Here is a 55,676-nt window from a genome sequence, read left to right on the forward strand (position 1 = left end):
CGGCTCCAGCTCCGGCAGCCGCGCGCCCTGCACCACCAGCTCGATGTGCCATCCGAGGTTCGCGATACGCGCGGCGAGCGGCGCCAGCATGTCGAGCGTCGTCGCGCCCGGATAGCTCAGGTTGAACCGGATCGCACGGATGCCGCCGCGATCGAGCACCCGGAGTTCGTCGTCGCTCACGGCGCCGTCGACGACGGCGACACCGCGCGCGTCGCCGCCGAACTGCGCGATCGCCGCGAGCGTGCAGCGATTGTCCGTCCCGTACGTCGACGGCGTCACGACCACGTTGCGCTTCACGCCGATCCGCGTCTGCAGGCGCCGGTATTGCGCGACGGTCGCATTCGGCGGTCGCAGCGTCGTGCCCGGCGCGACCGGGAACCGGTCGTCGTAGATGTGCATGTGACAGTCGATCGCCCCGTCGGGCAGCCGGAACGCCGGCGGCTCGATGCCGCTCGACCACGTTTCGTCGGCGGCGGCCGGCCTCGGCAATGCAGCCGAAGCCAGCGTCGCGCCGGCGATCCGGAGGAATTCACGCCTCGCCATGCGTGCCATGATCAGATGGTCCCCGTCTTGCCGACCAGCTTGCCGGCCGCATGATTGCGCGTGAGCAGCAGCAGCGTCGCGACGCTCACGAGCGTGAGGATCGCGAGCGGCATCAAGGCGAGCGCGTAGCTGCCCGTCGCGGCCTTCACCCACCCGTACACGTTCACCATCAGCCCGCCGCCGAGCAGGTTCGCGATCGCATTGACCGTCGCGAGCCCGGCCGCCACGGTGCTGTTGGACAGCATGTCGGTCGCGAGTGCCCAGAACGGCCCCTTGAACGAATACGCGCCGACCAGCACCGCGCAGAGCATGCAGACCGTCGGCAGCAGCGAGCCGCTCAGCGACGTCGCGAACAGGCCCACGCCGATCAGCAGCATCGGCACGGCCGTGTGCCAGCGCCGTTCGCCGACACGGTCCGAGCGCCGGCCCCAGTAAACCATCAGCACGGAGGCCACCGCGTACGGCACCGCGTTCAGCAGGCCGGTCTGCATGACGGTCAGGCCGAACGACTTGAGCAGCTGCGGCTGCCACACGGACAGCGTGCTGCCCGCCGCGGACGCACACGTGTCGACGAGCGCGAGGCACAGCACGTAGCGGTTGCGGAACAGCTGCGTGAGCGGCAGCGACGGCACCTTCTTGCGGGTCTTGTGGCCGGCGGCAAGCGCGCCCGAGAGCCACGCGCGCTCGTCGTCGTCGAGCCACTTCGCGTTTTCCGGCTTGTTCGTCAGCATGAACAGGCATGCGATGCCGAGCAGCACGGTCGGAATGCCTTCGAGAATGAACAGCCAGTGCCATCCGCGCAGCCCCCAGACGCCGTCCATCTGCAACAGCAGCGCGGAGATCGGCGAGCCGATGAAGCTCGCGGCCGGAATCGCGACCATGAACGTCGCGACGATGCGCGCACGATACTGCGCGGGAATCCAGTACGACAAATAAAGCAGCACGCCCGGGAAGAAGCCGGCTTCGGCCGCGCCCAGCAGGAAACGCAGCACGTAGAACGTCGTCGCGTTGTGCACGAGCGCGGTCGCCGCCGACACGATGCCCCACGTGATCATGATCCGGGCGATCCAGATCCGCGCGCCGTATTTCTGCAGCGCGAGATTGCTCGGCACTTCGAAAAAGAAGTAGGAAATGAAGAACAGGCTGCTGCCGAAGCCGAAGACCGTCGCCGACATCCCGAGGTCGTGGTTCATCTGCAGCGACGCCATCCCCACGTTGCCCCGGTCGATAAAGGCAAGCAGGTAGCAGATCATCAAAAAGGGAATGAGTCTCCAGACGACCTTTCGTATGGTCCGGCGCTCGATCGCGGACGCTTCCATGAACCCGGTTTGCATGTTGTCTCCGTTTATTGTGCGCCTGGGCGCGTTCCTGTGAACCGTTGCCACGCGATGACCGCCATGACGCCGCACGCGAGCACGGCGGCCATTGCGGCGAAGGTGTGTCGCACGCCGAGCGCCTCGGATGCGCTGCCGACGAGCAGGTAACCGAACGGCATCGTGCCGTTGTAGGCCATGCCGTACATCCCGACGAGCCCGCCGCGCACGTGATCCGGGCACTGGCGCTGAATGGTCGCGTTCGTCGACGTGGCCGCGAACGTGAGGCTGAAGCCGAGCGCATAAAACGCGGGAATCGATCCGGCCGCATCGGTCGTCGCGGCCAGCACGGCAAGCGCGCCGACCGCCGTCCACGGTGCATACGCGATGAACCGGTGCGACGCGCGCGGCCCGAATGCCGACGACAGCAGCACCGCCGCGCTCAACGAGCCGGCGCCGGCGCACGCGAAGAACACGCCGGTAAAGCGCGCCGCATCGTGAAAGCCCTGGTCCGCGAGCAGCGGCACGAGCGTCTGGTAGCTGCCGGCGAACAGGCCGATGCACGCGAGAATCGGCAGATAGCGGGCCGAGAACGCATCGGACAGGACATAGCCGACCGCATCGCGCAGGCCGCTCTCCGCGCGCGACGGGCGGCCCGCCGACGCGGTCCGGATCGACCGCACGCACGCCGCCATGAAGCACAGCGCGAGCGCATAGATCGCAAACGACGTCCTTGGCCCCAGCGTCGGATAGACGAATCCGGCGATGGTCGGGCCGACCATGCGCCCGACGTTGTAGACCATCGTGTTCATCGCGACCGCGTTGGAGGTGTGCGTCGCGTCCTGCAGGCTCGTCAGCAGCAGCACCTGCCGCGCGGGCGTTTCCACCGCGCTCGACACGCCGATCGCGAGCGCATGCGCGAGGATCAGCTTCACGCCGAGCAGGCCGAGCAGCGACAACGTGAAGAGGCTGCCGGTCAGCAGCAGCGACGCCGTCAGCACGCAGAGCGTCACGCGGCGCGCGTTGGCCGCGCCGATGCGGGAGCCCGCCACCGGCGCGACGATCAACTGCGGCCCGTACAGCAGAAAGTTGAGCAGCGCGAGGATCGCCCCCGAGCCGGACAGGTGATAGACCAGCAGATTCAGCGTGACGTTCTGCGTCCAGCTGCCGAGTACCGACGCGACCTGCCCGCTCAGATAGCGCCGCAGCGACGCCTCGGACAGCGCCGGAAACAGCGTGCTCACCCACCCCGCTCGCGTTGCCACGCTCATGACAGCGCCTTTCCGCGCGTTTCGGGCGCGAACAGCACGACCGCGGCCGCGGCGATGAACGCGACGATCGTCGTCGCGAGCCCGAGCACGAAACCGCCCGACGTCGACGCCAGCGCGCCGATGATCAACGGCGCGATGAAGCCGCCGAGCCGCCCGCCGTTGTACGCGAGGCCCATGAAGAACCCGCGCGATGCCGTGTTGCCGATGATCTCCGCGAGGAACGGGCCGGCGCCCGCGAAGATGCCGTTCACGCTGAAGCCGGTCAGGAAGATCGCGGTCATCAGCAGCCACGGATTCGCCGACACGATGTACACGCCCACGGCCATCGCGCCGACCAGCAGATAGGCCAGGAACATCGGCCGCCGGCCGAGCCGGTCGACCCATGCCGAGAACAGCAGAAACCCGGCAATCGCGCCGAACTGCAGCGCAAGCACGAACTTGAGGCTATGCACGAAGTCGAGGTGCTTCACCGTGACGAGGAACGTCGGCGTCCACGTGAATACGCCCCAGTAGAGGTACTGCAGGAAGAAGATGAAGCAGAAGGCGATGAGCAGGCCGCGCACGTTCAGCTTCTCGTGACTGGCCGTGTCGAGCTTGCGGGCGTGCGGCTTCGCGTGCCGGCGTTCGAGCCAGATCGGCGATTCCGGCGTCTTGCGCGCGACCCAGAACAGGATGAAGAACGGCGACGCGCCGATCAGGAACAGCAGACGCCAGCTGTCGCCGGCCAATCCGCCATGCGCGGCGCCGACGATGCCCGAGATCACGATCGCGAGGATCGCGCCGACCGGCAAGCCCATCTGCATCAGCGCGCCACCCTTGCCGCGCCGGCTCGGATGCCAGGTCTCCGCGATGAGCGCCGCGCCGGCGGTCCAGGTGCCGCCCATGCCGAGCGCGCCGAAAAAGCGCAACGCGGCGAACGAATGCGCGTCGGGCGCAAATGCGATCAGGCCGGAAAACAGCGAGTAGATGCCGACGCACAGCAGCGCGGTGCGCACGCGCCCGATCCGGTCCGACACGAAGCCGAACAGAATGCCGCCGACGATCTGTCCGGCCGCCGTGACGCTCGTGAACAAACCGAGCTGCGCCTTGCTCAGCCCGAACTGCAGCGCGAGCGTCGGCAGCAGCAGCGAAAGCAGGAACGAGTCGTAGCTCTCGAAGGTCCAGCCGAGCCCCGCGAGCGTCAGCGAACGCCGCTCGATACGGGTCATGCGCGTACCGCCTTTTTCCGCGGCAGCGGACGCCCTCTCCTGCGTCGCCACGGTTGCACTCGTCTTCATGGGTTGTCTCCGGGAATTGCGACGCGATACGTCGATGCGGCCGTCCGGCTGAACAGCGCGGCCTTTTCATCGGCCGACATCGCCGACGCGAGTCGTTTGAAGGCGTTCCACAGCACGCGATAGCCGAACATCCCCTTGTCGACGGGGAAGTTGCTCTCGAACATGCAGCGATCGACGCCGAAGCATTCGACGCAGGTATCGAAATACGGCTGCCACGCGGCCGCCAGTTCCTGCGACGACGGCGGCAGGTCGCGCGCGGCGAAATCGAAACCGAACACGCTCATGCCCGCGCCGCCGAGCTTCATGCGCGTGTTCGGCAGCGCGGCGAGACGCGCGAGTTGCCGTTGCCATTGCGCACGGACTTCCGCATGCCGGCCGGCATGCGGGCCCACGCCGACCGGGCCGCCGAAATGGTCGATGACCACGACGACGTCCTCGCAGGCGCGCGCGAGTTCGTACAGGTCGTCGAGCTGCGTGTGATAGACCCAGGCGTCGAGCGACAATCCGTAGCGAGCGAGCGTCGTCACGCCCCGCCGGAAAGCCGGATCCGACATCCGGTCGCGCGGCGGCGTGACCGGGCTCGATCGCACGTCGGGGCTCGCATGCCACGCGAGCGGATTGCGGATCCCGCGCAGTCGTCCGCCGGACACCTGCAGCATCGTGTCGAGCACCGCATCGAGCGCCGCGCCGAGCGACAGATCGGCGCCGCCTACGATGGCCTCGCAGCACCGCGCGGGGCCGTATGCGCCGCTTTCGAACATCGCGGCGATGCCGCTCGCGAATTGCACTTCGCCGACCGGCTTGAGCGCATCCGGCCCGCTGGCACGCAACATCGAGCGACACTGCACGTAGACCGTCGACACGACCCGATGCCCGCTGCGCACATCCGCGCCGAATTCGTCCGCGAGATAGCGCCCGGTCTGGCGGTCCCACAGGTGATGATGGGCGTCGACGATGGCAAGCTCGGGTTCGAGCACCGGCTCGTCGCGCAATGCGAGCCACTCGGGCCTGACGGGCAGATGGGGCGCGTGAACGGTCTGCATCGCGATCGCCTTAGAATTTCTGGCGCATGCCGATCACCACGCCCGTCTGGTTGTGATCGGGTGCAACCGTGCCGTAGCCGTTCACGCCAAGCGCGGAGCCGCCCTTGTTGCGCGCGAAACCGGCCGTCGCGTAGACATCGGTGCGCTTCGACAGCAGATAGTCCGCACAGAGCACGGCGAGCCACGGATCGGCACTGGTCGAATGCACGTCCTGGTAATACGCCGTTGCCGTGACCACGAACGCCGGCGACACCGCGTATTGCGCGCCGGCCCAGTACAGGTTCGCCGCGCTGGCTTCGGACCCGTTCGCGACACGAATCGGGTTCGCCGGCAGGAACGCGTTCGACGCATGCAGGTAGCGATAACCGGCGAATCCCTTCACCGGTCCGATCGCATACGACGCGGCGGCCGTCGCGCGACGCTCGGTGCCCGTGTTCGTCGCGACGGTGTTGCTGTTGCGTTGCTCGTACGACACGCTCGCGGCGAGCGGCCCCTGCGCGAAACTCAACGCGCCGCTGAAGAAGCGGCCGGTGAGCTGCGCGCCCGGCACCTCGGCGCCGTATCCGGTGTCATAGCGGGTGCTGTACATCGCTTGCGCCGTCAGCGGACCGAACACGCCGGTGTATTTCGCCGAATTGTCGATACGCGCGGCCGCCGCGTAGTCGAGCGACAGCACCGAATAGCGCGACGACGCGCCCATCGGGTCGAACGCCACGGCCTGTTCGTAGAAGAGCGAGTTCTGGCGGCCGAACGTCAGTTGCTGCCCTCGATAAGACAGCCCCACCCACGCCTGCCGGCCGAAAATCCGCGACGTCGTGGCGGCGTTCGCACCGAGGCCTTTCGTCGACTGCGCGGTCGTGCCGTCATTGATGTTGAAGCCGTCTTCCAGCTGGAAAATGGCCTTCATGCCGCCGCCGAGTTCCTCGACGCCCTTCAATCCCCAGCGCGAACCGGACAGGTTGCCCGACGCTTCGCGCGTCTGCGCGCCGCCGGTGCTCGTATTGTTGATGTGTTCGATGCCGACGTCGGCAATGCCGTACAGCGTGACGCTGCTTTGCGCATGTGCGACACCGCCCCCCAACACCGCGCTCGCGACGGTGACGGCGCCGAGCACGAAGCGGGATTTCGGGCGGGCATTCTGGCTGGCCTGATTCGACAACATGGAGTCTCCAAACTGTTTTTTGTGGGTGGGTCTGACGAAGAAATATTCACGTCCTGCGGGCGGCGGGCGCTTCGCCGGCGCACGAGCCCGGATCGCCGAGCCATGCAATGGTCAGCGCACCGAGCAGCAGCACGGCCGACACGGCGACGAGCGGCGTGGTGAAACCGCCGGAGAACTGCTTGAGCGCACCGATCAGCGACGGTCCGACGAAGCCGCCGAGGTTGCCGACCGACACGATCAGCGCGAGGCCGCCGGCGGCGGCCCGCCCGGTGAGGAATCCGGACGGAATGGCCCAGTAAGTCGCCTGGAACGCGAGGATCCCGCTCACCGTGACGCACAGCGCGATCAGCTTGAAAGCCGGCGCGTGAATGAAGGCGCTCGCGCACAGCGCTCCGGCGGCGACGGCCAGTGCACCGGCGACGTACGGAATGCGGTTGGCCGCCCGATTGGCGACCCGCGCCCACCAGAGCATCGCGCCGGCACCGATCGCATACGGAATCGCCGTCAGCCAGCCGACCACCGCGTGTTCGACGCCGAACTGCCGGATGATCTGCGGCATCCACAAGCCGACGCCGAGCGAGCCGACGATCCCGCAGAAGTTGATGAACGCGAGCACGAACACGCGCCAGTTCGTCATGGCGTCGCGCAGGTCGCTGCCATGCTTCGCGCCAATGTCGCGCTGCTCGAACGCGAGGCGCTTCGCGAGCGACGCCTTCTCTTCGTCACCGAGCCACGCCGCTTTCTCGGGACGGTCGGCCAGCACGAACAGGCACGCGATGCCGAGCACCACGGCCGGCACGCCTTCGATCAGCAGCAGCCACTGCCAGCTGCGCAGCCCGTGCAGGCCGCCGAGTTCGAGCAGCGCGCCGGAAATCGGCGAGCCGATCATGTTCGCGACGGGAATGCCGACGAGGAACGCGGCCGTCACCTTCGCGCGCCACTTGCCGGGAAACCAGTGCGTGAAATACAGATAGATGCCGGGCGTGAATCCTGCCTCGGCGAGCCCGAGCAGAAAGCGCGCGGCCGCAAAGCTCTTCGGGCCGACGACGAACGCCGTCGCCATCGAGAACAGGCCCCACGTGATCATGATTCTCGCGATCCACACGCGCGCGCCGACCTTCTGCATGATCAGGTTGCTCGGAATCTCGAACAGGAAATAGCCGATGAAGAACAGGCCGGCGCCGATGCCGAACTGCTCGGCCGTGAGACCGAGATCCTTGTTCATCGTCAGCGCGGCAAAACCGACGTTGGTCCTGTCGAGATAACTGATCACGTAGCAGACGAAGATGAACGGCAGAATGCGCCGGAACGCCTTGGCGAGCGTGCGCTCGCTGGCCGCGTAATCGTCGGCGGCCAGGCGCTCCGCGGCTTGCGCGGCGGCGCGCGGTGCGTCCTCGCCGGCATGCAGCACGTGCGAAATGGTCATGCTTGTCTCCTTCGTCGCGCGGCTGGCGGCGCGATCTTTCGGCATGCGGGCGGGAAGCCGACGCGCGGCTTCCCGGCTCGTGGTCTCAGTCCTGCTTCGCTGCCTGTTTCGGCAGCGGGCCGGCAACGGTCATGTCCGCTTTCAGGACGGAACCGGACGTCGCTTCGGTGATGAAAAGCGTCTTCATGTCCGGGCCGCCGAAGCACACGCTCGTGAGCGACGCGCCTTTCGGTCCGGTCAGGATCTCGACGGGCTCCGCGCAGTGGTTGAGCACCCACACGCGGCCGAGCCCCGGATTCGCGACGAACAGGCGGCCGTCGAGATCGACGGTGAGGCCGTCGGGGCCGCTCGGTCCGTAGGACGTGAAGAACTGGCTGACCTTCGTGACCGAGCCGTCGGCCTGCAGCGGCATGCGCCACACGGCATTGCCGCGCGTCATCGCGACGAACAGCACCTTCTCGTCGCGCGACAGGACGAGCCCGTTCGGGCTCGGGCAGGTATCGAGCAGCATGTCGAGCTTGCCGTCGGGCGACAGCCGGTACACGCGGCCCGTCGGATCGTGCAGGCCGGTCTGCCCCTGGTCGGTGAAATAGAGGTTGCCGGCCGAGTCGAACGTCAGGTCGTTCACGCCCTTGAAGCGCTCGGTGTTGCGGCGCTCGAGATACGGGCGGACTTCACCGCGCTCGATATCGAGCAGCATCACGCCGTTCCGGTAGTCGGTGATGATCAGGTGTGACGCGTCGAAGCGCTTCATCCCGTTGGGCTCGCCGTCGTATTCGGCGACGAGTTCCCAGTCGCCCGACGGTGAAATGCGGAAGATGCGCCCGTGCGGAATGTCGGTGACGAACAGATAACCGTCCGGATCCCAGACCGGCCCTTCGAGAAAGGAATCCGTGACCATTCCGCCGCGATTCGCGCGCGCCCATTCCGTGCGGACGTCCGGCTTGCGAAACTTCTCCGGCATGCGCGTGAAGACTTCGGCCTCGCGCACGTCGGGATTCGTCAGATAAAACATGCGTACCTCGATGTCCAGGGTTCAAGCCGCGCTGTGCGCGCGTTCGTCCAGCACCGCGAGGAGGTTGGCGGCCGCGCCCTTGCCCATGTTCACGTACGCGGCATCGCTCACGCCGCCGATATGCGGAGACAGAATCGCGTTGGGGATCTGCTGGAACGGGTGCGGCACCGCCATCGGTTCCACGTCGAAGCTGTCGAGCCCGGCCGCGCGCAAGTGACCGCTCGTCAGTGCGTCGGCAAGCGCGGCTTCGTCGATCAAGCCGCCGCGGGCGGTATTGACGAGGATCGCGCCGCGCTTGAAACGCGCGAGCGTGTCGCGGTCGAGCATCCGGCGGTTGTCGGCCGTCAACGGACAATGCAGCGACACGACGTCCGACTCCGCGTACAGCGTGTCGAGCGGCACCCGCTTCACACCGGCGGGCACTTCCTTCGCGAACGGATCGAACGCGACAACCTTCATGCCGAACGCCGCGCCGATCGCGGCCACGCGCCGGCCGATCGCGCCGAGCCCGACGAGGCCGAGCGTGCGGCCGTCGAGTTCGACGGACTTGTGCGTCGACTTGTCCCAATGGCCTTCGCGCATGCGGGAATCGAGCTGCGGAACCGACTTCGCACACGCGAGCAGCAGCGCCCATGCGTGCTCGGCGACGGCGGCCGCATTCGCGCCGACCGCGGCACGCACCGCGATGCCGCGTGCGGCGGCGGCGTCCTGATCGATCACGTCGATGCCGCTGCCGTGCTTCGAAATCACCTGCAGGTTTTCGGCGGCGTCCATGATGCGCGCGTTGATCTTGCCGTACCGGACGATGATCGCGACCGGCTTGTGCGCGATGCAGAGCGCGACGATGTCGTCTTCGGTCGGCTGCTTGCCGGCGAACACGACGTCGAACTGCGTGAGCATGTCGAGCGCTTGAGCCGCAAGGTCGGCGGCGGTCACGAGGACGACGGGCTTATGCGAAGCGGTCTGCATCACAGCGCCTCGCCTTCGGCCAGCATGCCGGCTGCGCGCAGTTCCTTCTCGATCCAGCCCGGACGAACGTCGCCCTTGTGGATCGCCGCGATACGCGCCGTTTCGGCATCGAGCTTTTTCTGCGCCAGATCGACGATGCGCGCGACGTCGGCGCGCGCAACGACGACGACGCCGTCGGCGTCGCCGACCACCAGGTCGCCCGGATTGACCGCCGTGCCGCCCAGCGAGATCGGCGCATTCACGCGCCCCGCGACACTTTTGGTCGGGCCGCACGGATTGAGGCCGGCCGAGAAGATCGGATAGTCGCCGTTGGCCAGTTCATGCGCATCGCGCACCGCGCCGTCGATGATGATGCCGGCGATGCCGCTCGCCTTCGCCTGCGCCGCCATGATTTCGCCGAGCAGCGCGCACGAGATGTCGCCCTTGCCGTCGACCACGACGACGTCGCCCGGCTTCGCGACGGCGAGCGCCGCATGGATCGCCAGGTTGTCGCCCACGCGGACTTCGACCGTGATCGCGGGGCCGGCGACCTTCATCTTCGGCGACAGCGGCCGCACGCGGCCATGCACGGTGCCGCGGCGGCCGGCGACGTCGGCCAGGATCGCCGCTTGATAGCGGGCGGCGGCCTGAACGAGTTCGGGCGACACGCGTTCGATGTCGCGAATGATCGGGGAAGTGCTGACGGGTGGCTTGCTCATGATTCGACCTCGGGTTGTGCGTTGTACTCTGTACAACAGCGGTGTACATCGTGAAATCACTATAACCAGAGGACGAGCATCATGGCACTGGCGTTTACCCTTTTACGTGGTAAACCAGCATTTTACTCTGTACAATCCCTGTTGCATGTCGACAGGAGAGAAGAGATGGGAAATGAAGGGGTCGTTGCCGTGGAAAAGGCGCTTTCGCTGCTGGACTGCTTCAAGCCCGGTGCCGAATCGCAGTCACTCGCGATGCTGTCGCAGGCATCCGGCATGCACAAGACGACGGTCTATCGGCTGATGAACTCGCTGGAGCGAATGGGCTATGTCGTGCGCGCGCAATCCGGCAACTATTCGCTGGGACATCGTGTGCTGTACCTCGGCAAGCTGTACGAGCAGTCGTTCCATCTGTCCACGGTGGTTGAACCGGCGCTGCATGCGCTGGCCGCGCTGACGAAGGAAAGCGCATCGTACTACGTGCACGACAGCGGCCAGCGGCTTTGCCTGTTTCGGGCCGAGCCGTCCGAAGGCCTGCGCGAAACGCGGCTCGCGGGGACGATGCTGCCGCTCGACGACACGGCCATCAGCCAGGTGATCCGCTTCTGGGGACTCGGCGAACCGATCTATGACAAGCCGCCTGCGCTGCCCCTCTTCACCGCGGGTGCGCGCGACGTGCACACGGCAGCGTTCGCGGTGCCGATCTTCGGCGCCGGCGACAAGTTCATGGCGGCACTGACGCTTTCCGGTCCTGCGTCTCGTCTCAGCGCCGCATACGAGTCGGGCGAGCTGGATCGACCGCAACTGGATGCGGCCGCCGATCTGTCCCGGAAGCTGGGCGCGAGTGTCGCGCTCTGCGAAAACATCTACGGCACCTGATCCTCGCGGCGACCAACGCATGGTTCAGGTCGGCGCTGAAGCAACAGCGGTTGCCCAAGTCGCCGCGCGTTGGTTCGAGCTGACGACTGGAACTGGCGATACAGCGCCGTTCCGCTACGCGTGCGTAGCGTGCCAACGCGGACTGTCTTGCCTGCCGGCATCGCGCTTCACGCAGAACAACGATGCCCGTCACCTCGGCGAAATCACAATCGCCGCCCGCCGATTCTGCGCCCGCCCGGCCGGCGTCCGGTTATCCCCTACCGGATCACGCTTCCCTTTCCCCGCGATCGCGATCTGCTTCGCATCCAGCCCGACGTCGACCAGCTCGGCGGCCACCACCTCCGCCCGCCGCTTCGACAACTCGAGATCGTATTTCTCCGTCCCGCTGTCATCCGAGTAGCCATACACCCGCACGCCGTTGATCCCCGACGACCGCAGCGTCCGCCCGATCCGTTCGACGATCCGCCGCACGTCCGGCCTGAGGTTGTACCGGTCGAAATCAAACAGAATGGGCCCGGTGGACCCGAACTCGAACCCCTGTCCAGTCTCCTGGAACCCGGCTGATTTCAGCGCCGTGACCTGCGTCTGCGTCAGCCCGCGATGAAGCGGCGGCGGCGGCGTCTTGCAGCCCCCCAGCAGCATGCCCAGCAGCAATGCGCTTCCCACGCACAGCCGCTCCATGCTTACAGGAAACGAGTGGTTCATTTCGCATCCCCTTCGAGTGCGCCCTTGTTGAACGCGCTTCTTGTCAATCGCTGCCGCGGCCTCGCCCGCGGCGCGAAACGTTCATCCTCAAGCCGATCCGACCACCCCCTCCGCCAATTGCCAGGAGCCGGGCCGCGCACGCTTGGCGCGGTACATCGCGGCATCCGCCGCCCGCAGCAGGCCGCTCGCGTCCGACGCGTGATCGGGATACAGCGCAACGCCGGCACTCATCATGGTGGCCACCATGCGGCCGTCGGACAGCTCGATCGACGGCGCCATGCCGGACAAAATCCCGTCGGCGATCCGGCATACGCTGCCCGCTTCGGGCACCGCCGCCAGCATCACCGCAAATTCGTCGCCGCCCAGACGGGCGACGAGATCGGCCTCGCGCACCTGCGTACGCAGCCGCGACGCGATGCCGACCAGCACCGCGTCGCCGGCATCGTGGCCGAGACAATCGTTGATTTCCTTGAAGCGGTCGCAGTCGAGATACAGGACGGCAACCCGCTGCCCCGTCAAAGTCGCGTCGCACAGCGCAAGCGCGAGGCGCGATTCGAACTGCGCGCGGTTGGGCAGCCCCGTGAGCGCATCGTGCGTCGCCTTGTGCTCGAGCGACGCGTTCTCGTCGCGCAGCGTGTTCTGCCAGTCCTCGAATTCGTCGAGCAATGCATTGAAGTCGTCGCCGAGCTGGTTCAGTTCGGCGATCGCCACCGGTTCGACGCGCCGTGCAAAGGCGCGCTCGCGCCGCACCGCGTGAGCGACGCCCGCCAGCGCGCGCAGCGGCGAAACGATGTTGCGCAGCAGACGCTTCGAGCTGACATACGCGCCGAACACGCTGACGGCCAGGCAGCCGAGAATGCCGCCCACGCCGCCAAGCAGGAAGCCGAAGAACTGATGGCCGCGCCCGCGCACGACGACGTGTCCGACAATGATGCCGTCGTGCAGCACCGGGACGGTCACCGGCCCGGGCAGCGCCGCATCCGCCACGGCGCGTTCGAGCCGCGCGATGCCGTTGCCGGCAGGCAATTGCCACGTCGCGAACAGTTGTCCCTTGCTGTCCGTGACGACCACCTGTGCGACATCCTCGTCGCTGGCGATCAATCCGATCGCCTCGTTCGCCGCGACGCGATCGCCGAACACGAGCGCCGCCTCGACCGTGTAACCGAGCGAGCGCGCGAGCAGGTTCAGGTTGTTGCCCGCGTACGCGCGCAACGCGATCACGGCGACGACGATCAACGACACGGCCGCCATCGTCACCGCGATGAACGCGAGGCGCAGGTGCGCCCGACGCAGCACGCTTTGCAGCGTCGGGCGCGGCATGCGGGAAGCGGAAACGGGGAGCGCGGACCGTGTCATGGCGTCACCGGCCGCCGGGCGAGATTGAGCACGTTCGGGTGCACACGCACGCCGCTGCGCGCGACGGCGTCGAGATTGATGTCGAACGACACGCGATCGCCGTCGACACTCAGGCAGAACATGCCGCCCGCGGTGCAGGACGGATCGTGTTCCGAGATCGTCAGCACCGGATGACCGGCCACCGCGGTTCTCACCCGCGCGCGTTCGTCGTTGCTCAGCGTGCCGAGGTAGACGATGTCGCATGCGATGCCGAGCGCCGGATCGTCGGGACGTACGCGCTGCACGTCGACCAGCGTCGAGCCGGCCTCCAGCGTGTCGGTCAGGCCGCGCGCGTAGTCGGGCCGGCCCGTGACGCACAGATGCAGGCGAACGGGCGTGGTCGGCCAGCGCGTGAAGCTGACGATGCCGAGCACGACCTGGCGCACGGCGGAGTCGTGTGAGGAATGGGCCGGGTCGGCGTGATCGACATGATCGGCAGGGCTTGCGGCGGCGGCGAGGTGCATGGGATCGACCGGAACGTCGGTATCGACGGGCGCCCCTGCGAGCACGGCGGGTGCCGCGCCCAACCAGCAAACGATTGCGAACAGCGCGTGGCGCAGCGAAGCGGCTCGGCCGAGACGGCCGGACACCGTCCGCGCGGCGATGGGCGCCGCGCCCGCTGACGTCGCTGCAGTCGCGAGACCGACAGCCGACGCGCACACTTTCGCATCCATGATGGCAACATCCGCTGGCGTCGCTCCGGCGCTGCCCCTCGCCTCTTCCCATGCGCGTGCAGGCACCGAATTACGCGCATGATGGCTTCATCTTAGGTAAAAATTCGGATGACCAAGCAGTGGGAAACACCCGATAAAACGTCGGAAAGTATGCGGAATCGGTGCGGCGTCACGATGATGCGAGCGAAGGCGATGACCGGCGTCGATCCGGTGTCGACGCCGGTAGATTGGTCAGCGGATTGGATGCCCGCGGGCGGCAAACTTCATACGTTCATGCGCGCTATGCGATCGCCGACAAATCGAACGGCGTCTCCCGCAGGCGCGTCCCCGTCAGCCTGAACCCCGCATTCGCAATCGCCGGCGTCACCGCCGGGCTCGACAGTTCGCCGACGCCGCCCGGCACGATGTGAATGTCGGTCTCTGGCATGTCGCTCATCCGCATCACGCGATACGTATCGAAGTTCGACTGCAGCACGCGGCCGTGCCGGAAATCGATGCGATCGGCCGTCGCATGGCCGAGCCCCCACATCAACCCGCCGTACCATTACTCGTCGCCCCCGGCCGGCGACACCGCGCTCCCGCAGTCGGCCACGCACGTGAGCCTCTCCATCTTCACCGCGCCGTCCTTGCGACTGTTCATCAGCTTCACGGGCCTGCTCGCCTTCACCGCACACCATGCCGCCTCGAACAGCCAGTACGTCGATTCGCGCGCACCGAAGCTGCCGCCCGACACGCGTTCGTGCAGCGTCACGCAATGCGCGGGAGTGCCGCCGTTACGCGCGAACACGGTGACGTTGATCGGCTCCGGCGGATTCGTGGCCGTGTGCGGCATCGAATACGACGCCTCGATCGTACGTGCGCGGGCCGCTTTCGCCTTCGCGGAATCGCCGTCAGCAATCGCCGGCACGACACGCGCGGCCGGGTCGGCGACCCATGCTGCCCGCCTCGCCGCGACGATCGCGAATCATCGTGCACGGGCCACGTTCCGCGTATCGGCACCGCCGCCGGCTTGGTCCTTCACGCCGCGGCGAGTATGCTTGTACGTCGAACGTTCTCCAACACGCGGCGGCACGACGATCGCGACACCACGCCCCCTGCCCCGCCAACCGCCCTTCACCATCGATGGATTTCGACGTAATCGTTCTCGGCGCCGGCATCGTCGGCGTGTCCGCCGCGCTGCATCTGCAGGATCGCGGACGCAAGGTTGCCCTTGTCGATCGCGGCGCGCCCGGCGAAGGCACGAGCTTCGGCAACGCCGGGCTGATCGAACGCTCGTCGGTCGAGCCGTATCCGTTCCCGCGCAGCCCGTTCACGCTCATGCGTTATGCGCTGAACCGCTCGACCGATCTCTACTGGCACAGCGCATCGCTGCCCGCGTTCGCGCCATGGCTCGCGCGGTTCTGGTGGGAATCGGCGCCGCTGCGCCACGCGGCCGCTTCGCGCGACATGCTGCCGCTGATCGAGCGCTGCATCGTCGAACACGACGCGCTGATCGCGCGGGCCGGCGCCGGCGAACTGATCCGCGCGACCGGCTGGCTGGAAGCGTTCCGCACGCCGGCCGCCTTCGAACGCGGCGTGGCCGAGGCCGGCCTCACCGCGCGCCGCCACGGGCTCGGCATCACGCCGCTCGACGCGGCCGCGCTGCACGCGCACGAGCCGAGCCTCGCACCCGGCTTCTGCGGCGCGCTGCACTGGCTCGATCCGAAAAGCGTCGTCGATCCGTCCGCGCTCGTCAAAGCGTATGCGCAACTGTTCGTGCAGGGCGGCGGCACGCTGCTCGGCGGCGACGCCGCCAGCCTCGACGCACTGTCGCCCGGCTGGCAGGTTCACACGCAGGACGGCCCGGCCGCCGCACCGGCCGTCGTCGTCGCGCTCGGCCCGTGGTCCGACATCGTGTTCGGCAAGTTCGGCTACAAGATCCCGCTGCGCGAGAAGCGCGGCTATCACATGCACTACGCGCCGTCCGCGCGCGGCGTGCCGTCGGCGCCGATCGTCGATCGCGAATACGGCTACGTGATCGCGCCGATGCGGCGCGGGCTGCGGCTGACGACGGGGGTCGAGATCGCGCGGCGCCGCGTGCCGCCGACCGGCGTGCAGCTCGAACGCGCGGAACGCGTCGCGCGGCCCGTGTTCGGTTTCGGCGAACGGCTCGACCCGCAGCCGTGGCTCGGCTTCCGGCCGTGCACGCCGGACATGCGCCCGGTGATCGGCCCCGCGCCCGCGCATCGCGGCCTGTGGTTCGCGTTCGGCCACAACCACCATGGGCTCACGCTCGGCCCCGTCACCGGCCGCCTGCTGGCCGAGATGATGACGGGCGAAGCGCCGTTCACCGATCCGGCGCCGTATCGCGCCGATCGTTTCTGAACAGGTGATCCGTCACCGCGCGCTCAGTCGAGCGCGCGGCCGAAGATCCGGATGACTTCGTCGAGGTGCTCGGCCATCGCGCGGCGCGCGGCGTCGGGATCGCGCGCACGGATCGCGTCGAGGATCGCGCGGTGTTCCAGCTCCGAGCGGTGCGGCATGTCGTTCGGCATGTACAGCGACTGCAGCCGCTGGAACATCAGGTCGTACTTGTGCGCGAGCAACTGCTTGATCATCAGCGCATACGCGGCGTTGTCGCTCGCTTCCGCGATGCGGATATGGAACAGCCGGTCGCCCGGGTGCGTGAGCGAGCCGCTGCGGTTGTCTTCCTGGTTGCGCAGGAACGCTTCGTGAATTCCTTCGATCTGCGCGTCCGAGCCGTGCTTTGCCGCGAGCGACGCCGCTTCCGGTTCGATCAGCCGGCGCGCCTGCAACAGCGCGAACGGCGGGATCTCGGTATCGAGGTCGAGCGCGATGCCGAGTTCGGGATCGATCTCGACGATCGAGAACGGCGCGACCGTCGCACGGGATACGGGTTCGGGCGCGGGCTCCGGCGCCGCGGCCGCTTCGGGATGACGCACCTTCACGCCGTCGCCGACGCGCACGCTGACGAGCCCGCTCACTTCGAGCGCGATCAGCGCCTCGCGCACCGACGTGCGCGACACGCCGAACTGCTCGGCCAGTTCGCGCTCGGGCGGCAGATAGCTGCCCGGCGGAAAATCGCCGGACTCGATCATCGCACTGAGCTTGTCGGCGATCTGCTGGTAGAGGCGGCGGTTCTGAATCGGCTGGATGGACATACGTTGACGCTGGTAATCGGTTTCGTTCCGGACGGTCTGACGAATCGCACAGACCGTTCGCGCCTATTTTATATGCCGCGCCTCACATCGCCCGGCACCGCGTAACAACGCGCGGCCGTGCCGCCCCACAGCGCGTTGCGCTCGGCCGCCGACAGCCGCGATTCGGCCCAGCGTTCGACGAGCGACGCCACTTCGTCATACGAGGCCGCCAGCAGGCACACGGGCCAGTCCGACCCGAACATCAGCCGCTGCGGCCCGAACGCGTCGAGCGCCGCGTCGAGGCACTGCTCGATGTGACGGATGTCCCGCGCGCGCAGGCCGCGCCGCCAGTCCGCCTCGGTCACGAGCCCCGACAGCTTGCATGCCACGTGCGGCAACGCGCCCAGCTCGCGCAGCGACGCGCGCCAGCGTGCGAGCGCCGTGTCGTCGCGCTCGAACTCGGTGAGCGCCGGCTTGCCCGCATGATCGAGCACGAGCCAGTGCGCATCGTGCGTCGCGCAGAACGCGCGCACGTCCGGCAACTGGCGCTCGAACACGAGCACGTCGTACACGTAACCATTCGCCTGCAGCCACGCGATGCCCCGATTGAAACCGGGATCGGCGACGAATGCGGCCACGTCGGCTTCGTCCTGCACCTGATGACGAAAGCCGCGCAGCTTCGGGCTGCCCCACGCGGCGACCCGCTCGGCCAGCCCGGGCGCGCCGAGATCCTCCCAGCCGACCACCGCCGCGATGCGGGCGTCGTCGCGCGCGAGATCGAGCAGGAACGCCGTCTCGTCGCGCCCGGCGCGCGCCTGCACCGCGATCGACGCGCCGAGCGCCTGCGCATGCATCTGCGGCCACAGCACGTCGGGCAGGTAGTCGCGTGCGAGCACGCCCATCCCGGGGCCGATCCACGGATAGTCGGCCGCGCGATAACGCCAGAAATGCTGATGGGAATCGATGCGCACTGCGCCCATGGTGCCCTCGTGTTCAGTCGCCGCTGTCGCGGCGGCGCGCGTCATCGCCGCCGCTCGTGCGCAACGCTCAGTCGTACAACACCGCCGCGATCTTCGGATCGTCGATATTGGTCTTGTCGTACCAGTAGAAACCGGTGTCGATGACCTTCGGCAGCTTCTCGCCCTTGATCGCCTTCACGGCCGCCTCGACGGTCTTGTAGCCGATCCCGATCGGGTTCTGCGTGATCGCGCCGGCCATCAGCCCGCTGCGGATCGCGTCCTTCTGCTGCTTGCCGGAATCGTAGCCGACGATCACGACCTTGCGCTTCATCTCGCGCACGCCGTTGACCACGCCGATCGCCGAGCCTTCGTTGGTGCCGAACAGCCCCTTGAGCTTCGGATACGCCTGCAGGATCGACTTCGTCACCTCGGTCGACTTCAGCTGGTCGCCTTCGCCGTACTGCACGGTCACGACCTGCACCTTCGGGTGCGCCGCCTTCATCCGCTCGAGAAAACCGTCGCGGCGGTCGATGCCGGTACGGCTCGTCTGGTCGTGCGCGACCACGGCCACCTCGCCTTCGTCGCCGATCAGCGCGGCGAGCTTGTCGGCGGCGAGCGCGGCGGCCGCCTTGTTGTTGGTCGCGGCGGTCGTCACCGGGATGTCGCTGTCGACGCCCGAGTCGAACGCGATCACCGGGATCTTCTCGGCCTGCGCCTTCTTCAGCAGCGGCAGCGCGGCCTTGCTGTCGAGCGCCGCGAAGCCGAGCGCGGCCGGCTTCTTCGCGATCGCGGCCGACAGCATGTCGATCTGCTTGTCGACCATCGCCTCGGTTTCCGGCCCCTCGAACGTCACCTTCACCTTGTAGTCCTTCGCGGCCTGCACGGCGCCCGACTTCACGGCCTGCCAGAACTGATGCTGGAAGCCTTTCGAGATCAGCGGGATATAGGCTTCCTGCGCCTGCGCGCCGGCCGTGACGCCGACGGCGAACGTCAGCCCGACGATCGCGTTCAACACCTTGCTCCTGATCACTTCGCGTCTCCTTGGTTGGATTCTTCTGGATGCCGGCCGGGCCGGCGGTGAAGCGGATGCCTGCGTGCAGGCGTGCGTCAGCGGCGGCGCCGGCGCAGGATGTCGACGTACACGGCGAGGATGATGATCACGCCGGTCACGACCGTCTGCCACTCCTGCGCGACCGACATGATGCGCAGGCCGTTGGTCAGCACGCTCATGATGAACGCGCCGATGATGGTGCCGACGATGCTGCCCGCGCCGCCCGACAGCGACGTGCCGCCGATCACGACGGCCGCGATCGCATCGAGCTCGTAACCCTGCCCGAGCGCCGGCTGCGCGGAGTTCAGCCGCGACGCGATCAGCAGGCCGGCGATCCCGCACACCGCGCCGCTGAACGTGTAGACGGCGATCTTCCATGCATCGACGTTCACGCCGGACAACCGCAGCGCTTCCTCGTTGCTGCCGAGCGCGAACGTGTAGCGGCCGAAGATCGTCCGGTTCAGCACGATCGACGCGCCGATCGCGACGAGAAACAGGATCAGCACCGCGTTCGGAATCGGCAGCGCGGGGATCAGGTTGCCGATCAGCGAGTCCTGCGCGATCGACGTGAAGCCCGGCGTGTCGTTGAAGTAGATCGGCCGCGTGCCCGAGATCACGAGCGACAGACCCTTGAGCAGCATCATCATGCCGAGCGTCGCGATGAACGGCGGCACCTTCATCTTCGCGATCACGAAGCCCGACACGCAGCCCGACAACGCGCCGAAGCACAACGCGGCCAGGATGCCGAACGGCAGCGGCATCCCCCATTTCGTCAGCACGACGCCGGCCATCACCGCGCAGAACGTCATCAGCGTGCCGACCGACAGGTCGATGCCCGACGTGATGATCACGTACGTGCAGGCGACGGCAAGCACGCCATTGACCGCGGTGGCCTGCAGGATCGACACGAGGTTGTCGACTTCGAGAAAGTTCGGCGAACCGAAGCTGAAGAACACGATCAGCAGCACGAGGCTCGCGAACGCGAGCAGCTTCTGGCGCGCGGCGGGGTTGAAGAAGCGCGCGCGAAAACCGGGCGCGGCGGCCGGCGTGTCGCCGGAAGCGAGGGGCGGGACGGGATGCGTATCGTTGGACATGGTAAGCGTCTGAATCAGGACAATACGGTCGACTCGCGCTGCGTCGCGAGCTGCATGATCTTCTCCTGCGTGGCGTCGGCCGCACGCAATTCGCCGGTCACGCGCCCTTCGCACATCACGAGAATCCGGTGGCTCATGCGCAGCACCTCGGGCAGTTCCGACGAGATCATCACGATCGCCTTGCCGTCGGCGGCGAGCGCGTCGAGCAGCTTGTAGATCTCGCTTTTCGCGCCGACGTCGATGCCGCGCGTCGGCTCGTCGAAGAACAGGATGTCGCAGTCGCGCAGCAGCCATTTCGCGATCACGATCTTCTGCTGGTTGCCGCCCGACAGCAGCCGCGCGGGCTGCGTGACCGACGGCGTGCGGATCGCGAGCCGCCGCACGTACGACTGCGCGGTGTCGCGCATCTTGCGCGCATCCAGGAACGCACCGCGATGCAAGAAACGGCGCATGCTCGCCAGCGCGACGTTGTTCTGCACGTCCATGCCGACCGCGAGCCCGAAGTGCTTGCGATCCTCGGACAGGTAGCCGATCCCGTGCCTCACCGCGTCAGCCGGCGTGCGGATCGTCACGGTGCGGCCGTGCACGCGAATTTCACCGGCATCGATCGGGTCCGCGCCGAACACCGCGCGCGCGACCTCGGTGCGGCCCGCGCCCATCAGCCCCGCGAAGCCGAGGATCTCGCCGCGCCGCAGCGTGAAGCCGACATCGCGGATCGCACGCCCGCGCGACAGCCCGCGCACCTCGAGCGCCACGTCGTTCGACGACGTATCGGGCGGCGTGCGCGCTTCCGTTTCGAGCTGGCGCCCGACCATCATCGAAATGATCGTCTCCATCGACGTGCCGGCCATCGGCACGGTCGCGACGTACTTGCCGTCGCGCATCACGGTCACGCGATCGGCGATCTGGCGCAGTTCGTCCATCTTGTGCGAGATGTAGACGATGCCGACGCCGTTCGCCCGCAGGTCGCGGATGATGCGGAACAACTCGCCGATCTCCGCGTTGTTCAGCGCGGCGGTCGGCTCGTCCATGATCAGCACGCGCGAATCGAACGACAGCGCCTTCGCGATCTCGACCATCTGCTGCTTCGCGACCGTCAGCCGGCCGACCGGCGTGCGCGGATCGAGATCGAGCCGCATCCGCCGGAAGATCGCGGCGGCATCGCGATTCAGCTTGTCTTCGTCGACGAACACGCCGAGACGGCCGCGCGGCTCGCGGCCGATGAAGATGTTCTGCGCGACGCTCAGGTGGTTCATCAGGTTCAGTTCCTGATGAATGATGCCGATCCCGAGCGCCTGCGCGGCGCGCGGATCGGCGATCTCGACCGGATGGCCGTCCATCCGGATCTCGCCGTCGTCGCGCGGGTACACGCCCGCGAGGATCTTCATCAGCGTTGACTTGCCGGCGCCGTTCTCGCCCATCAGCGCATGCACTTCGCCCGCGCGCAGGTCGAAGCGGCAATCATCGAGCGCCTGCACGCCCGGGAAGCGCTTGCCGATGCCGGTCAATGCAATCAGCGGCGGCGCGAGGTTCGGGTGGAGGTCGGGTTGCATCGCTCGCGGCCCTCAGCTGATCGCACGGTCGAGATGCGTATAGCCGCCGTCGACGAACAGCCACTGGCCCGTCGTGTGCGACGCGCGCTCCGACAGCAGGAACACCGTCGTGTCGGCGATCTCGTCGGCCGTCGTGAAGCGCCGGCCGAGCGGCACCTTGCCCGCGATCGCCGCGAGCTTCGTCTCCGGATCGTCGAAGCCGTCGATCCATTTCCGGTACAGCGGCGTCATTACCTCGGCCGGGATCACCGCGTTCACGCGCACGCCGTCGTCGCGCAACGCGACGGCCCATTCGCGCGTCAGCGCGAGCTGCGCGCCCTTCGACGCGCAGTAGCCGCTCGTGTTGCCCTGCCCGGTCACGGCCGTCTTCGACGAGATGTTGACGATCGCGCCGCGCGCCGCCTTCAGGTGCGGCACGCAGTAGTGCGCCATCACGTAGTAGTGGACCAGATTGCGTTCGAGCGACGCGACGAACGCGTCGCGGCCCGCATCGAGCCCGACGCTGTCGTTGACGCCGGCGTTGTTGACGAGCCCGTCGAGCCGACCGAATCGCGCGACGGTCCGCGCGACCGCGTCGCGGCACTGCGCATCGTCCTGCAATTCGACGGACACGCACGCGGCGTTCGGCTGCTCGCGCGTGAGCGCGCGCCAGAACGCGTCGTCGGGCGCGTGCCGCGCGAACACCACCGGTATCGCGCCTTCGCCGGCCAGCCGCATCGAGATCGCGGCGCCGATGCCCGACGCACCGCCGGTCACGATCACGACCTTGTCCTGCAGATTCAGATCCACTTCGCGTCTCCGTCGTTCATGTTGTCGGCACGCTCGATGCGTGTCAGCCGCGGAACCGGTACTGCTCCAGCGATTCGGGCTTCATCTCGATCGAGAAGCCGGGCGCCGTCGGCGGCAGGTACGCCGCGCCGCGCACGACGCACGGTTCGACGAAATGCTCGTGCAGGTGATCGACGTACTCGGTCACGCGCCCCTCCTTCGTGCCGGCAATGCACACGTAGTCGATCATCGACAGGTGCTGCACGTACTCGCACAGCCCGACGCCGCCCGCATGCGGGCATACGGGCAGCCCGTACTTCGCGGCCATCAGCATCACCGCGAGAATCTCGTTCACGCCGCCGAGCCGGCACGCGTCGATCTGCACGACGTCGATCGCGCCGCGCGCGATGAACTGCTTGAACAGCACGCGGTTCTGGCACATCTCGCCGGTCGCGACCTGCACGGGCGCGATCGCCTTGCGGATCTTGCGATGCCCTTCGACGTCGTCGGGGCTGGTCGGCTCCTCGATGAACCACGGCCGCGCGAACGCGAGCTCGCGCACCCAGTCGATCGCCTCGTCGACTTCCCACACCTGGTTCGCGTCGATCATCAGCTTGCGATCGGGTCCGATCACTTCGCGCGCGATCGTCACGCGGCGGATGTCGTCCTCGAGGTTCGCGCCGACCTTCAGCTTCACATGGTCGAAACCGGCGTCCACCGCCTCGCGGCACAGCCGGCGCAGCTTGTCGTCGCTGTAGCCGAGCCAGCCGGCCGACGTCGTGTAGCACGGGTAGCCGTCGCGCTCGAGCGCCGCGATCCGCGCGGCCTTGCCGGGCGCCTGCCGGCGCAGCAGTTCGAGCGCTTCGTCCGGCGTCAGGCAGTCGGTCAGGTAGCGGAAGTCGATCGTGCGTACCAGTTCCTCGGGGCTCATGTCGGCGACGAGCCGCCACAGCGGCTTGCCGACGGCCTTCGCCCACAGATCCCACACCGCATTGACGACGGCGCCGGTCGCGAGGTGGATCGCGCCCTTGTCGGGGCCGATCCAGCGCAACTGGCTGTCCGACGTCACGTGACGCCAGAAGCGGCCCATGTCCTCGCGAATCCAGTCGAGGTCGAGGCCGACGACGAGGTGACGCATCGCGTCGATCGCCGCGCAGCAGATTTCGTTGCCGCGCCCGATGGTGAACGTGAGCCCGTGCCCCTCGAGCCCGTCGCGATCGGTTTCGAGGACGACGTAGGCCGCCGAATAATCGGGGTCCGGATTCATCGCATCGGAACCGTCGAGCTGGCGCGAGGTCGGGAAGCGCACGTCGAGGACGCGCATCGATCGAATGATAGGCATGACGAACCGTCCGTAAAAGGAGATCAGGCCTGCACGGTGCGCTGGCGCTGCTCGCCGAGCCCGTCGATGCCGAGCGTGATCACCTGTCCGGCGCGCAGATAGACGGGCGGCTTCTGCCCGAGGCCGACGCCCGGCGGCGTGCCGGTCGAGATCACGTCGCCCGGCTGCAGGCTCATGAAGCGGCTCAGGTAGCTGATCAGGTGCGGCACGCGGAACACCATCGTCGCGGTCGTACCGTTCTGGTAGCGGTGGCCGTCGACGTCGAGCCACAGCCGCAGCGCGTGCGGATCGGGCACTTCGTCGGCCGTCACGAGCCACGGCCCAAGCGGGCCGAACGTGTCGTTGCCCTTGCCCTTGTCCCACGTGCCGCCGCGTTCGAGCTGGTATTCGCGTTCCGACACGTCGTTCACGACGCAGTAGCCGGCCACGTGCGACAGCGCATCGGCTTCGTCGATGTAGCGGCCGCCCAGGCCGATCACCACGCCGAGCTCGACTTCCCAGTCGGTCTTCCGCGAGCCGCGCGGGATCTCGACGTCATCGTTCGGGCCCGAGATCGCGCTCGTCCACTTGCCGAACACGACGGGCTCCTTCGGCACCTCCATGCCCGACTCGGCCGCGTGGTCCGAATAGTTGAGCCCGATGCAGATGAACTTGCCGACGCGGCCGACGCACGCGCCGATCCGCGGCGCGCCCTCGACGCGCGGCAGCGACGACGGCGGAATGTCGCGCAGCCGCGCGAGCGACGCGGGGGTCAGCGCATCGCCGGCGATGTCGTCGATCACGCCGGACAGGTCGCGAAGGTGGCCCTGCGCATCGAGCAGGCCCGGTTTTTCATGGTGTTTGTCGCCAAATCTGAGCAGTTTCATAGCGTCGTCGGAACGGAAACGGAAAGTGAATGGGAAGGCGCGGTCAGTTTGACACGGTCAGTTTGACCAGCCGCCGTCGATCAGGTGGATCGCGCCGGTCGTGAACGACGCTTCGTCGGACGCGAGGTACAGCGCGAGCGCGGCCACTTCGTCGGCACGGCCGATGCGGCCGATCGGCTGGCGCGCGACGAATGCCTGGCGCACCTCGTCGGTCGACACGTGGCGCGTGCGCGCCTGGTCCGCGATGCGCTGCTCCAGCGACGGCGATTCGATCGTGCCCGGGCAGATCGCGTTGCAGCGGATGCCGCGCTCGACGAAATCGGCGGCGACCGCCTTGGTCAGCCCGATCACGGCCGCCTTGGACGTGCCGTAGACGAAGCGGTTCGGCACGCCCTTCACGCTCGACGCGGCCGAGGCCATGTTGATGATCGACGCGCCGCCGGCTTCGAGCATCGCGGGCAGCAGCGCGCGAATCAGCCGGTACATCGACGTGACGTTCAGGTTCATCGAGAACGCCCACGCGTCGTCGTCGCAGTCGAGGATCGAGCCGTGGTGCACGTAGCCCGCGCAGTTGAACAGCACGTCGAACGCACGTTCGCCCGCGGCGAGCGCCGCGACGTCGTTCGCATCGGTGACGTCGAGCCGCCGCGTGGCCAGCCGGGCGCCCGCGCGTTCGGCGTCGGCCTCGAGCCGCACGAGCGCGGCTTCGTTGATGTCGGTCGCCAGCACGTCGGCGCCCTCGCTCGCGAACCGCAGCGCGGTCGCGCGGCCAATGCCCTGCCCGGCCGCCGTCACCAGCGCGCGTTTGCCCTGCAATCTCATGAGCACGTCTCCCGAAAAAGCCGGCCACCCGTCGGCCGATTGGCACAAAGGACTAAAGGTCCAACCAATCATAGGAAGCAATCGCGCGTTTGTCACGAAATCGGGATTCAGTATTTACCCGGGCGGAGAAATCGGGCGGACGAAGAAAAATCCGGCGAAGACAAGTCCTAAAAATCCCGCCCGTAAATCGTACAAACCCAATGCTGACAGGCCTCTCAGCCGAATCTTCGGGCTCGTCCCGCGCAGCCACTTCGCCAAACTGACAAAAAAGTCATGTTCGCGTCAGGGTCTCAACGGGATCAGCACGCCATCATGGCGTTGCCGGACCGCGCTTTTCACCCATCGCCTCTCCGCCCGCCTTCGATCCCTGCGGGCACTCCGTCCCCCGGCGATGGACACCGTGACTGGGCGAGCAGACACGGTGCGCGGGCCGATTTTCCGCCCCGGACTTCCCGTCCGGGGCGTTTTTGTCTGTGGTTTCCACGAAAATAAGCGTGGATTGTTTCTAAATCGGCAAAAGGTAATTTGAGCCAGACAGGATGTTTTTTCCGGTCACAGACGCTTACATTTAGCGCACCACTCATGGAAACCGCTACGGATTCGCCATCGGGTAGTGACATCCACTGCCAAGGCCGAAACCGCACGAGCTTTAGGAAACGGCAAAATGAAGGCCTCCAAATCCCTGCCTGTGCTCGATCCCGCCGACGTCCACGTCGAAATCCTCGAACGTTCCGATACGCTGCTCGTCGTCCGCTGGGTCGAGCCCGGCCGCTGTCACTACGGTGAACAGCGCTGGCGCCGCCGCTTCGCGCAACGCACCGGCACCTGCGCGCTGTCGCGCCAGGTCATCCATCGCGGCGACGAAGTGTTCCGCCCGGCCGAACGCCCGGCACCCGCGAATGCGGCCGCGATGATCTCCGCCGCCGAGGTGCTCGCGCTGGCCGGAAGCAGGTAAAACCTGCCGGCCGCGCGCCGGGGCAGGCCGCGCCACGCACTGCGCCCGCCCTAGAAGCGCCGGTCTAATTCCCCCGCTTGTCTGTCACGCCCGCCCGCACTATCGTTACACCACGCAATGTAACGATTACGTGCCGCGGCCGGTCGGCCGTGCCGATGGAGACAGACATGCATGCATGGAGCGCGCGCCACGTCCCGGCGCAGGGCGGCAAGGTCGCGGTCGTGACCGGTGCCAACAGCGGTCTCGGCTGGCAGCTCGCGGAAACGCTGGCCGCGAAAGGCGCGACGGTCGTGATGGGCTGCCGCGACGCCGCGCGCGCCGCCCGGGCGGCCGACGCGATCCGCCGGCTCCATCCCGACGCCCGCGTCGAGGTCGATCCGCTCGACCTTGCCGATCTCGCCTCGATCGCCCGCTTCGCGGGCGACGTCTCCGAACGCCACGGCCGCGTCGACATCCTCTGCAACAACGCCGGCGTGATGTTCCTGCCGCTGCGGCATACGCACGACGGCTTCGAAATGCAGTTCGGCACCAACCACCTCGGCCATTTCGCGCTGACCGGCCATCTGTTGCCCGCGTTGCGCGCCGCGCGACGGGCGCGCGTCGTGACGATGTCGAGCGGCTTCAACCGCGGCGGCCGGATTCGCGTCGACGACCTGCGTGCCGAGCATCGTTACAACCGTTATCTCGCCTATTGCGACAGCAAGCTCGCGAACCTCGTGTTCGCGATCGAGCTGCAGCGCCGTTTCGAGCGCGCGGCGTTCGCGGGAATCAGCGTGGCCGCGCACCCCGGCTATGCGGCGACCAACCTGCAGTTCGCGGGCCCCGCGATGGACCGTTCGCCCGCGCGCGCCGCGCTGATGCGCGCGGCGAACCGTTATCTCGCGCAACCGGCCGACCAGGGCGCGCTGCCCGCGATCCATGCCGCCACGTCGCCCGATCTCGCGGGCGGCGCATACATCGGGCCGTCCGGCTGGTTCGAGTCGCGCGGGCTGCCGGCGCCCGCGAGCGTGCCGCGCGCGGCGCGCGACGTCGCCTCGGCGGCGCTGCTGTGGGAAGCGTCGGAAGCCGCGACGGGCGTGCGCTTCCTCAGTTCGGGCGCGCCCGCCGGACGCGTGCCCGGCCGGCCGCTCGACACGGCGGCCGAAGCGCGCTGAACCGCACGACGCTACCCGCCATATTCTTCATACTTATTGCGCAAGCCGAAAAGAAAGCCTGTTGAAAGACTGATTCATCGCGCCACTGTTACCGCGCTGGAAACAATCTATCGTCAAAATCAGCGTTTACCCTGAACACGCCGGTGACTAAGATTTGATCAATCGCTCAAGACATGGTGTCGAGAGCGAACTCAATAAAACACCGGAGGTCACCATGAAATCGCTCGTTTCCGCAGTCGTCGCCGCTGTCGCCCTGTCCGCTTCGTTCGGCGCATTCGCTCAAAGCACCGTGACCCGCGCCCAGGTGCGCGGCGAACTGGTCCAGCTCGAACAAGCCGGCTACAAGCCGGGCGTGTCGAGCCCGTACTACCCGAACGACATCCAGAGCGCCGAAGCGCGTATTCATGGTGCCGACACCAGCGGCTACGGCGCCCAGCCGGCTCCGCTCGTCCACTCGGGCGCCCCGGCAGCCGCATCGTCGAACGCACGCGACTCGATCTTCTTCGGCCAGTAAGCCGATGCGCCCCCGGCGGGCGCCGCGCGTCGCGCAATGAAGCAACGCAGTCCGGACGAGCCCCTTCGCGGGGCTCGTCTTGTTTGTGAAACGCATACCTCCGCCGCCCGGCAGCGGGTGGCTTCGCCCGGGCGCCTGGCGTCCGGGTGCTTTTTCCCTTCCCGGCGGGCAGGCGAAAAGAAACCGCGTGCGCCGATCAGCGCGCCGCAACGACGGCAGGCACCGAGCGCGACAGCACGCGCCACCGCGACAGCAACTCGTCCCGATCGACGTAGCAGCCCTGCAGGTGCCGGCGGCCGGTCGACGGATCGAACGCCGTGCGCGCATGCAGCACGCGCCGGTTGTCGAACGCCCACATGTCGCCCGCCCGCAGCCGGCGGTGTACGCGGAAACGCGGCTCGCGCGCGAGCGCGAGGAACCGCCGGTACGCGCGATAGACGGCCGCGACCGAGCCGGCCGGCGCATCGAGCGGCCCGCGCAGGAAGTTCGCGACACGCACCTCCGTCACGTTGCCGCGCGCATCGAGCCCGATCACCGGCGCCGAACAGCGGTAGTCGCTGTTCGCGCTCTTGTTCCAGAACTCGAACGGCGTCGACGCCAGTCGTTCGAAATCGGCCGGATGCTCGCGCCGCAGCGCATCGGCGAGCGCGAAGCCGTCGAGAAAGATGCTGTCGCCGCCCGCCGCTTCGTTGGCCAGGCAATGCAGGAACTGCACGCCCGGCTGCAGTTCGCGTGTCGGCAGGTCGGTATGCGGCGGCAGGTTCAGCGACGTATACGCATTGCTGTCCGGGCGCGGTTTCGATTCGACGTCGAACAGCACGCCGAAATTGCTTTCGCGGATCAGGCCAACGCGACGCGCGATCTCGTCCACGCGGCCGCGCTCGGCCGGCACGCCTTCGACGAGCGTCAGCCCCGTGCGCCGCAGCGCGGCGAGCCACGCGAGCAGCGCACCGTCGTCCTCCATCACGTCGCGCCACGCGAACAGGCCGATCGCCGTCGCGTCGTCGCCGGCCCAGATGTGCCGCTCGTGCGCGGCCAGCCGCTCGGCGCGCGACGCATCGTCGTATGCATGCGCCCGCAACCAGCCCGGCGACCACGCGCTGCGATGCCCGTCGTTCCACTCGACATGCAGCGCACCATCGGGTTCGACGTGCACGGCGAGCGCCGACAAATCGTCGCGCGCATCGGCAATCTCGAACACCTGTTCACGCGTGAGCGCATGCACGCATGCGGAACACGCGCAGTTGTCGCGCAGCCAGTCGAAATGGAACGGCGATCGTCGCGCGTCGCGCCATTCGACCTCGACCGCCCCCTCGCCGATCGTCGCCGCCGCGATGGCCGCGTCGGCCGAAAACGTCCGCCAGTCCTCGATACGGTGTTGCGCTGCTGCCTGCATCGTTGCCTCCCGGAAACGCCCGCTACGCGTGTGGTGCGAGCAAAAACCCGCCGACCATCCGGTGCATGCGCGCGGCCTGCGGGCTCGTCCCGAGCGCGCGCCAGCAGCCGTGCACCAGCCCCTGTCCCATCCAGTCGCGCGCGACCCCGCCGGCCGCGCGAATCCGTTCGACGTACACGCGCGCGTCGTCGCGCAGCGGATCGTGTTCCGCGCCGATCGCGAGCACCGGCGGCAAGCCGTCGAAACGCGCCGCTTCGAGCGGCACCGACGCGCGCAACAGCGGGTCGCCGCCCCGCAGCACGTCGGACACGTTCCCATCCCAGTACAGCGCGCGATAGCGATGCACGTCGTCGAGCGTCAGCATCGGCGCCCGCGCTTCGATCTCGCGCGCGGGCGATTGCGGTTCGAAGCCGAGCATCGGATAAACGAGCGCGATGCCGTCGACGTTGCGTTCGCCCGCATCGCGCAGCGCGGTGGCGACGGCCGCCGCGAGCATCCCGCCCGCGCTGTCGCCCGCGAGCGTCAGCGGATGCGCGCACACGCCGAACGGCCAGCGGGCATCGCGCGCCGCGCGCGTGACGTCCAGGCAATCCTCGAGCGCGGCCGGCGCGCGGTGTTCGGGCGCCAGACGATAGTCGACGGCGATCACGTCGAGCCCCGTGTCGGCCGCGAGTTGCGCGGTGATCAGCGCATGGCTGTCGAGCGAGCCGACGACGAAGCCGCCGCCATGAAAAAACAGCACCGTGCCGCGCGATGCGCCGCGCGCGGACGTGTAGCGCCGCAGCGCGATCGCGCGCCCGTCCGCCGCGCGCCACACGGCGTCCTGCCGCACGATGCCGGGCGGCAGCGCGGCCGGCGTCCACGCGGCCGCGAAGCGGTCGTAGAGGCGGCGCTGCTCGTCGGGCGAGCGCGCCGCCGCATCGGCCGGATACCACGCGTCGACGGCTGCGACGAACGCCGCGATTTCCGGTTCGAGCATCGTGCGCGCTCCGCGATCGCACGTTGAAGGACGCAAGTCGCCGCTAGCGGCGCGGCGGCAAGCCGATCACGCGGCCCGCATACGCAGGCGCCGCGCAATCGCGCTGCAACGCATGCAAGTCGGCCACGCGCGCGGCCACGTCGTCGTCGAACGGCGCCGATTTCGCACCGTCGCGCGTGTCGACGTGCAGCAGCATCTGCTCGCTCGCCGATACCGGATCGTCATGCCCTGGCGCGAACAGTTCGAGATACAGGTGCAGGCGCTTCGCGTCGTGCGCGAGCACGCGCGCATCGACGCGCACCGGCGTGCCTTCCTTGATCTCGTGCAGGTAGTTCACGTGCGCTTCGAGCGTGTAGACCGAGCGCCCCCGCTCGCGGCGCGCGGCGTCGTCGAGCCCGATGCGATCCAGCAATGCATCGGTCGCGAAGCTGAAGATCAGCAGGTAGAACGCATCGCGCAGGTGGCCGTTGTAGTCGACCCATTCGGGCCGCACCACGTCGCGGTAAATCGTCAGCGGGGTATCGCCCGTCATCGCCTGTCCTTTAGTCCTCGAATCGCATGCCGTGCCGCGCCTTCACCGCGGCGATCGCTTTCAGCACCTCGGTGATGCACTCGTCGCGATAGCGTTCGAGTTCCTTGATGCTGCGCGTGCCCTGCTGTTCGGTCGTGCCTTCGACGACGCTGTCGATCAGCGCGTCGGTCAGGGTCGGCGCAACCAGCTTCGTCCACGGCAGTTCGAGCGCGGGGCCGAACTGCTGCATGAAGTGTCGCATGCCCGCATCGCCGCCGGCCAGCGTGTAGGTCAGGAACGTGCCCATGAACGACCAGCGGATGCCCGCGCCGAAGCGGATCGCATCGTCGATCTCGCCGGTCGTCGCCACGCCTTCGTTGACCAGGTGCAGCGCCTCGCGCCACAGCGCCTCGAGCAGGCGATCGGCGATGAAGCCCGGCACCTCCTTGCGCACGTGCAGCGGCCGCATGCCGAGCTTGCGGTAGACCTCCATCGCGCCCTCGACGGCTTCCGGCGACGTGCGCGCGCCGCCGAGCACCTCGACGAGCGGCAGCAGATAGACGGGATTGAACGGGTGACCGACCACGCAGCGTTCCGGATGCGTCGCCCGCGCGTAGAAATCGGTGGGCAGCAACCCCGACGTCGACGACGCGATGATCGCGTCGGGCCGCGCCGCGCGGCTGATCTGCTCGTGCAGCTCGAGCTTCAGCGCCTCGCGCTCGGGCGCGCTTTCCTGGATGAAATCGGCGTCGGCGACGCATGCCTCGATCGTCGGGACGAAACGCAGCCGCGCGGGATCGGCGCCCGGCGCGAGGCCGACGCGTTCGAGCGCGGGCCACGCGTTCGCGACGTTCGCGCGCAACCGCTCCTCCGCGCCCGGCGCCGGGTCCCACACGACCACGTCGAGACCGTGCGCGAGCGCGCGGGAAATCCAGCCACTGCCGATCACGCCGGTGCCGATGGCGGCGAACGTCTTGATGTCGGTCTTCACAGCCATGTCAACGCATCCTTCAAATCAGGGGAAATCGGTGGGCGGCCGCGCTTGGGTGCGCGCCGCCGTGTCAGTCGGTTTGCAAGAAAACTCAAGCGAATTCGGCGATCGCACGACGTTCGAGCAGACGCTCGCCGCGCGCCGGCAGGCCGAGCTTGCGGCGGCCCTCGGCCGGCGTCAGCACGCGGCCGCCGAGCCGTTCGACGATCTCGCGGGCGCGCTCGACCAGCGTGCCGTTGGTCGCATGCACGCCGCGGTCGAGCCAGATGTTGTCTTCGAGGCCGACGCGCACGTGACCGCCGAGCAGCATCGCCTGCGCGACCATCGGCATCTGCATGCGGCCGATCCCGAAACCGGCCCAATGCGCACCCGGCGGCAGGTTGTCGACCATCGCCTTCATCGTGCCCGTATCGGCCGGCGCACCCCACGGAATGCCGAGGCAGAGCTGGAACAGCGGCGGATCGTCGAGCAGCCCTTCCTTCAGCAACTGCTTCGCGAACCACAGATGGCCCGTGTCGAAGATCTCCAGTTCCGGCTTCACGCCGAGTGCCTGGATGCGCTTCGCGCCGGCGCGCAACTGCGCGGGCGTCGACACGTAGATGTAGTCGCCGTCGCCGAAATTCAGCGTGCCGCAATCGAGCGTGCAGATCTCGGGCAGCAGTTCCTCGACGTGCGCGAGGCGCGTGAGGCCGCCGACCAGGTCGGTGCCCTTGCCGAAGCGCATCGGGTCTTCGCCGGGGCCGATCTCGAGATCGCCGCCCATGCCGGCCGTCAGGTTGATGATCACGTCGACGTCGGCCGAGCGGATGCGGTCCACCACTTCGCGGTACAGGTTCGGGTCGCGGCTGCCGCGGCCCGTCTGCGGATCGCGCACGTGGCAGTGCGCGACCGTCGCACCGGCCTTCGCGGCTTCGATCGCGGCTGCCGCGATCTCCTTCGGCGTGACCGGAATCGCCGGATGCTTGCCGACCGTATCGCCCGCGCCGGTGACGGCGCAGGTGACGATGACTTCATGGTTCATGCTGGGTGCCTCGCTTGATTCAAGTTGTGTCGCATTGCGGGGGTGGCGCGGGCGCCGGCCGTCACAGGCCGAGATACGCCTTCACGGCGGGCAGGCCGTCCTTGCCGTCGAACGTCTTGACGCCCGCGAGCCACGGATCGAGCACCTGCGGATTCTTCTTCAGGTAGGCCTTCGCGGCCTCGGCCGGCTTCGTCTTGTTCATCACCGACTGCATCAGCTGGTTCTCGAGCTGCGTCGAGAAGCGCAGGTTCGTCACGAGCTTGCCCGCGTTCGGGCAGCGTGCGATGAAGTCGGGCGCCGTCAGCGTGTACACGCGCGCTTCGCCGTAGTTCGGCCCGAACGCCGCGTCGCCGCCGGACAGGTAGTTCATGCTGAGCTGGATGTTCATCGGGTGCGGCTCCCAGCCGAGGAACACGACCCACTTCTTCTCGCGGATCGCGCGCTCGACCGTCACCAGCATCCCGGCCTCGCTCGATTCGACGAGCTTGAAGCCGCCGAGCCCGTACTGGTTCGTGTCGATCATCTTCTGGATCGTCGCGTTCGCGCTGCTGCCCGGCTCGATCCCGTAGATCTTGCCGTCGAGTTCCGCGCGGTGCTTCGCGATGTCCTCGAAGGTCTTCAGGCCGGCCTGGTATTCGTAGCTCGGCACCGCGAGCGTCGCCTTCGCGCCGGACAGGTTCGGCGGCTCGACGACGTTGATCGACTTGCTGTCGAGGAACGGCTGGAGCTGCTTCTGCTGCACCGGCCACCAGTAGCCGAGCGACACGTCGAGCTGCTTGCTCTTGAGACCCGCGAACGAGATCGGCACCGACGCGATCGTCGTGGTCGGCTTGTAGCCGAGCGCCTCGAACACGGTCGACGCGAGCGCCGTGGTCGACGTGATGTCGGTCCAGCCGATATCCGCGAAACGCACGGTGCGGCAGGTCGCGGCCTCGGTCTCGGCCAGCGCCGCGTTCGTGAACGCGCCGGTCGCCAGCACGGCCGCGGCAAGCGCGGCGATCTTCGTCGACTTCATGGTTCGGTTCTCCCGGTTGGTCTCGCGGCAGCCGGTGCGCGGAGTGGCGCCGGCCTGCATCGTGGGAGTAAAAGTAACGAGCCATATTCGCCGCGAGAAGACCGCCGGCGACCTGTTCTTGACTGTTTGCGACTATGAGTGGAAACCACTAGGTTTTGCCCAAGGCTTGGTGGGCGGGTGTTTGACGCGGATTCGGGGCGAAACCGGGTTGCCCCGATGCGGCGTGCGGCTTTCGATTCGGCGCTGGCGACACTGACAGATTTCCGACGCCTCGCCGGGTGCCGCGGATCGGCTCTATGCTGGTGCCGTCAGCGTGTCCGGCCACTCAGGAACCCCATGATCCTTACCGCTCTTTTCGTCGTGGCCGTTTTCGCCATCGTTGCGGTCATGCACCGCGCCGTGCTCGTCAAGGCCGACACGCGGCTGCGCGCGCGGTTCGACGCGGAAGGCCCGCGCAGTGATGCCTCGCGCCAGTTGATGCGTGAATCGGGATACCGCGTCTGAGCCCGCGCTGGCCGTCACGGTGGCGACGTGCCGCGCTCAGCCGGCCGTCACCACTCGCACGAACGCCGCCGCCAGCACCGTCGGCTCGACCGGCAGCAGCAGCGCGCACGCCGATCTCGCGTCTTCGTCCGACATCGGCACGAACACGACGCCGTCGATCCCGAGACTCGCCATCCGCTCCGGCACGATCGCCACGCCGTGCCCCGCCGCGACGAGATTCAGCATCGACGTCTTCGGCGATACGATCCGCGCCGCGGCCGGCACGAAGCCCCGCTTCAGGCACAGATCGATCACGACGCGCGCGAGCCCGCCTCGCTCCCGATACACCGCCGACACGAACGGCTCGCGCCGCAACCGCGAGATCGCGACGCGCTTGCGGCCCGCGAGCGGATGATCGGCGGGCACCGCCACGCACAGGCGTTCCGTGGCCCATTCGACGAAACGCACACGCGCGTCGCGCCGCAGCACCGGCAAGCGGACGATCCCGATGTCGGCATGGCCGCTCGCGATTTCCGATACCTGATCTTCGGACGACGCGCGATCGAGATCGATGCGCGCGCCCGGGCAATCGCTCATGAAACGCTCGAGATCGGGCATCAGGCTGCTGACGGGAACGGTGCTGGAATGCAGAAGCCGCAGCACGCCGGCCGCTCCGCGCGACAGCTGCGAACCCTCTTCGGCCGCGGCCGTCAGCGTGGCCGGGATCGATGCCACGCGTTCACGATAGATCGCGCCGGCAGGCGTGAGCCGCACGCCTCTCGGCTCCCGGTCGAACAGCAGGAAACCGAGTTCCTCCTCGAGCTGCCCGATCTGCCGGCTGAGCGCCGACTGCGCGACATGGAGCGCGCCCGCGGCCGGCGTGAAGCCGCCGAGATCGGCCACGGTCAGGAAATACTGGATTTGCCGGAGTGATGGCATGCCGAAACGAGATGGATACGCGCCGAATTAGATATTTGTGTTATACCGGCGCGCTCCGCAGAATGAAAGCCTTCCGTGCCGGCATCCCCGTTCCGGCCGTTGATACGGAGCGTTCATCGACGTGACTACCCTCCTGTCCTATCTGCTGGTCGTGGCGGCCGGCATCAGCGTCGCGTTGCAGCAAGTGCTCAACGCGAACCTCCGCGCGCAGCTCGGCTCGCCGTGGTGGGCCGGGTCGGTCAGCTACCTTGTCGGCCTGGCCGCGATGCTGGCCGTCGCGCTGCTGTCGCCGCATCCGCGCCTGAACGGCCCCTTCCCCGGCGCCGGCACGTGGTTCAGCTGGACCGGCGGATTCTTCGGCGCGCTATTCGTCGGCATCGCGATATTGATGGTGCCGCGACTGGGCGCGGCCACGACGCTCGCGCTGATCGTCGTCGGGCAGATGACGGGCGCGCTCGTGTTCGACCACTTCGGCGTGCTCGGCATCGAACGGCATTCGGCCAGCCCGGTCCGCATGGCCGGCGCGGCGTGCCTGATCCTCGGGGTCGTGCTGATCCGCGCGTGAACGCAAGGCCGTCGGCGCGCGCGTGCGTGCCGACCCGCCGGCCACGCACGCGCCCGCGACGACGCTCACGCGTAGTTCATCATCACCGACTTGCTTTCCGTGTACTGGTCGATCACGGCGCGGCCGAGTTCGCGGCCGAAGCCCGACTGCTTCATCCCGCCGAACGGCAATGCGTTGTCGAGCAGCGAATGGCAATTGACCCACACCGTGCCGGCCGCGATACGCGGGATCAGCTTGTGGATCGCCGACAGATCGTTCGACCAGATGCTCGCGCCGAGGCCGTACGGCGTGTCGTTCGCGAGTTGCACGGCCGTATCGGGATCGTCGAACGGCATCGCGACGAGCACCGGCCCGAAGATCTCCTCGCGCACGACGCGCATCGCCTGCGTCGCATCGACCAGCACGGTCGGTTCGACGAAGAAGCCGGGGCCGTCGATCGCGCGGCCGCCCGCCGCCGCGCGCGCCCCTTCGCCGAACCCCGAATCGATGTAACCGCACACGCGTTCGCGCTGCTTCGCGGAGACGAGCGGGCCGATCTGCGTCGACGGGTCCATCCCCGGGCCGATCTTCAGGCTCGCGGCGATCTGCGCGACGCGCTCGATCACGCCGTCGAACACCTTCGAGTGGATATACGCACGCGAACCGGCCGTGCACACCTGCCCCTGGTTGAAGAAGATCGCGTTCGCGACGCCCAGCGCGGCCTTGTCGAGATCGACGTCGGGCAGCACGATCACCGGCGACTTGCCGCCGAGTTCGAGCGACATCCGCGTCATGTTGTCGAGCGCCGCGTGGCCGATCGTCTTGCCCGTCTGCGTCGAACCCGTGAATGCGATCTTGTCGATGCGCGGATCGCGCGACAATGCCGCGCCGGCCGTGCGGCCGTCGCCCGTGACGAGATTGACGACGCCGTCCGGGAACCCGGCCGCCTGGATCAGTTCGCCCAGTCGCAGCGCGCTCAGCGGCGTGTCTTCGGCGGGCTTCAGCACGACCGTGCAACCGGTCGCGAGTGCCGGCGCAATCTTCCACGCCGCCATCAGCAGCGGGAAATTCCACGGGATGATCGCGCCGACCACGCCGACGGGCTCCTTGCGCGTATAGGTAAAGATCTCGCTGTCCGGCAGGTACGGCATGCCGGCGTCGATCACGCTGCCTTCGATCTTCGTCGCCCAGCCGGCCATGTAGCGGAAGCACTGCGCGGCCATCGCGACATCGAGCCCCTGCGCGACCGTGACCGGCTTGCCGTTGTCGAGCGACTCGATCTCGGCGAGCTCGCGCGCGTTCGCTTCGATCAGGTCGGCGAGCACGAGCAGCAGGCGCTCGCGGTCGGTGGTCTTCGCGGTGCGCCACGGGCCCGCATCGAATGCGCGCCGCGCGGCGGCCACCGCCTGCTGCACGTCGCGCTCGTCCGCTGCGGGCACGCGCGCGATCACGGTGCCATCGGCCGGGTTCACGACATCGAGCTGGCGGCCCGACGCGGCATCGCTCCACTCCGCGCCGATCAGCATCTTCTTCGGCTTCGCGAGAAATGCGCGCGTCGCGTCGAGCAACGCAAAGGTTTCGTTCGTCTCCATGTCCACGTTTCCTTGATTCGTCGAATGAGCCGGTCAGTAACGGTCCGTGACGCCGTCGATCCCGCGCGCCTGCAACGCACGGACCAGTCCGGCGCGCACGGTCGCGACGTCGGCGAAGGCGGGGCGGCGATGCGCGGCGACTTCGGCGGCCGTATAGGGCCGGAAGTCGCGCGGCAGCGCATCGCGGTTCATCGTCACGAGCACCCAGTTGAGCACGTCGGCCAGATCCTGGTCCGACAGCGCCGAATTCGAGGCGCCGGGCACGCGCATCACGTACTCGCGCCCGGCCGGCAGATGCGTGAAATAGCCGAGCGAATTCGCGAGTGGCGGCACCTTGCCGGGAATGCCGCCGCCCGTCGCCGTATGGCAGCCCATGCAGTTGAGCACCCAGTGCTGTCGCGCGCGCGTCGCGTCGGCCGCGCCGTCGGCATGCGCGGGCGGTGCGACCGCCGACGCGACGGCACCCGCCAGCAGCAGCCACGACGACAGGCGACGCGATACCCCGCCGAGCCGCGCCGACGCGCCCCGCCTTCCCGGGGCACCGGCGTGCGCGCGGGACGCGTCGGCGCCGTTCACAGGCCGAGCCCCTTGATCACCACCGCGCGTTGCGCATGCACGGCCGTGCCGTCCATCTGCTTCGCCCGCGCCGCGCGGATATCGGCCGCCGTGAACGGCTTTGCGTCGCCGTGCTGCGCGTTGAGGTCGAACACGACGTAGTTGAGCAGGTGCGCGATGTCGTCGTCGCTCGCGCTTGCGAACGACGGCATCTTGAAGTTGTAGCGCTTGTCGTGCACCGTGATCTCGCCGAACATCCCGTGCAGCAGCGTCGCGATCAGTTGCGCACGCCCCGGCTCGGCCGCCGCGTACTTGCCCGGATACTCGGTCAGCGGCGGCGCGAGGCCGTCCTGCCCTTTCCCGCCGGCCTGGTGGCACACCGCGCACTGCGCATCGAACAGGCTTTTCCCGGCCGGGTCATGCACGGTTTCCTGCGCGCCGGCCGCACCCGGCAGCGCGAAGGCCGCCATCGCGGTCATGCATGTCAAGACGATCTTTCCTGCCTGCATCACGTTCATTGTTTTGCCGCTCCCAGCAGAACCGAAACCGAACAGTGGTAATTCGAATTGCCGTTCGCCATGCACCAGTTGATGTCGTTGTTCAGCGACAGCTTGTACAGCGGCTTCTCGCGCTCGTTGCGGTTGCAGAAGCACTTGCCGCACGACGTCTTGCCGCAGCAGTCGTTGTACGACACGATGTAGTCCGAACCGTCGTGCGGGTTGCGACAGGTGCCGATCCACGTAATCGGCGAAGGCGTCGTGCCGGGCGGGCAGCTGCTCGACGTGCCGCCGCAGCAACTGCAGAGCCAGCCGTCGATCGCGCAGTATTTCCAGTAGTCGCAGCTCATCGGGTCGTCGCTCGCCCCCGCGGCGGCGCCTGACGCGCCCGATGCCGCATCGGCCGCGTACGCGGTGCGGTCGACCGGCAGCAACGGCAGCAGCGCCGATCCCACCAGCACCTTGCCGAGCTTCGCCATCGCGCTGCGCCGCGAACTGTGCTGCGCGACGCCGCGCGCCGACCGCTCGAACCATGAATCAAACAGGCCCATGTCGTTGTTCTCCCATGACGTTGTAAGTGGGTCGGCCGGTCATGCGTGCTGCGCATGCGCGTCGTGGCTGTGATCGCCGTGCACGAACGCCTGCAGCGACGCGACGCCGCGCTCTTTCGCCTCGAACAGGCTCTCGAGATGCTCGCGTGTGTTGACGAGCCCCTTCGCGCGCACCGTGCCGGTTTCGTCGAGCAGCACCGCGTACGGCAGCTTGCCGATCTGGTAGGCGAGTCCGAGTTCCTGCGACAGCACGTACGGGAAGCGTCCGAGGTCGTGCTTGCGCGCGAAGCGCGCGTGTTCGTCGACGTCGCCGTCGCTCGCGAGCACGATGTTCACCGGCGTCGCTTCGCTTGCCTGCAGCGACGGCAGCAGCGGCAGCAGCTTCTTGCAGACCGGGCACGTCGGCGACAGGAAGAACAGCAGCGTCGCCTTGCCGGCCGCATCGAAGCCGCCGACCTTCACCTGCGCGCCGCGAATGTCGGTCAGTTCGAATGTCGGCGCGATCGCGCCGACCGCCGGCCCCTTGTCGATCATCAGCGCGCCGGCCGGCATGATGCGTTCGTACAGGATGCCGATCTGGCGCACCAGCGCGAGGCAGATCGCGCCGAGCGCGAGGACGGCCACCCACAGCAGGGCGGTGGAAACGGTGAGAGCGGTTTGCATCATGAATTCCTCAAGTGGACAAGGCGCGGGACGTTGGCGAGCAGCACGTCGACGGTGAGCAGCGCGCAGACGATCAGCAGCGCGGAGAAGAACAGCGTCAGGTAGTCGAACCACACGACGGCGCGCGTGCCCGGTTCGACGAACGCGGTCGCGGCCAGCGCGACGAGCAGCAGCACGCGGCCGACATGCAGCCAGCCGATGCCGCGCGGCGCGTCCGCGCGCGCGGCGGTGAAGCCGGAACAGCCGCAGTCGATGTCGGTATGGCCGCGCAGCAGGTTGATCGCGAGCCCGGCCGCGAAGGCCAGCAGCAGCGCGATCAGGCCGAGCGCACCGGCCATGCGCGTATCGGGAAACAGCAGCGCTGCAGCGCCGATCGCTTCCGCGAGCGGAATCGCGAACGCGACGGGCGCGGTCAGCGTATCGGGCAACAGCCGGTAGCCGGCGAGCGCCCGACGGAACGCGGCGGGCCGGCGCATCTTCGCGAAGGCGCCGAGCAGCACGACGACGGCCGCGCCGGCTTGCGCGCTGGTGGCGAGTACGGGATCGAGGGTCATCGCGGCCTCACGGGTTGACGAGCAGCGACGACGTATTGCCGATCTGCTTCTCGACGTGCTGCAGCTTGCCGGTGCGCGCATCCATCACGACGAGGTCGGACGTCGCCGTCAGTCCGTAGAACAGCGGCTTGTCGTCCTCGCTGACCTGGATCGACACGAGCGGGTCGACCTTCTGCTGCGCGAGATCCCAGCGCGCGACACGCTGCTTCGACTTCAGGTCGTACACCCACACCTGCGTGCCGGGATCCTTGTGCGAGCCGTCGGCGCCCTTGTGCATCAGCACGTAGTAGCGGTTCTGCCTCGCCTGCACGGCCGTCTGCTGCATGCCGCCGGGGCGCCAGCCTTCGGTACGCTCGGCGTCCGTCAGCAACGGCCACGGCTTGCCGAACGCCGGCTGGTCGCCGCCGAAATCCGCGCTGCGCACGTTGCCGCCGTATGTCGTGAACAGATAGCCGCCGTTGTACCGCGACGCGTTCACGAAGGCCGGATCCTTGTCGACGTCGATGAACGCGTCCGACATCGTGCGCTTCGTTTCCTTGCCGTTCGCGTCGAGCGTGACGCTCAGCGCCTTGCCGCTCTCGCACAGCGCGGTGAAGCGGTCGTTGCCCGACGGATACGCGAGCACGCAGGCGGCCGTGTCGATCTCCGACAGCACCTTCTTCGTGACGGCGTCGATCACCGTCACCGACGCGGCCGGCGTGATGTTCGCGACGTACAGCCGCTTGCCGTCGGCGCTGAACGCGGTGTTGTACGGCGACGGCACATGCTGCGCATGCTTGGCCGGAATCACGATCTCGCCCGCGTGATCGAGCGTCGTGTTGTCGGTCATCTCGACGACGTCGGTGCGCGTGCCGTGCGAGCCGCGCGAGAAGTAGGTCGTCGCGACGAAGCTCGTCTTGTGGTCCGGCGAGATCGCGAGGCCGGGGCCGAAGCCGCCGTCGATCTGGCCGAGCAGCCTCTTCGCATCGGCGTCGTACACGTAGATGCGCCCGTCGGTCATCGACGGCATCGAGATGTCGACGATATAGACCTCGTGCGGATGCCATGGCGGCATCTTCTGCACGACCAGCTCCTCGGGCTGTTCCGTCGCGTTCGCGCTGCCGACCCACGCCGCCGCGCACGCCAGCGTCGCCGCGAGCGCCGCGCTTCGTCGCCTTGTCCTCATGTCGCCTCCAGTTGGGGATTCACGTAATGTGGGGCGACTGTAGTTCGACAATAAATCCGGTCAGCACCCGGACCGGCAACGCGTGCGTGCCGATTCGGGATATTGGAAATGCGCGTGAAAGCCTCGGCGGCGGGACGCCTTCCGACCCTCTGAAGAATGCGTGCGGAATCGCGCTCCCCCTTATTGCGCCGACCGCTCGGCCGGTTTAATCTTTCGCGGTCCTGCTCGACACCCCCGGAGGCGCTGTGTTCGTGTTTCACGAGATGTTCGACGACGCGGACCGGCATGCCGAGGCGCTGCGCGGCTGGAACCAGCGCTACGACCAGATCGGCCCGGGTTCGTACCGCAGCGCGGTCAAGCACGCGATGCTCGACGGCCTGCAGCTGTTCCAGGAAGCCGCGAACGTGCGCATCATCCAGCGCGGCCGGCTGCCGCCCGGCGATACGGTGTTCGGCATGCCGCTCACCGGCGCGGGCGCGTTCGCGTTTGGCGGCGCACGGATCGAACGCGGCACGATGGTGGTGGCACGCGGCGGCGTCCCGTTCGAACTGCATTCGCCCGACGACATGTCGCTGATCGGCGTCGTCGCCGATGCCGACCTGCTGCAGCAGGTCGAGGATGCCGCCGATGTGCGCCTCGACGAAGCGACGCTGCGGCGCGGCGTCGTCGACATGCCGACGGCCGTGCTGATGCGCGCGAGCGTGCAGATCGCGACGCAGCTCGAACGCGTGCTGTCCTCCCCCGAGACATACGCCGACGCACGCGTGCAGCGCGATCTGCGCGGCGAAGTCGGCAACGTGCTCGTCGATCTGCTCACGTACCGGATGCCCGAGCCGTCGAACCGGCTCACGCATGCATGCCGCGCCGACATCGTGCGCCGCGTGCACGACTACGTGATCGGGCACCCCGAAGCGCCGGTCGACGTGCTGAGCCTGTGCGCGCAGTTGCGCGTGAGCCGGCGCACGATGCAGAACAGCTTCCAGTCGGTCGTCCAGACGAGCCCGTTGCACTATGTGCGCTCGCTGCGCCTGTCGCAGGTGCGACGGATGCTGCTCGACACGCGGCAGGCCGAGGTGCCGATCAGCGATGCCGCCGCGCGCTGGGGCTTCATCCATCTCGGTCATTTCGCGAACGCGTACAAGGCGCAATTCGGCGAACTGCCGTCGACCACCGCGCGCCGTTCCATGCGCGGCACAAAAACGCGCTGACGCGCGCAAAACCCGCGATAATCTCTCGCTGACCGTTCGGCGCGAGCGAACCGGCGCGGCGCAGGCCCGCCCGATCGCCTCCCCGTGCGACGCGAGACGACCACCGGATTCGATCCCCTGCCCCGATGCCCGAGGATTTTCACTTCCTGTTGCTGCCCGGTTTCTCCGCGCTCGGCTTCATGTCGGCGGTCGAACCGCTGCGCGTCGCGAACCGCTTTCGCACCGAACTCTATCGCTGGCACGTGATCAGCGCCGACGGCGCGCCCGTCGCCGCGAGCAACGGCATTCCGGTCGCGGCCGAAGCCGCGTGCGCGGACGTCGAGCAGGTCGACACGGTGTTCGTCGTCGCGGGCTTCGATCCGCTCGTGTGCTACACGCGCGCGCTCGGCGACTGGCTGCGCCGCCAGCACCGCCACGGTGCGACGCTCGGCGGCATCGACACGGGCAGCTTCGTGCTCGCGGAAGCCGGGCTGTTCGACGCGTCGCAACCGCTCACGCTGCACTGGGAAGCGCTCGCCGCATTCCGCGAGCGCTATCCGGGCCTGAATGCGACGCAGGAACTGTTCGAGATCGACGACCGGCGCATCACGTGCGCGGGCGGCACCGCGTCGATCGACATGATGCTCGACCTGATCGGCCGCCGGCATGGCGCCGACCTCGCGGCGGCGATCTCCGAGCAGTTCGTCGTCAGCCGCATCCGGCAGCGCTCGGACAGCCAGCGGCTCGAGATCGCCGCACGCTACGGCGTGCACAACCGCAAGCTGATCCAGGTCATCGGCACGATGCAGCAGCACATGGAGAACCCGCTCGGCTCCGACGCGCTCGCGCAGGATGTGTCGATCACGCGGCGCCAGCTCGAACGGCTGTTCAGCGCGACCTTGAACGACACGCCGACGCACTTCTACCTGAACCTGCGCCTCGATCGCGCGCGCGAACTGCTGCAGCAGACCGACATGAGCATCACGTCGGTGTGCGTCGCCTGCGGGTTCGAATCGCCGTCGCATTTCTCGCGCACGTATCGCGCACGGTTCGGCGTCAGCCCGCGCAGCGATCGCCGCGCGACGCGCTGATCGTCGCGGCTTTTAATCACAATCCGGCGCGGTATTACGCGTTCCGGCAGCGTTTCCCGCCGTTCGCTGAACAATGCCGGCGATTGATCGGCCAACCGAGGCGATCATCGAAAATAATTTGGAATGTCGCTGAAAATATTCTGTAACATACCTCGCAATTAGATAGGCAGCCTAACGAGGCGCGCGACGTGCGCGACGCATCTCGTCCCGCACGGGCCGCCACCGATATCAATATCGATCCGAGGGGTAAGACATGACGATGCTCGATTCGCCGTCGCCGCACCTGCCTGCCGTTCGCTTCTCCATCGCCTCTTCCGCCTGTTTCTTTTCGACCTGACATTTAGGTTTCCTTAGTCAGTCGACACTCCCAACACCGCTTCGCCGCACCGGTTCCATCGAACCGGCGCGCGGGCCGTGTCGTGCCTGCGCGCCACGAACGCGCGGGCGTGTCCAACCGTTGAGATGAGGATCACGTATGCAGACATCACGCAACGCATTGCCGCTCGCCCTGGGTCTCGCGCTCGGCTTCGGCATCGTCGGCGGCACCCTGGCCGATACGAAGGTGTCGAACCCGCAGGCCGCGAGCCTGCGCGAAAGCCTGACGCGCGGCGTCGCGCCGCCGGCCGCGAAATCCGATACGGCCGGCGGGCAGTTCCGCGCGGACGGCATCGCCGTCACGCTGTACAACCCGGCCTATCGCGCCAGGAAGGCCGCCGCGACGCCCGCCGCGACCGCACGCGACTTCGTCGCATCGCAGGCGGCGCAACTCGGGCTCGACGCGACCGCGCTCGCGAGCCTCGTCGTCACGTCCGAGCGCAACGACGCCGACTTCACCGTCGTACGCCTGCAGCAGCAGGCCGCCGGACTGCCCGTGTACGGCAGCGACATCGCGGTGACGGTCGCGAAGGATGGCCGCATCCTGTACGTCGCGAGCAACACGATCAACGGGGTGGTCGCGACGACGCGCAAGTCGCAGGCCGTCGACCAGCAGCAGGCGCTCGACCGCGCCCGTGCGTATCTCGGCGTGAGCGGCTTCACGCATCTCGACGCGCGGCTCGTCGCGTTCGTCGACCAGGCCGGCACGCACACCGCGTGGAAGGTGCGCGGCCGCCCGCAGGACGGGCCGAAGGGCGACTGGGAATTGCTGATCGATTCGGGCAGCGGCGAAGTGCTGCGCGCCGAGGACAAGGCGTTCTACGCAACCGACGGCACCGGCTTCGTGTTCCGGCCCGATCCGCTGTCGCCGACGAAGAGCAGCTACGGCAGCACGGGCTACAAGGACAACAACGACGCCGATTCGACGCAGCTCACGGCCGCGCGCGTGCGCGTGACGCTGAAGGATCTCGCGCAGTCGGGTTCGCGCTACACGCTGACGGGCCCGTACGCGGCGTGCATCGATTTCGATGCGCCGCTCGACAAGGCATGCCCGTCGCAATCGACGCCCACGTTCGAGTTCACGCGCGGCAACCTGTACTTCGAGGCCGTGAACGCGTACTACCACATCGACACGTTCCTGCGTTACGTGAACCAGACGCTCGGCATCAAGGCGCTCCCGTACCAGTACACCGGCGGCGTGCAGTACGACCCGCACGGCGAATCGGGCGACGACAACTCGTCGTACTCGTCGAGCAGCGGCCGGCTGACCTTCGGTCAGGGCGGCGTCGACGACGCGGAAGATGCGGACGTCGTGATCCACGAACTCGGCCACGGCATCCACGACTGGGTGACGAACGGCGGCCTGTCGCAACAGGAAGGCTTGTCCGAAGGCACCGGCGACTATCTCGCCGCCGCGTACAGCCGCGACTTCAACCAGTGGAGCCCGTCGGACGCGCAGTACCACTGGGTCTACAACTGGGACGGCCACAACGAATACTGGGGCGGCCGCGTGACCAACTGGAACGTCGGGCGCACCTATGCGCAGGCACGCGGCGCGGAGATCCATACGGCCGGCCAGTACTGGGCGTCGTGCAACCTCGTCGCGCGCGACGCGATCGGCGCGCAGGCGATGGACAAGGCGTTCCTGAAGGGGCTGTCGATGACCAACAGCTCGACCAACCAGAAGGCCGCCGCGCAGGCCGTGCTGACGGCCGCATCCGCGCTCGGCTACAGCAACGCGCAGCTCACCGCGATCGGCAACGCGTACAACAAGAGCTGCACGTACGGCGTGACCGTCCCGCAGAAGTCGTAATTCCGCAGCAGGCGGGAGTGCGGCGCACGACCTGCGGCGCGCTCCCTTCATCGACATCGACATCGCCATCCTCACGAGATCGAACATGCCTACTCTGAAACCGACCCGCCTGAGCGCCGCGCTGGGCGGCATGCTGCTGACCGCCGCCGCGCACGCGACCCCCGTCTGGATCACGCTCGGCGACACCGCGTTGCGCCAGCTTCAGCGCATCGATGCAAGCGCCACCGTGCAATACAGCACGACCGTCGATGCCGGCAAGACGGCCGACGGCGGCCGCGCGCCGCGAAACCGTTCACGTCGTCGAGATCGACGATTCACGGCTCGGCGACCTCGCCCATGCCGTCCACCATACGCGCGGCCACGGGCCCGGCTACGTCGTGCACGATTCGTTCGACGACGCGCGGCAGGCACTGCAGCCGCTGCCCTTGACGCTCGCGAAACAGGCGGCGGCGCCTGTGTACAAGGTGTCGAACGCGCCGCAGATCGGTACCTGGATCCAGCAATTGCAGGCCAGCAACATCGTCGGCACGATCACGTCGCTGTCCGGCTTCACGAACCGCTACTACACGACGTCGCACGGCGTCGCCGCGTCGGACTGGCTCGCGCTGCAGTGGAAACAACTGGCCGGCCCACGCGCCGACATCACCGTCGAGCAGTTCGCGCACACCGGCTTTCCGCAGAAGTCCGTGATCCTGACGATTCGCGGCAGCGATCCCGCCGCCGGCACGATCGTGCTCGGCGGCCACCTCGATTCGACGGTCGGCCGCACGACGGAGAACACGCGCTCGCCCGGCGCGGACGACGATGCATCGGGCATCGCGAGTCTCACCGAAGCGCTGCGCGTGCTGATCGCGAACGACTACCGGCCGAAACGGACGATCAAGTTCGTCGGGTATGCGGCCGAGGAAGCCGGCCTGCTCGGCTCGAAGGCGATCGCGAAGCAGTTCCGCACGCAGAACGCGAACGTGGTCGGCGTGCTGCAGCTCGACATGACGAACTACAAGGGCGATCCGAAGGATATCTACCTGATCACCGACTACACGAGCTCGGCCCAGAACACCTACCTGACGAACCTGGCGAAGACCTACCTGCCGGAACTCGCGATCGGCACGTCGCAGTGCGGGTACGCGTGCTCGGATCACGCGTCGTGGAATGCGCAGGGTTATCCGGCATCGTTCCCGTTCGAGGCCGACCAGAACGACAGCCCGTATATCCACACGGTGAACGACACGCTGGAGAACTCGGACCGGCAGGCGAACCACGCGCTGAAGTTCGGCAAGCTGGCGCTGGCCTATGCGGTCGATCTCGGCGGGAACGCCGCAACGACGGCCAAGCCCTGACCGATCCGCGGCGCGCGGCCGTTCACCGTCACGCCGGAACGGGTGGCGCCGCGCGCCCCCGTTCCGATGCCGCGGCCCCTTCCGGATAGAATCGCCGTTCGACCACTACCGCACCCCGGTGCTCCGCCATGACCGATTTTTCCCGCTCCGTCGACGATCTGTCGCCCGCGCGCGTCACGACCGCGTTCGACCTGCCCGGCCACACGACCGTTCGTTCGCTCGGCGTCGTGCAGGGCATCGTCGTACGCTCGCGCTCGATCGTCGGCTCGTTCGGTGCGTCGCTGCAGACGATCTTCGGCGGCAACATCACGCTCTATACGTCGCTGTGCGAGAAAGCGCGCCAGCAGGCCTTCGACAAGATGCTGACCGACGCGCGCAAGCTCGGCGCGAACGCGATCGTCGCGATGCGCTACGACTCGACCGAAATCGGCTCGGGTGTCACGGAAGTCATCTGCTACGGCACGGCCGTGCGCGTGACGCAGGACGCGTGACGCCCGTCACGCGTCGCGCTCGAGCGATTTCATGTTCGTGAGCTGCGGGAACAGCCGCATCCACGTGAGCGCAACCGCGATCGTCGCCGCGCCGCCGACGACGATCGCCGTCGGCGCGCCCCACCACGCGGCCGTCACGCCCGATTCGAATTCGCCGAGCTGGTTCGACGTGCCGATGAACAGCGCGTTGACCGCGCTCACGCGACCGAGCATGTCGTCGGGCGTGCGCAACTGCACGAGCGACAGGCGCACGACGACGCTGATCACGTCCGACGCGCCGAGCGCGGCCAGCGCGACGAGCGACAGCGCGAAGTGCCGCGACAACCCGAACACGATCGTCGCGATGCCGAACGCGATCACGCCGCCGAACATCGCGCGGCCCGGCCGCCCTTTCAGCGGAAAGCGCGTGAGCCACAGCGTGCCCGCGAGCGCACCGACCGCCGGCGCCGCGCGCAGCGCGCCGAGCCCCCACGGGCCAACCTGCAGGATGTCGCGCGCGTAGATCGGCAGCAGCGCGGTCGCGCCGCCGAACAGCACCGCGAACAGGTCGAGCGACAGCGCGCCGAGGATCGCCGGCTCGCGCCGGATGAACGCGATCCCCGAGAACACCGAGCGCAGCGTGACCGGCTCGCGGGCAGGCGGCGCGCCGCGCAACGGAATCGTGCTGCTCAGCATGGCCGCGATCGCGAATGCGGCGACGCTCGTCCCGAACGCGACGGGCGCACCGACGCCATAGAGGAGCCCCCCGAACGCGGGCCCGAGGATCTGCGCGGCCTGGTTCGCGGACGTCGACAGCGCGGTCGCGCGCGGCAGGTCGGTGCGCGGCACGACGGCCGGCAGCAGCGACGACACCGACGGCGACTCGAACGCGCGCGCCGTGCCGACGATCGCCGCGAGCGCATACACGGCCGGCGCGGCCAGCCACCCTTGCACGGCGCCGAGCAGGAACACGCCGGCGGCCAGCGCCTCGACACCCTGGCAGATCGTCGCGATGCGCCGGCGGTCGTAGCGATCGGCCACCTGCCCGACGACGAGCGTCAGCGCGAACATCGGCACGAACTGCGCGAGCCCGACGAGGCCGAGCGCGAACGCGCTGTGCGTGAGCGCGTAGACATACCAGCCGATCGCAACCGACAGGATCTGGAAAGCCAGGGAAGACATCACGCGCGTGCCCCAGAAACGCTGGAACGGCGCGTGGCGGAACAGGTTGGCGGGTAACGGAGACGGCGAACTGGAGTCGGGTAACGGGGCGGTCATCGGCGAGACGTCATCGAAGGAAGGCCGGCGATCGCCGATACGCGATGCGGCCAAACCGCGATGATAGCTTCAACCGCCGAAACCCTGCCGCACGCCCGGCCGAGGCAGGCGCGGCCGGCATGCGCCGCGCGACGCCGCATCGAATCGCACCATGAAAAAAAAAGCGCGAACCTCGGTTCGCGCCAAAGAGAGATCTCGCTGAAGACGTCGCTGCCCTGCTCCACCCCGCTCAGAACGAATGCCGCATCCCGATCCGCACGTCGGCCTGCGTCTGCGTCGTCGACGGCGTGAAGCTGTAGCCGACCACCGCATCGACGCCCTGCGACGCGCGCAGGTAGTCGCCGGAGATATACACGTCGGTGCGCTTCGACAGCAGGTAATGCAGGCCCGCCGTGCCCTGGTTCCAGTGATGGCCTTCGAAGCGCGTGTGCTGGTAGCCCGCGATCAGGCTGAGCGCCGGCGTGAACTGGTACAGGCCGCCGCCTTCATACACCTGCATGTGCGACGACTGGCCGAAGCCCTTGATCGTCGTGTACGAGAAGTTGGCGTCGAGCGTCAGCTTGCCGATCGTGTAGCTCGAGCCGATGCCGAACGTGCCCTGGCTGTCGACGTCCATCGGCGTGTTCGCGAACAGGTCGGTGCGCGCGCCGGTCGCCGGGTCGACGGTGACGGTCTGCTGGCCGAGGAACGTGTGCGTGCCGATCATCGCGTACGGGTCGAACGCGTAGATACCGTTCGGGTTGTTCAGGCGCGTGTACGCGGCGCCGATCGAGAAGTCGCCCTTCGTGAAGCTCGCGCCCGCGCTCCATGCGCTGTTGCGATGGAAGTTGCCCGCGACGTTGCCGAACGAGTACATCGCGCCGACCTTGAAGCCGTTGAGGTCGTTCGACAGGAACTTCACCGAGTTCGGCAGGCGGTCGCCGTTGAAGCGGTCGAAGTCGCCCTGGTGGATCGCATAGCCGCTGCCCCACGCCGAGATGTTGTAGATCGACACGAGTTCGTTCGTGATGTCGAGCTGGTTGCCGAACGACAGCGTGCCCCAGTCGTTCTGCAGGCCGACATACGCCTGCCGGCCGAATTCGGCGCCGCCGAAGCCGAGTTGACCGTTGCCGAGGCGGAAGCCGCTCTCGAGCGTGAACACGGCTTTCAGGCCGCCGCCCAGGTCTTCGGTGCCCTTCAGCCCGAAGCGGTTCCCGTACGCGACGCCGTCGTCGAACTTGACGACGTGCGAGCCGCCCGTGTTGTTCACGTACGTGATGCCCGCGTCGAGAATCCCGTACAGCGTCACGCTGCTCTGCGCGTGCCCGATGGCGGGAATGCAGGCCGCGCATGCAAGCGCGGCGGCTACGGCAACTTTCGTGTGCTTCATTGTCGACCACCCTCCCTGAACCGTTCGATGGATAGAATCTCGTCCCGGCGCGTGCCGCGATGCGCCGGCGGATTCGAATTCAGACCGCCAGCTGGCTTCGGCATTTCGTTTTCCGCAATAACGCAGCCATTGGCGAAAAATACAAACCCATATTTCTCGCCACCCGTCTGAAGGCGACACTAAATGGTCACGATGCGACCGGTCGGGAAAACACGTAGACGGGCGGCACGGCGAAAACGGCCGCCCGGCGGGAGGGAATCAGCGGCCGTCGAGGGCCGCGCGCACCGCCGGCAGGCCCGGTGCGCCGGCCGCCGTCGTCACGCCGTCCAGCCAGCCGGCGACCAGCGCCGGGTCGGCCTTCAGCGCATGCTGCGCCGCGAGCGCGGGCGACGTCTTGTTGTCGAGCATGTCGGCGATCATCCGGTTCTCGACGTCGACGGAGAAGGTCATCTGCCGGAACAGGCGTGCGAGGTTCGCGCACTGGCCGGCGAACCCGGCACGCGTGACCGTGTTGACCGTCGCGCCGCCGTAGTTCGGGCCGAAGTACGCATCGCCGCCGGACAGATAGGTCAGATGGAACTTCGTGTTCATCAGATGCGGCTCCCAGGCCAGGAACACGATCCAGCGCTTGTCGCGCACCGCCCGCTCGACCTGCGTGAGCATGCCCGTCTCGCTCGATTCGACGAGCGACCAGTTCGACGGGCCGAGCGCGTGGTCGGTGAGCATCCGCTTGATGTTCTGGTTCGCGGGCGCGCCGGGCTCGATCCCGTAGATCTTGCCGCCGAAGCGGTCCGCATGACGCGCGAGATCGGCGAACGTATGCACGCCGGCGGCCGCCACGTAGTCGGGCACCGCGAGCGTGAACTTCGCGCCGCTCAGGTTCGCGTGCAGCACGTCGATCGACTTGTCGTCGACGAACGGCTTCACGAGCGGCGCCTGCGCGGGCATCCAGTTGCCGAGGAACACGTCGACCTGCCCTTTCTTCAGCCCCTGGTACGTGATCGGCACCGACAGGTTCGCTACCTCCTGCCGGTAGCCGAGCGCCTTCAGCACGACACCCGCCATCGCGTTCGTCGCGTCGATGTCGGTCCAGCCGGGCGCCGCCATCTTCACGTCGCCGCACGTCCGAGGGTCGGCCGCCCGTGCGCCCTGCGTCGTCACCAGGCACGCGGCCGCGGCGAGCGCCGCGCCGATCCGGATTGCTGCATTGCATTGCCGTTTCATCGTCCGCTTCCTCCGTCGTTCGTTCATGTTCGCGAGGCGGGACGCTCAGCGCCCGACCCGCGGAAAACGCGCCATCGCCTCGAGCGTGTCGAGTTCGATGTGATTGCGCATGTAACGCTGGCTCGCGTCGGTGAACGGCTGCCAGTCCCACGCCTGGATGCGGCCCTGCGTCGTCGCCGCGTAATGGAAGCGCCGGCGCCGCTGGCTCGCGCGCACCTGCCGGTCGAGCTCGGGCAGGTTCCAGCGCCCCGCGGCTTCCGCGCGGAACGCGGCGAGCACGTCGGCGGCCTCGGGCACGCCGGCCAGGTTCGTCAGCTCGCGCGGGTCGTCCGACAGGTGGTAGAGCTGGTCGGGATCGAGCGGGCAATGCACGTACTTCCAGTCGCCGCGCCGGATCATCACGACCGGCGCGAGCGCGCCTTCCGCGAGGTATTCGCCGAGCGCGACATCGTGCGCGGGCGTGCCGTGCAGGTGCGGCACGAGGCTCGCGCCGTCGACCGGGTCGGGCCAGCCGCCGGCGGGCGCGGCGCCGGCCAGGTCGACGAGCGTCGGCAGCAGGTCGAGATGCGACACGGGCCCGCGCACGCGCGCGGCGCCGAAGCGGCCCGGCGCATGGACGATCAACGGAACGCGGCAGCCGCCCTCGAAGAACGTCATCTTGTACCAGAGCCCGCGCTCGCCGAGCATGTCGCCATGGTCGGACGTGACGATCACGATCGTGTCGTCGGCGAAACCGCACTGCTCCAGCGCGGCCAGCACGCTGCCGAACTGCGCGTCGACATAGGACGTCGCGCCGTAGTACGCATGGCGCGCGGCGCGGATCTGCGCGTCGGTGGGCGGCGTGCGATCGTTCTCGCAGACGACGCGCAGCCGCTGCGAATGCGGATCGCTTTCCGCCGCATCGAGCCGCACGGCCGGCATGTCGATCTCGTCGTCGCGGTACAGATCCCAGTATTCGCGCGTGATCGCGTACGGGTCGTGCGGATGGGTCAGCGACACGACCATGCAGAACGGCCGCGCATCGTGCCCGGCCGCGCGCTCGCGCGCGACGTCGTAGAGCTTCTGCTTCGCGGCGAACGTGACTTCGTCGTCGAAATCGAGCTGGTTCGTGCGCACGCACGGGCCCGCCTCCAGCACCGAGCTCATGTTGTGATACCAGCTCGGCCGCTCGCCCGGCTGGTCCCAGTCGGGCACCCAGCCGAAATCGGCCGGATAGATGTCGGTCGTGAGCCGTTCCTCGAAGCCGTGCAACTGGTCGGGCCCGCAGAAATGCATCTTGCCGGACAGCATCGTCCGGTAGCCGCCCGCGCGCAGGTAGTGCGCGAACGTCAGCGTTTGCGCCGGCAACTCGGCGGCGTTATCGTAGGCGCCGATCCCCGACGGCCGCTTGCCGGTCAGCAGCGAGAACCGCGACGGTGCGCACAGCGGGCTCGCGCAGTAGGCGGCGTCGAACACCACGCCTTGCGCGGCGAGCCGGTCGAGCGTCGGCGTGCGTGCGACGCGGTTGCCGTAGGCCGGCAGCGCGAACGGCGTCAACTGGTCGGCCATCAGGATCAGGATGTTGGGTGTCGGGTTCGTCATGAGCGGTCGTGGGGAAAGCGGTGTTCGAACGGAGCGGCGCGCCGCTCCGGCGGCGGTACGTCCGGCATGACGGAGACAGCCCGCAGAAACCGCCGCGCACGCGGGCCGCGCTGGCTAGAATCGCGGAACGCATTGCCCGGCGGCCGCGAAGCGCGTGTGCCGCACCGTCCGATGCACTATCGCCCGCCCGAATTCGCGCGGGTAGGCGTCCGGCCCTTATGGGGCCATTAGAGAGACTTATGTCGAAACCGGAACCGTTACCGTCGATGCAGGCGCTGCGCGCGTTCGAATCGGCCGCCCGGCTCGCGAGCTTCACGGCCGCCGCGCGCGAGCTGGGCTCGACGCAGCCGGCCGTGAGCCAGCAGGTGTACCAGCTCGAAGCCGAACTGGGCGTGCCGCTGTTCGAGCGCAGCCCGCGCGGCGTCACGCTGACGGCCGACGGCCAGTGCCTGTACGAAGCGGTGCGGCTGAGCCTCGACACGCTGCGCGGCGCGACCGCCACGCTGCGCGCGCGCCGCGAGCACGGCGCGCTCACGATCGTCACCGACTTCGGCTTCGCGACCTACTGGCTGATGCCGCGGCTCGCCGGCCTGAAGCGCGTGATGCCGGACGTCGACGTGCGCGTCGTCACGTCACAGGATTACGACCCGCAGCGCGACCACGCCGACATCGCGATCCTGTTCGGCGACGGTCACTGGCCGTCGTGCACGGCCGCACGGCTCTTTCCGGAATCGGTCACGCCCGTGTGCTCGCCTGCGTTCCGCGCCGCGCACCGCGACGTCGCGCGGGCCGACCACCTGCTCGCACTGCCGCTGCTGCACGTGCAGCCGACGCGCCCCGAGCGCTGGCTGTCGTGGTCCGGCTGGTTCGACGCGCATGGCCTCGAGCCGCCGCCCGCCGCGCGCGGCGTGACCTTCAACAGCTACGCGCTCGTGATCCATGCGGCGCTGCTCGGCGAAGGCGTCGCGCTCGGCTGGTCGCCGCTCGTCGACGAGCTCGTCGCGTCCGGCCAGCTCGTGAAGCTCGTCGACGCGCCCGTCGTCACGTCGCGCGGCTACTTCCTGGTGCGCCCGCCGCAGCGGCCCGAGCCGGATGCGACCCACGTGTTCCGGCGCTGGCTGCTCGACGCCTGCGCCGGCGCCTGACGGGCCCGGCCGGCCCGCACGCGCTGGCGCGCCGATACCAGCCACACGGCGCGTTGGTTCTATCCGCCCCGGAATCGTCCTGATTTACTTGAGCCTCCCGCTACCCGCGCGGTGCGGCGCCGTCGTGCGCCGCCGCACGGCCGTGCGCCCATGCCAACCGAGGAGTCTCATGACCGCCGAGCACCGCCCCGATCAATTCGTCCTGACGCTGTCGTGCCCGAGCGCGGCCGGCCAGGTCGCCGCCGTCGTCGGCTTTCTCGATCGCCATCGCTGCTACGTCGATGCGCTGAACGTGTTCGACGACGACCTCAGCAACCGCTTCTTCGTACGCTGCGTGTTTCATCCGACGGATGAAACGCTGCAGATCGACGCGCTGCGCCAGGAATTCACGCCGATCGCCGCGAGCCTCGGCGGCGCGCAGGGCGACATGCAATGGGCGATCCATGACGTGAACGCACGGCCGAAGGTACTGATCATGGTGTCGAAGCTCGAGCACTGCCTCGCGGACCTGCTGTTCCGCTGGCGGATGGGCGAGCTGAAGATGGACATCGTCGGCATCGTGTCGAACCACCCCGATTTCGAGCCGCTCGCCGCCCAGCACGGGCTGCCGTTCCGGCACTTCCCGATCACGGCCGACACGAAGGCGCAGCAGGAAGCGCAGTGGCTCGACTTCTTCGAATCGAGCGGCGCCGAACTCGTGATCCTCGCGCGCTACATGCAGGTGCTGTCGCAGGAAACGAGCGCGAAGCTCGCGAACCGCGC

At 68.0% G+C, this 55,676-nt stretch carries 53 protein-coding genes and 2 pseudogenes (2 of these 55 cut by a window edge); 14 read left to right on the forward strand and 41 right to left on the reverse strand.

What is annotated here, in order from left to right:
* From AC0KUR_RS06935 to AC0KUR_RS06980, 10 genes are all read right to left on the reverse strand, one after another.
* Positions 1 to 552 carry the 5' portion of an amidohydrolase family protein gene (locus tag AC0KUR_RS06935; protein ID WP_473375596.1) on the reverse strand. 381 nt of this gene lie to the left of the window's left edge, so 552 of the gene's 933 nt are visible here — the first part of the coding sequence; the start codon lies at positions 550 to 552; its stop codon lies off the left edge, out of view.
* A gap of 2 nt (positions 553 to 554) precedes the next feature.
* Positions 555 to 1,877, reverse strand: a complete 1,323-nt coding sequence (locus AC0KUR_RS06940) for an MFS transporter (RefSeq protein WP_059556878.1) — start codon at positions 1,875 to 1,877, stop codon at positions 555 to 557.
* A gap of 11 nt (positions 1,878 to 1,888) precedes the next feature.
* Complete coding sequence (locus AC0KUR_RS06945) at positions 1,889 to 3,127, reverse strand: MFS transporter (protein WP_059556879.1); 1,239 nt, start codon at positions 3,125 to 3,127, stop codon at positions 1,889 to 1,891.
* Complete coding sequence (locus tag AC0KUR_RS06950; protein WP_473375597.1) at positions 3,124 to 4,404, reverse strand: MFS transporter; 1,281 nt, start codon at positions 4,402 to 4,404, stop codon at positions 3,124 to 3,126. The genes AC0KUR_RS06945 and AC0KUR_RS06950 overlap by 4 nt, the downstream gene beginning before the upstream one ends.
* Positions 4,401 to 5,447 carry an amidohydrolase family protein gene (locus tag AC0KUR_RS06955; RefSeq protein WP_124607630.1) on the reverse strand — a complete coding sequence of 349 codons (1,047 nt, stop codon included), beginning with the start codon at positions 5,445 to 5,447 and terminating at the stop codon, positions 4,401 to 4,403. Before AC0KUR_RS06955 ends, AC0KUR_RS06950 begins: the two co-directional genes overlap by 4 nt.
* Before the next feature lie 10 nt (positions 5,448 to 5,457).
* Positions 5,458 to 6,609 (reverse strand): porin, encoded by a 1,152-nt coding sequence (locus tag AC0KUR_RS06960; RefSeq protein WP_034186143.1) that lies wholly within the window; start codon positions 6,607 to 6,609, stop codon positions 5,458 to 5,460.
* Between the two features lie 46 nt (positions 6,610 to 6,655).
* Complete coding sequence (locus tag AC0KUR_RS06965) at positions 6,656 to 8,035, reverse strand: MFS transporter (protein ID WP_124669634.1); 1,380 nt, start codon at positions 8,033 to 8,035, stop codon at positions 6,656 to 6,658.
* An 85-nt stretch (positions 8,036 to 8,120) separates the two neighbouring features.
* Entirely contained in the window at positions 8,121 to 9,050 is a 930-nt protein-coding gene (locus AC0KUR_RS06970; RefSeq protein ID WP_124669633.1) for an SMP-30/gluconolactonase/LRE family protein, read from the reverse strand.
* 21 nt (positions 9,051 to 9,071) lie between these two features.
* Complete coding sequence (locus tag AC0KUR_RS06975; protein ID WP_034186218.1) at positions 9,072 to 10,019, reverse strand: hydroxyacid dehydrogenase; 948 nt, start codon at positions 10,017 to 10,019, stop codon at positions 9,072 to 9,074.
* Positions 10,019 to 10,717 (reverse strand): RraA family protein, encoded by a 699-nt coding sequence (locus AC0KUR_RS06980; protein WP_034186141.1) that lies wholly within the window; start codon positions 10,715 to 10,717, stop codon positions 10,019 to 10,021. Before AC0KUR_RS06980 ends, AC0KUR_RS06975 begins: the two co-directional genes overlap by 1 nt.
* 165 nt (positions 10,718 to 10,882) lie before the next feature.
* On the opposite strand from AC0KUR_RS06980, the gene AC0KUR_RS06985 reads away from it, so the two are divergent.
* On the forward strand, positions 10,883 to 11,593 hold the full coding sequence (locus AC0KUR_RS06985) for an IclR family transcriptional regulator (RefSeq protein WP_034186140.1): 711 nt from the start codon (positions 10,883 to 10,885) through the stop codon (positions 11,591 to 11,593).
* A gap of 189 nt (positions 11,594 to 11,782) precedes the next feature.
* Here AC0KUR_RS06985 and yfiB read toward each other — a convergent pair whose 3' ends face one another.
* The 4 genes and pseudogenes from yfiB to AC0KUR_RS07005 form a co-directional block, all read right to left on the reverse strand.
* On the reverse strand, positions 11,783 to 12,298 hold the full coding sequence (yfiB, locus tag AC0KUR_RS06990; protein ID WP_473375598.1) for an outer membrane lipoprotein YfiB: 516 nt from the start codon (positions 12,296 to 12,298) through the stop codon (positions 11,783 to 11,785).
* Between the two features lie 87 nt (positions 12,299 to 12,385).
* Positions 12,386 to 13,654, reverse strand: a complete 1,269-nt coding sequence (dgcN, locus tag AC0KUR_RS06995; protein ID WP_034186138.1) for a diguanylate cyclase DgcN/YfiN — start codon at positions 13,652 to 13,654, stop codon at positions 12,386 to 12,388.
* Positions 13,651 to 14,367: a regulatory sequestration protein YfiR gene (yfiR, locus tag AC0KUR_RS07000; protein WP_049028291.1), complete on the reverse strand. Its 717-nt coding sequence runs from the start codon at positions 14,365 to 14,367 to the stop codon at positions 13,651 to 13,653. Before yfiR ends, dgcN begins: the two co-directional genes overlap by 4 nt.
* Positions 14,368 to 14,647: 280 nt before the next feature.
* A pseudogene (locus AC0KUR_RS07005) lies at positions 14,648 to 15,322 on the reverse strand (molybdopterin cofactor-binding domain-containing protein); the annotation flags it as partial.
* A gap of 167 nt (positions 15,323 to 15,489) precedes the next feature.
* Between AC0KUR_RS07005 and AC0KUR_RS07010 the strand changes: the two are divergent.
* A complete protein-coding gene (locus tag AC0KUR_RS07010) occupies positions 15,490 to 16,731 on the forward strand; it encodes an NAD(P)/FAD-dependent oxidoreductase (RefSeq protein ID WP_059556886.1) in 1,242 nt (413 codons plus the stop codon).
* A gap of 23 nt (positions 16,732 to 16,754) precedes the next feature.
* Here the strand turns inward: AC0KUR_RS07010 and AC0KUR_RS07015 are convergent, their stop codons facing one another.
* From AC0KUR_RS07015 to AC0KUR_RS07055, 9 genes are all read right to left on the reverse strand, one after another.
* The gene (locus AC0KUR_RS07015) at positions 16,755 to 17,528 is read right to left on the reverse strand and encodes a FadR/GntR family transcriptional regulator (protein ID WP_034186133.1); all 774 of its coding nucleotides are present in this window, start codon (positions 17,526 to 17,528) and stop codon (positions 16,755 to 16,757) included.
* Positions 17,529 to 17,596: 68 nt separating this feature from the next.
* Complete coding sequence (locus AC0KUR_RS07020) at positions 17,597 to 18,487, reverse strand: L-fucono-1,5-lactonase (RefSeq protein ID WP_059556967.1); 891 nt, start codon at positions 18,485 to 18,487, stop codon at positions 17,597 to 17,599.
* Positions 18,488 to 18,554: 67 nt separating this feature from the next.
* Positions 18,555 to 19,496, reverse strand: coding sequence for an ABC transporter substrate-binding protein (locus AC0KUR_RS07025; protein ID WP_049029304.1), 942 nt, complete (start codon positions 19,494 to 19,496; stop codon positions 18,555 to 18,557).
* Positions 19,497 to 19,573: 77 nt separating this feature from the next.
* Entirely contained in the window at positions 19,574 to 20,611 is a 1,038-nt protein-coding gene (locus AC0KUR_RS07030) for an ABC transporter permease (RefSeq protein WP_034186131.1), read from the reverse strand.
* Positions 20,612 to 20,625: 14 nt separating this feature from the next.
* Positions 20,626 to 22,164 carry a sugar ABC transporter ATP-binding protein gene (locus AC0KUR_RS07035; protein ID WP_069705470.1) on the reverse strand — a complete coding sequence of 513 codons (1,539 nt, stop codon included), beginning with the start codon at positions 22,162 to 22,164 and terminating at the stop codon, positions 20,626 to 20,628.
* A gap of 12 nt (positions 22,165 to 22,176) precedes the next feature.
* Positions 22,177 to 22,953: an SDR family oxidoreductase gene (locus tag AC0KUR_RS07040; RefSeq protein WP_473375599.1), complete on the reverse strand. Its 777-nt coding sequence runs from the start codon at positions 22,951 to 22,953 to the stop codon at positions 22,177 to 22,179.
* A gap of 43 nt (positions 22,954 to 22,996) precedes the next feature.
* On the reverse strand, positions 22,997 to 24,274 hold the full coding sequence (locus tag AC0KUR_RS07045) for an L-fuconate dehydratase (RefSeq protein ID WP_124607620.1): 1,278 nt from the start codon (positions 24,272 to 24,274) through the stop codon (positions 22,997 to 22,999).
* 23 nt (positions 24,275 to 24,297) lie between these two features.
* Complete coding sequence (locus AC0KUR_RS07050; protein WP_473375600.1) at positions 24,298 to 25,140, reverse strand: ureidoglycolate lyase; 843 nt, start codon at positions 25,138 to 25,140, stop codon at positions 24,298 to 24,300.
* 57 nt (positions 25,141 to 25,197) lie between these two features.
* On the reverse strand, positions 25,198 to 25,962 hold the full coding sequence (locus AC0KUR_RS07055) for an SDR family oxidoreductase (RefSeq protein WP_034186126.1): 765 nt from the start codon (positions 25,960 to 25,962) through the stop codon (positions 25,198 to 25,200).
* Positions 25,963 to 26,626: 664 nt separating this feature from the next.
* Between AC0KUR_RS07055 and AC0KUR_RS07060 the strand changes: the two genes are divergently transcribed.
* From AC0KUR_RS07060 to AC0KUR_RS07070, 3 genes are all read left to right on the forward strand, one after another.
* Complete coding sequence (locus tag AC0KUR_RS07060) at positions 26,627 to 26,917, forward strand: DUF3331 domain-containing protein (RefSeq protein WP_034186125.1); 291 nt, start codon at positions 26,627 to 26,629, stop codon at positions 26,915 to 26,917.
* A 167-nt stretch (positions 26,918 to 27,084) separates the two neighbouring features.
* Positions 27,085 to 28,071 carry an oxidoreductase gene (locus tag AC0KUR_RS07065; RefSeq protein WP_124607618.1) on the forward strand — a complete coding sequence of 329 codons (987 nt, stop codon included), beginning with the start codon at positions 27,085 to 27,087 and terminating at the stop codon, positions 28,069 to 28,071.
* Between the two features lie 214 nt (positions 28,072 to 28,285).
* Positions 28,286 to 28,585 carry a DUF4148 domain-containing protein gene (locus tag AC0KUR_RS07070; protein ID WP_034186124.1) on the forward strand — a complete coding sequence of 100 codons (300 nt, stop codon included), beginning with the start codon at positions 28,286 to 28,288 and terminating at the stop codon, positions 28,583 to 28,585.
* A gap of 196 nt (positions 28,586 to 28,781) precedes the next feature.
* Here AC0KUR_RS07070 and AC0KUR_RS07075 read toward each other — a convergent pair whose 3' ends face one another.
* The 6 genes from AC0KUR_RS07075 to AC0KUR_RS07100 form a co-directional block, all read right to left on the reverse strand.
* Positions 28,782 to 29,981, reverse strand: coding sequence for a TauD/TfdA family dioxygenase (locus AC0KUR_RS07075; protein WP_473375601.1), 1,200 nt, complete (start codon positions 29,979 to 29,981; stop codon positions 28,782 to 28,784).
* A gap of 22 nt (positions 29,982 to 30,003) precedes the next feature.
* The gene (locus AC0KUR_RS07080; protein ID WP_034186122.1) at positions 30,004 to 30,960 is read right to left on the reverse strand and encodes an alpha/beta hydrolase; all 957 of its coding nucleotides are present in this window, start codon (positions 30,958 to 30,960) and stop codon (positions 30,004 to 30,006) included.
* A 43-nt stretch (positions 30,961 to 31,003) separates the two neighbouring features.
* The gene (locus tag AC0KUR_RS07085; RefSeq protein ID WP_034186121.1) at positions 31,004 to 31,492 is read right to left on the reverse strand and encodes a thioesterase family protein; all 489 of its coding nucleotides are present in this window, start codon (positions 31,490 to 31,492) and stop codon (positions 31,004 to 31,006) included.
* 10 nt (positions 31,493 to 31,502) lie between these two features.
* Positions 31,503 to 32,468: an L-carnitine dehydrogenase gene (locus tag AC0KUR_RS07090; protein WP_473375602.1), complete on the reverse strand. Its 966-nt coding sequence runs from the start codon at positions 32,466 to 32,468 to the stop codon at positions 31,503 to 31,505.
* An 85-nt stretch (positions 32,469 to 32,553) separates the two neighbouring features.
* A complete protein-coding gene (cdhC, locus tag AC0KUR_RS07095; protein WP_473375603.1) occupies positions 32,554 to 33,483 on the reverse strand; it encodes a 3-dehydrocarnitine:acetyl-CoA trimethylamine transferase CdhC in 930 nt (309 codons plus the stop codon).
* 61 nt (positions 33,484 to 33,544) lie between these two features.
* Positions 33,545 to 34,498 (reverse strand): choline ABC transporter substrate-binding protein, encoded by a 954-nt coding sequence (locus AC0KUR_RS07100; protein ID WP_034186118.1) that lies wholly within the window; start codon positions 34,496 to 34,498, stop codon positions 33,545 to 33,547.
* Between the two features lie 336 nt (positions 34,499 to 34,834).
* On the opposite strand from AC0KUR_RS07100, the gene AC0KUR_RS07105 reads away from it, so the two are divergent.
* The gene (locus AC0KUR_RS07105) at positions 34,835 to 35,002 is read left to right on the forward strand and encodes a hypothetical protein (protein WP_473375604.1); all 168 of its coding nucleotides are present in this window, start codon (positions 34,835 to 34,837) and stop codon (positions 35,000 to 35,002) included.
* Positions 35,003 to 35,038: 36 nt separating this feature from the next.
* On the opposite strand, the gene AC0KUR_RS07110 is transcribed toward AC0KUR_RS07105, so the two are convergent.
* Complete coding sequence (locus AC0KUR_RS07110; RefSeq protein ID WP_069705475.1) at positions 35,039 to 35,920, reverse strand: LysR family transcriptional regulator; 882 nt, start codon at positions 35,918 to 35,920, stop codon at positions 35,039 to 35,041.
* A gap of 121 nt (positions 35,921 to 36,041) precedes the next feature.
* Here AC0KUR_RS07110 and AC0KUR_RS07115 point away from each other — a divergent pair, with 121 nt between their 5' ends.
* Positions 36,042 to 36,485 carry a DMT family transporter gene (locus AC0KUR_RS07115; RefSeq protein ID WP_124607612.1) on the forward strand — a complete coding sequence of 148 codons (444 nt, stop codon included), beginning with the start codon at positions 36,042 to 36,044 and terminating at the stop codon, positions 36,483 to 36,485.
* A 65-nt stretch (positions 36,486 to 36,550) separates the two neighbouring features.
* Here the strand turns inward: AC0KUR_RS07115 and AC0KUR_RS07120 are convergent, their stop codons facing one another.
* Genes AC0KUR_RS07120 through AC0KUR_RS07150 form a run of 7 tightly spaced genes read right to left on the reverse strand, consistent with a single transcriptional unit; the run spans position 36,551 to position 42,041 of the window.
* Positions 36,551 to 38,056: an aldehyde dehydrogenase family protein gene (locus tag AC0KUR_RS07120; protein WP_175026771.1), complete on the reverse strand. Its 1,506-nt coding sequence runs from the start codon at positions 38,054 to 38,056 to the stop codon at positions 36,551 to 36,553.
* Positions 38,057 to 38,089: 33 nt separating this feature from the next.
* The gene (locus AC0KUR_RS07125; RefSeq protein ID WP_175026770.1) at positions 38,090 to 38,632 is read right to left on the reverse strand and encodes a c-type cytochrome; all 543 of its coding nucleotides are present in this window, start codon (positions 38,630 to 38,632) and stop codon (positions 38,090 to 38,092) included.
* A complete protein-coding gene (locus AC0KUR_RS07130; RefSeq protein ID WP_034186114.1) occupies positions 38,629 to 39,129 on the reverse strand; it encodes a c-type cytochrome in 501 nt (166 codons plus the stop codon). Before AC0KUR_RS07130 ends, AC0KUR_RS07125 begins: the two co-directional genes overlap by 4 nt.
* Entirely contained in the window at positions 39,126 to 39,659 is a 534-nt protein-coding gene (locus AC0KUR_RS07135) for a methylamine dehydrogenase light chain (RefSeq protein WP_034186113.1), read from the reverse strand. The genes AC0KUR_RS07130 and AC0KUR_RS07135 overlap by 4 nt, the downstream gene beginning before the upstream one ends.
* A gap of 39 nt (positions 39,660 to 39,698) precedes the next feature.
* Positions 39,699 to 40,325 carry a methylamine dehydrogenase accessory protein MauD gene (mauD, locus tag AC0KUR_RS07140; protein ID WP_059556895.1) on the reverse strand — a complete coding sequence of 209 codons (627 nt, stop codon included), beginning with the start codon at positions 40,323 to 40,325 and terminating at the stop codon, positions 39,699 to 39,701.
* Positions 40,322 to 40,876 (reverse strand): MauE/DoxX family redox-associated membrane protein, encoded by a 555-nt coding sequence (locus AC0KUR_RS07145; RefSeq protein WP_473375605.1) that lies wholly within the window; start codon positions 40,874 to 40,876, stop codon positions 40,322 to 40,324. The genes mauD and AC0KUR_RS07145 overlap by 4 nt, the downstream gene beginning before the upstream one ends.
* 7 nt (positions 40,877 to 40,883) lie before the next feature.
* Complete coding sequence (locus tag AC0KUR_RS07150; protein WP_226252705.1) at positions 40,884 to 42,041, reverse strand: amine dehydrogenase large subunit; 1,158 nt, start codon at positions 42,039 to 42,041, stop codon at positions 40,884 to 40,886.
* 245 nt (positions 42,042 to 42,286) lie between these two features.
* Between AC0KUR_RS07150 and AC0KUR_RS07155 the strand changes: the two genes are divergently transcribed.
* The 5 genes and pseudogenes from AC0KUR_RS07155 to AC0KUR_RS07175 all read left to right on the forward strand — a co-directional run bounded on the left by AC0KUR_RS07155 (position 42,287) and on the right by AC0KUR_RS07175 (position 48,338).
* Positions 42,287 to 43,249, forward strand: a complete 963-nt coding sequence (locus AC0KUR_RS07155) for a helix-turn-helix domain-containing protein (protein ID WP_226252706.1) — start codon at positions 42,287 to 42,289, stop codon at positions 43,247 to 43,249.
* Between the two features lie 125 nt (positions 43,250 to 43,374).
* Entirely contained in the window at positions 43,375 to 44,319 is a 945-nt protein-coding gene (locus AC0KUR_RS07160; RefSeq protein ID WP_034186108.1) for a GlxA family transcriptional regulator, read from the forward strand.
* 475 nt (positions 44,320 to 44,794) lie between these two features.
* Entirely contained in the window at positions 44,795 to 46,507 is a 1,713-nt protein-coding gene (locus AC0KUR_RS07165) for a M36 family metallopeptidase (RefSeq protein ID WP_473375606.1), read from the forward strand.
* Positions 46,508 to 46,592: 85 nt separating this feature from the next.
* Positions 46,593 to 47,847: pseudogene (locus AC0KUR_RS07170) on the forward strand (M20/M25/M40 family metallo-hydrolase).
* A 128-nt stretch (positions 47,848 to 47,975) separates the two neighbouring features.
* Complete coding sequence (locus AC0KUR_RS07175; protein ID WP_034186105.1) at positions 47,976 to 48,338, forward strand: YbjQ family protein; 363 nt, start codon at positions 47,976 to 47,978, stop codon at positions 48,336 to 48,338.
* 6 nt (positions 48,339 to 48,344) lie between these two features.
* On the opposite strand, the gene AC0KUR_RS07180 is transcribed toward AC0KUR_RS07175, so the two are convergent.
* From AC0KUR_RS07180 to betC, 4 genes are all read right to left on the reverse strand, one after another.
* On the reverse strand, positions 48,345 to 49,595 hold the full coding sequence (locus AC0KUR_RS07180) for an MFS transporter (RefSeq protein ID WP_034186104.1): 1,251 nt from the start codon (positions 49,593 to 49,595) through the stop codon (positions 48,345 to 48,347).
* 229 nt (positions 49,596 to 49,824) lie between these two features.
* The gene (locus tag AC0KUR_RS07185) at positions 49,825 to 50,964 is read right to left on the reverse strand and encodes a porin (protein ID WP_034186103.1); all 1,140 of its coding nucleotides are present in this window, start codon (positions 50,962 to 50,964) and stop codon (positions 49,825 to 49,827) included.
* A gap of 258 nt (positions 50,965 to 51,222) precedes the next feature.
* Positions 51,223 to 52,188, reverse strand: coding sequence for a choline ABC transporter substrate-binding protein (gene choX / locus AC0KUR_RS07190; RefSeq protein ID WP_034186214.1), 966 nt, complete (start codon positions 52,186 to 52,188; stop codon positions 51,223 to 51,225).
* A 45-nt stretch (positions 52,189 to 52,233) separates the two neighbouring features.
* Entirely contained in the window at positions 52,234 to 53,769 is a 1,536-nt protein-coding gene (gene betC, locus AC0KUR_RS07195; RefSeq protein ID WP_473375607.1) for a choline-sulfatase, read from the reverse strand.
* Between the two features lie 239 nt (positions 53,770 to 54,008).
* On the opposite strand from betC, the gene AC0KUR_RS07200 reads away from it, so the two are divergent.
* Positions 54,009 to 54,914, forward strand: a complete 906-nt coding sequence (locus AC0KUR_RS07200; RefSeq protein WP_175026763.1) for a choline sulfate utilization transcriptional regulator — start codon at positions 54,009 to 54,011, stop codon at positions 54,912 to 54,914.
* Positions 54,915 to 55,083: 169 nt separating this feature from the next.
* Positions 55,084 to 55,676 carry the 5' portion of a formyltetrahydrofolate deformylase gene (gene purU / locus AC0KUR_RS07205; protein WP_473375608.1) on the forward strand. It continues 292 nt past the right edge of the window, so only the first 593 of its 885 coding nucleotides appear in the window; it begins with the start codon at positions 55,084 to 55,086; its stop codon lies off the right edge, out of view.

Source organism: Burkholderia sp. YHN3-13, assembly GCF_055810675.1.

Bases quoted from the DNA above. Each gene is read 5' to 3' on its own strand.
- AC0KUR_RS06940 (WP_059556878.1), bottom strand. From the start codon at position 1,877: ATGCAAACCGGGTTCATGGAAGCGTCCGCGATCGAGCGCCGGACCATA.
- AC0KUR_RS06945 (WP_059556879.1), bottom strand. From the start codon at position 3,127: ATGAGCGTGGCAACGCGAGCGGGGTGGGTGAGCACGCTGTTTCCGGCG.
- AC0KUR_RS06950 (WP_473375597.1), bottom strand. From the start codon at position 4,404: ATGAAGACGAGTGCAACCGTGGCGACGCAGGAGAGGGCGTCCGCTGCC.
- AC0KUR_RS06955 (WP_124607630.1), bottom strand. From the start codon at position 5,447: ATGCAGACCGTTCACGCGCCCCATCTGCCCGTCAGGCCCGAGTGGCTC.
- AC0KUR_RS06960 (WP_034186143.1), bottom strand. From the start codon at position 6,609: ATGTTGTCGAATCAGGCCAGCCAGAATGCCCGCCCGAAATCCCGCTTC.
- AC0KUR_RS06965 (WP_124669634.1), bottom strand. From the start codon at position 8,035: ATGACCATTTCGCACGTGCTGCATGCCGGCGAGGACGCACCGCGCGCC.
- AC0KUR_RS06970 (WP_124669633.1), bottom strand. From the start codon at position 9,050: ATGTTTTATCTGACGAATCCCGACGTGCGCGAGGCCGAAGTCTTCACG.
- AC0KUR_RS06975 (WP_034186218.1), bottom strand. From the start codon at position 10,019: ATGCAGACCGCTTCGCATAAGCCCGTCGTCCTCGTGACCGCCGCCGAC.
- AC0KUR_RS06980 (WP_034186141.1), bottom strand. From the start codon at position 10,717: ATGAGCAAGCCACCCGTCAGCACTTCCCCGATCATTCGCGACATCGAA.
- AC0KUR_RS06985 (WP_034186140.1), top strand. From the start codon at position 10,883: ATGGGAAATGAAGGGGTCGTTGCCGTGGAAAAGGCGCTTTCGCTGCTG.
- yfiB (WP_473375598.1), bottom strand. From the start codon at position 12,298: ATGAACCACTCGTTTCCTGTAAGCATGGAGCGGCTGTGCGTGGGAAGC.
- dgcN (WP_034186138.1), bottom strand. From the start codon at position 13,654: ATGACACGGTCCGCGCTCCCCGTTTCCGCTTCCCGCATGCCGCGCCCG.
- yfiR (WP_049028291.1), bottom strand. From the start codon at position 14,367: ATGGATGCGAAAGTGTGCGCGTCGGCTGTCGGTCTCGCGACTGCAGCG.
- AC0KUR_RS07010 (WP_059556886.1), top strand. From the start codon at position 15,490: ATGGATTTCGACGTAATCGTTCTCGGCGCCGGCATCGTCGGCGTGTCC.
- AC0KUR_RS07015 (WP_034186133.1), bottom strand. From the start codon at position 17,528: ATGTCCATCCAGCCGATTCAGAACCGCCGCCTCTACCAGCAGATCGCC.
- AC0KUR_RS07020 (WP_059556967.1), bottom strand. From the start codon at position 18,487: ATGGGCGCAGTGCGCATCGATTCCCATCAGCATTTCTGGCGTTATCGC.
- AC0KUR_RS07030 (WP_034186131.1), bottom strand. From the start codon at position 20,611: ATGTCCAACGATACGCATCCCGTCCCGCCCCTCGCTTCCGGCGACACG.
- AC0KUR_RS07035 (WP_069705470.1), bottom strand. From the start codon at position 22,164: ATGCAACCCGACCTCCACCCGAACCTCGCGCCGCCGCTGATTGCATTG.
- AC0KUR_RS07045 (WP_124607620.1), bottom strand. From the start codon at position 24,274: ATGCCTATCATTCGATCGATGCGCGTCCTCGACGTGCGCTTCCCGACC.
- AC0KUR_RS07050 (WP_473375600.1), bottom strand. From the start codon at position 25,140: ATGAAACTGCTCAGATTTGGCGACAAACACCATGAAAAACCGGGCCTG.
- AC0KUR_RS07055 (WP_034186126.1), bottom strand. From the start codon at position 25,962: ATGAGATTGCAGGGCAAACGCGCGCTGGTGACGGCGGCCGGGCAGGGC.
- AC0KUR_RS07060 (WP_034186125.1), top strand. From the start codon at position 26,627: ATGAAGGCCTCCAAATCCCTGCCTGTGCTCGATCCCGCCGACGTCCAC.
- AC0KUR_RS07065 (WP_124607618.1), top strand. From the start codon at position 27,085: ATGCATGCATGGAGCGCGCGCCACGTCCCGGCGCAGGGCGGCAAGGTC.
- AC0KUR_RS07070 (WP_034186124.1), top strand. From the start codon at position 28,286: ATGAAATCGCTCGTTTCCGCAGTCGTCGCCGCTGTCGCCCTGTCCGCT.
- AC0KUR_RS07075 (WP_473375601.1), bottom strand. From the start codon at position 29,981: ATGCAGGCAGCAGCGCAACACCGTATCGAGGACTGGCGGACGTTTTCG.
- AC0KUR_RS07080 (WP_034186122.1), bottom strand. From the start codon at position 30,960: ATGCTCGAACCGGAAATCGCGGCGTTCGTCGCAGCCGTCGACGCGTGG.
- AC0KUR_RS07085 (WP_034186121.1), bottom strand. From the start codon at position 31,492: ATGACGGGCGATACCCCGCTGACGATTTACCGCGACGTGGTGCGGCCC.
- AC0KUR_RS07090 (WP_473375602.1), bottom strand. From the start codon at position 32,468: ATGGCTGTGAAGACCGACATCAAGACGTTCGCCGCCATCGGCACCGGC.
- cdhC (WP_473375603.1), bottom strand. From the start codon at position 33,483: ATGAACCATGAAGTCATCGTCACCTGCGCCGTCACCGGCGCGGGCGAT.
- AC0KUR_RS07100 (WP_034186118.1), bottom strand. From the start codon at position 34,498: ATGAAGTCGACGAAGATCGCCGCGCTTGCCGCGGCCGTGCTGGCGACC.
- AC0KUR_RS07105 (WP_473375604.1), top strand. From the start codon at position 34,835: ATGATCCTTACCGCTCTTTTCGTCGTGGCCGTTTTCGCCATCGTTGCG.
- AC0KUR_RS07110 (WP_069705475.1), bottom strand. From the start codon at position 35,920: ATGCCATCACTCCGGCAAATCCAGTATTTCCTGACCGTGGCCGATCTC.
- AC0KUR_RS07120 (WP_175026771.1), bottom strand. From the start codon at position 38,056: ATGGAGACGAACGAAACCTTTGCGTTGCTCGACGCGACGCGCGCATTT.
- AC0KUR_RS07130 (WP_034186114.1), bottom strand. From the start codon at position 39,129: ATGAACGTGATGCAGGCAGGAAAGATCGTCTTGACATGCATGACCGCG.
- AC0KUR_RS07135 (WP_034186113.1), bottom strand. From the start codon at position 39,659: ATGGGCCTGTTTGATTCATGGTTCGAGCGGTCGGCGCGCGGCGTCGCG.
- mauD (WP_059556895.1), bottom strand. From the start codon at position 40,325: ATGATGCAAACCGCTCTCACCGTTTCCACCGCCCTGCTGTGGGTGGCC.
- AC0KUR_RS07145 (WP_473375605.1), bottom strand. From the start codon at position 40,876: ATGACCCTCGATCCCGTACTCGCCACCAGCGCGCAAGCCGGCGCGGCC.
- AC0KUR_RS07150 (WP_226252705.1), bottom strand. From the start codon at position 42,041: ATGAGGACAAGGCGACGAAGCGCGGCGCTCGCGGCGACGCTGGCGTGC.
- AC0KUR_RS07160 (WP_034186108.1), top strand. From the start codon at position 43,375: ATGCCCGAGGATTTTCACTTCCTGTTGCTGCCCGGTTTCTCCGCGCTC.
- AC0KUR_RS07165 (WP_473375606.1), top strand. From the start codon at position 44,795: ATGCAGACATCACGCAACGCATTGCCGCTCGCCCTGGGTCTCGCGCTC.
- AC0KUR_RS07175 (WP_034186105.1), top strand. From the start codon at position 47,976: ATGACCGATTTTTCCCGCTCCGTCGACGATCTGTCGCCCGCGCGCGTC.
- AC0KUR_RS07180 (WP_034186104.1), bottom strand. From the start codon at position 49,595: ATGACCGCCCCGTTACCCGACTCCAGTTCGCCGTCTCCGTTACCCGCC.
- AC0KUR_RS07185 (WP_034186103.1), bottom strand. From the start codon at position 50,964: ATGAAGCACACGAAAGTTGCCGTAGCCGCCGCGCTTGCATGCGCGGCC.
- choX (WP_034186214.1), bottom strand. From the start codon at position 52,188: ATGAAACGGCAATGCAATGCAGCAATCCGGATCGGCGCGGCGCTCGCC.
- betC (WP_473375607.1), bottom strand. From the start codon at position 53,769: ATGACGAACCCGACACCCAACATCCTGATCCTGATGGCCGACCAGTTG.
- AC0KUR_RS07200 (WP_175026763.1), top strand. From the start codon at position 54,009: ATGTCGAAACCGGAACCGTTACCGTCGATGCAGGCGCTGCGCGCGTTC.